This window comes from Jiangella endophytica, assembly GCF_003427025.1.
In the GTDB taxonomy this organism is placed as follows: domain Bacteria; phylum Actinomycetota; class Actinomycetes; order Jiangellales; family Jiangellaceae; genus Jiangella; species Jiangella endophytica.
This window is the reverse complement of record NZ_QVAI01000018.1, coordinates 1-57,671: the sequence shown is the minus strand read 5'-3', so window position 1 is coordinate 57,671 and position 57,671 is coordinate 1. Positions and strand designations below refer to the sequence as shown.

Annotated in this window: 47 protein-coding genes (1 of these 47 running past the window's edge); 33 read left to right on the top strand and 14 right to left on the bottom strand. The window is 72.6% G+C overall.

Annotation, left to right across the window (positions count from 1 at the left end; translation table 11 throughout):
• A protein-coding gene (locus DZA62_RS28040) for a coiled-coil domain-containing protein (protein WP_157987952.1) crosses the window boundary here: on the bottom strand, nucleotides 1-481 show its 5' portion. Its footprint begins 785 nt before the window's first position; the window shows 481 of its 1,266 coding nt (coding positions 1-481); its start codon is at nucleotides 479-481; its stop codon lies off the left edge, out of view.
• 376 nt (nucleotides 482-857) lie between these two features.
• Here DZA62_RS28040 and mce point away from each other — a divergent pair, with 376 nt between their 5' ends.
• From mce to DZA62_RS28015, 6 genes are all read left to right on the top strand, one after another.
• Entirely contained in the window at nucleotides 858-1,283 is a 426-nt protein-coding gene (mce, locus tag DZA62_RS28035; protein WP_116952256.1) for a methylmalonyl-CoA epimerase, read from the top strand.
• A gap of 30 nt (nucleotides 1,284-1,313) precedes the next feature.
• Nucleotides 1,314-2,483, top strand: a complete 1,170-nt coding sequence (locus DZA62_RS28030) for an acetyl-CoA C-acetyltransferase (protein WP_116952255.1) — start codon at nucleotides 1,314-1,316, stop codon at nucleotides 2,481-2,483.
• Nucleotides 2,480-3,436 carry a methylmalonyl Co-A mutase-associated GTPase MeaB gene (gene meaB / locus DZA62_RS28025; protein ID WP_116952254.1) on the top strand — a complete coding sequence of 319 codons (957 nt, stop codon included), beginning with the start codon at nucleotides 2,480-2,482 and terminating at the stop codon, nucleotides 3,434-3,436. The genes DZA62_RS28030 and meaB overlap by 4 nt, the downstream gene beginning before the upstream one ends.
• A gap of 104 nt (nucleotides 3,437-3,540) precedes the next feature.
• Entirely contained in the window at nucleotides 3,541-3,693 is a 153-nt protein-coding gene (locus DZA62_RS35975; protein WP_157574795.1) for a hypothetical protein, read from the top strand.
• Nucleotides 3,694-3,703: 10 nt separating this feature from the next.
• Nucleotides 3,704-4,402 carry a PH domain-containing protein gene (locus DZA62_RS28020; RefSeq protein WP_116952253.1) on the top strand — a complete coding sequence of 233 codons (699 nt, stop codon included), beginning with the start codon at nucleotides 3,704-3,706 and terminating at the stop codon, nucleotides 4,400-4,402.
• Nucleotides 4,403-4,413: 11 nt separating this feature from the next.
• A complete protein-coding gene (locus DZA62_RS28015) occupies nucleotides 4,414-4,920 on the top strand; it encodes a MarR family winged helix-turn-helix transcriptional regulator (RefSeq protein ID WP_116952355.1) in 507 nt (168 codons plus the stop codon).
• Here the strand turns inward: DZA62_RS28015 and DZA62_RS28010 are convergent.
• Nucleotides 4,910-5,500: a TetR/AcrR family transcriptional regulator gene (locus tag DZA62_RS28010; protein WP_116952252.1), complete on the bottom strand. Its 591-nt coding sequence runs from the start codon at nucleotides 5,498-5,500 to the stop codon at nucleotides 4,910-4,912. The genes DZA62_RS28015 and DZA62_RS28010 overlap by 11 nt on opposite strands.
• A gap of 101 nt (nucleotides 5,501-5,601) precedes the next feature.
• On the opposite strand from DZA62_RS28010, the gene DZA62_RS28005 reads away from it, so the two are divergent.
• Nucleotides 5,602-6,660, top strand: a complete 1,059-nt coding sequence (locus DZA62_RS28005) for an ABC transporter permease (RefSeq protein WP_198664282.1) — start codon at nucleotides 5,602-5,604, stop codon at nucleotides 6,658-6,660.
• 709 nt (nucleotides 6,661-7,369) lie between these two features.
• Here the strand turns inward: DZA62_RS28005 and DZA62_RS28000 are convergent.
• The gene (locus DZA62_RS28000; RefSeq protein ID WP_116952354.1) at nucleotides 7,370-7,825 is read right to left on the bottom strand and encodes an RrF2 family transcriptional regulator; all 456 of its coding nucleotides are present in this window, start codon (nucleotides 7,823-7,825) and stop codon (nucleotides 7,370-7,372) included.
• A 71-nt stretch (nucleotides 7,826-7,896) separates the two neighbouring features.
• On the opposite strand from DZA62_RS28000, the gene DZA62_RS27995 reads away from it, so the two are divergent.
• The 3 genes from DZA62_RS27995 to DZA62_RS27985 all read left to right on the top strand — a co-directional run bounded on the left by DZA62_RS27995 (nucleotide 7,897) and on the right by DZA62_RS27985 (nucleotide 10,845).
• Nucleotides 7,897-9,606: an acyl-CoA mutase large subunit family protein gene (locus tag DZA62_RS27995; protein WP_116952251.1), complete on the top strand. Its 1,710-nt coding sequence runs from the start codon at nucleotides 7,897-7,899 to the stop codon at nucleotides 9,604-9,606.
• A 78-nt stretch (nucleotides 9,607-9,684) separates the two neighbouring features.
• The gene (locus DZA62_RS27990; protein ID WP_116952250.1) at nucleotides 9,685-9,864 is read left to right on the top strand and encodes a hypothetical protein; all 180 of its coding nucleotides are present in this window, start codon (nucleotides 9,685-9,687) and stop codon (nucleotides 9,862-9,864) included.
• Between the two features lie 45 nt (nucleotides 9,865-9,909).
• The gene (locus DZA62_RS27985; protein WP_116952249.1) at nucleotides 9,910-10,845 is read left to right on the top strand and encodes a tetratricopeptide repeat protein; all 936 of its coding nucleotides are present in this window, start codon (nucleotides 9,910-9,912) and stop codon (nucleotides 10,843-10,845) included.
• On the opposite strand, the gene DZA62_RS27980 is transcribed toward DZA62_RS27985, so the two are convergent.
• Nucleotides 10,842-13,022, bottom strand: a complete 2,181-nt coding sequence (locus tag DZA62_RS27980) for an alpha/beta hydrolase-fold protein (protein WP_116952248.1) — start codon at nucleotides 13,020-13,022, stop codon at nucleotides 10,842-10,844. The two genes, DZA62_RS27985 and DZA62_RS27980, sit on opposite strands and share 4 nt — an antisense overlap.
• A 531-nt stretch (nucleotides 13,023-13,553) precedes the next feature.
• Here DZA62_RS27980 and DZA62_RS27970 point away from each other — a divergent pair.
• The 14 genes from DZA62_RS27970 (at nucleotide 13,554) to DZA62_RS27905 (ending at nucleotide 28,414) form a co-directional block, all read left to right on the top strand.
• Nucleotides 13,554-14,558, top strand: a complete 1,005-nt coding sequence (locus DZA62_RS27970; protein ID WP_198664281.1) for a LacI family DNA-binding transcriptional regulator — start codon at nucleotides 13,554-13,556, stop codon at nucleotides 14,556-14,558.
• Entirely contained in the window at nucleotides 14,555-15,493 is a 939-nt protein-coding gene (locus DZA62_RS27965) for a carbohydrate ABC transporter permease (RefSeq protein WP_116952247.1), read from the top strand. The genes DZA62_RS27970 and DZA62_RS27965 overlap by 4 nt, the downstream gene beginning before the upstream one ends.
• Nucleotides 15,494-15,495: 2 nt before the next feature.
• Nucleotides 15,496-16,332 (top strand): carbohydrate ABC transporter permease, encoded by an 837-nt coding sequence (locus DZA62_RS27960; RefSeq protein ID WP_116952246.1) that lies wholly within the window; start codon nucleotides 15,496-15,498, stop codon nucleotides 16,330-16,332.
• 37 nt (nucleotides 16,333-16,369) lie between these two features.
• A complete protein-coding gene (locus tag DZA62_RS27955) occupies nucleotides 16,370-17,662 on the top strand; it encodes an ABC transporter substrate-binding protein (protein WP_198664280.1) in 1,293 nt (430 codons plus the stop codon).
• A gap of 38 nt (nucleotides 17,663-17,700) precedes the next feature.
• The gene (locus DZA62_RS27950; RefSeq protein WP_198664279.1) at nucleotides 17,701-18,657 is read left to right on the top strand and encodes an ADP-ribosylglycohydrolase family protein; all 957 of its coding nucleotides are present in this window, start codon (nucleotides 17,701-17,703) and stop codon (nucleotides 18,655-18,657) included.
• Nucleotides 18,654-19,760 (top strand): ADP-ribosylglycohydrolase family protein, encoded by a 1,107-nt coding sequence (locus tag DZA62_RS27945; RefSeq protein ID WP_116952243.1) that lies wholly within the window; start codon nucleotides 18,654-18,656, stop codon nucleotides 19,758-19,760. Before DZA62_RS27950 ends, DZA62_RS27945 begins: the two co-directional genes overlap by 4 nt.
• On the top strand, nucleotides 19,747-20,910 hold the full coding sequence (locus tag DZA62_RS27940; RefSeq protein ID WP_408619775.1) for an ADP-ribosylglycohydrolase family protein: 1,164 nt from the start codon (nucleotides 19,747-19,749) through the stop codon (nucleotides 20,908-20,910). The genes DZA62_RS27945 and DZA62_RS27940 overlap by 14 nt, the downstream gene beginning before the upstream one ends.
• Complete coding sequence (locus DZA62_RS27935; protein ID WP_116952242.1) at nucleotides 20,907-22,253, top strand: ADP-ribosylglycohydrolase family protein; 1,347 nt, start codon at nucleotides 20,907-20,909, stop codon at nucleotides 22,251-22,253. Before DZA62_RS27940 ends, DZA62_RS27935 begins: the two co-directional genes overlap by 4 nt.
• On the top strand, nucleotides 22,250-23,140 hold the full coding sequence (gene rbsK, locus DZA62_RS27930) for a ribokinase (protein ID WP_116952241.1): 891 nt from the start codon (nucleotides 22,250-22,252) through the stop codon (nucleotides 23,138-23,140). Before DZA62_RS27935 ends, rbsK begins: the two co-directional genes overlap by 4 nt.
• The gene (locus tag DZA62_RS27925; RefSeq protein ID WP_116952240.1) at nucleotides 23,137-25,110 is read left to right on the top strand and encodes an SUMF1/EgtB/PvdO family nonheme iron enzyme; all 1,974 of its coding nucleotides are present in this window, start codon (nucleotides 23,137-23,139) and stop codon (nucleotides 25,108-25,110) included. Before rbsK ends, DZA62_RS27925 begins: the two co-directional genes overlap by 4 nt.
• Nucleotides 25,107-26,294: a CaiB/BaiF CoA transferase family protein gene (locus DZA62_RS27920; RefSeq protein WP_116952239.1), complete on the top strand. Its 1,188-nt coding sequence runs from the start codon at nucleotides 25,107-25,109 to the stop codon at nucleotides 26,292-26,294. The genes DZA62_RS27925 and DZA62_RS27920 overlap by 4 nt, the downstream gene beginning before the upstream one ends.
• Complete coding sequence (locus DZA62_RS27915; RefSeq protein ID WP_116952238.1) at nucleotides 26,291-27,169, top strand: HpcH/HpaI aldolase/citrate lyase family protein; 879 nt, start codon at nucleotides 26,291-26,293, stop codon at nucleotides 27,167-27,169. Before DZA62_RS27920 ends, DZA62_RS27915 begins: the two co-directional genes overlap by 4 nt.
• A gap of 24 nt (nucleotides 27,170-27,193) precedes the next feature.
• On the top strand, nucleotides 27,194-27,493 hold the full coding sequence (locus DZA62_RS27910) for a macro domain-containing protein (RefSeq protein WP_116952237.1): 300 nt from the start codon (nucleotides 27,194-27,196) through the stop codon (nucleotides 27,491-27,493).
• A gap of 162 nt (nucleotides 27,494-27,655) precedes the next feature.
• Complete coding sequence (locus DZA62_RS27905) at nucleotides 27,656-28,414, top strand: putative protein N(5)-glutamine methyltransferase (protein WP_116952352.1); 759 nt, start codon at nucleotides 27,656-27,658, stop codon at nucleotides 28,412-28,414.
• A gap of 332 nt (nucleotides 28,415-28,746) precedes the next feature.
• Here the strand turns inward: DZA62_RS27905 and DZA62_RS27900 are convergent, their stop codons facing one another.
• A complete protein-coding gene (locus DZA62_RS27900; RefSeq protein WP_116952236.1) occupies nucleotides 28,747-31,275 on the bottom strand; it encodes a M14 family zinc carboxypeptidase in 2,529 nt (842 codons plus the stop codon).
• A gap of 262 nt (nucleotides 31,276-31,537) precedes the next feature.
• Here DZA62_RS27900 and DZA62_RS27895 point away from each other — a divergent pair, with 262 nt between their 5' ends.
• Nucleotides 31,538-34,294: a S8 family serine peptidase gene (locus DZA62_RS27895; protein WP_116952235.1), complete on the top strand. Its 2,757-nt coding sequence runs from the start codon at nucleotides 31,538-31,540 to the stop codon at nucleotides 34,292-34,294.
• A 441-nt stretch (nucleotides 34,295-34,735) separates the two neighbouring features.
• Here DZA62_RS27895 and glgB read toward each other — a convergent pair whose 3' ends face one another.
• Nucleotides 34,736-36,613, bottom strand: a complete 1,878-nt coding sequence (gene glgB, locus DZA62_RS27890; RefSeq protein WP_116952234.1) for a 1,4-alpha-glucan branching protein GlgB — start codon at nucleotides 36,611-36,613, stop codon at nucleotides 34,736-34,738.
• A 42-nt stretch (nucleotides 36,614-36,655) separates the two neighbouring features.
• Between glgB and DZA62_RS27885 the strand changes: the two genes are divergently transcribed.
• The gene (locus DZA62_RS27885; protein ID WP_157987951.1) at nucleotides 36,656-37,702 is read left to right on the top strand and encodes a hypothetical protein; all 1,047 of its coding nucleotides are present in this window, start codon (nucleotides 36,656-36,658) and stop codon (nucleotides 37,700-37,702) included.
• A gap of 18 nt (nucleotides 37,703-37,720) precedes the next feature.
• Here DZA62_RS27885 and DZA62_RS27880 read toward each other — a convergent pair whose 3' ends face one another.
• From DZA62_RS27880 to DZA62_RS27860, 5 genes are all read right to left on the bottom strand, one after another.
• Nucleotides 37,721-37,993, bottom strand: coding sequence for a hypothetical protein (locus DZA62_RS27880; RefSeq protein WP_116952232.1), 273 nt, complete (start codon nucleotides 37,991-37,993; stop codon nucleotides 37,721-37,723).
• A 10-nt stretch (nucleotides 37,994-38,003) separates the two neighbouring features.
• Nucleotides 38,004-40,019 carry a DUF6571 family protein gene (locus tag DZA62_RS27875; RefSeq protein ID WP_116952231.1) on the bottom strand — a complete coding sequence of 672 codons (2,016 nt, stop codon included), beginning with the start codon at nucleotides 40,017-40,019 and terminating at the stop codon, nucleotides 38,004-38,006.
• A gap of 47 nt (nucleotides 40,020-40,066) precedes the next feature.
• Nucleotides 40,067-41,464, bottom strand: coding sequence for a maltokinase N-terminal cap-like domain-containing protein (locus DZA62_RS27870; protein WP_198664277.1), 1,398 nt, complete (start codon nucleotides 41,462-41,464; stop codon nucleotides 40,067-40,069).
• Nucleotides 41,461-43,185, bottom strand: coding sequence for a maltose alpha-D-glucosyltransferase (treS, locus tag DZA62_RS27865; protein WP_116952350.1), 1,725 nt, complete (start codon nucleotides 43,183-43,185; stop codon nucleotides 41,461-41,463). Before treS ends, DZA62_RS27870 begins: the two co-directional genes overlap by 4 nt.
• 419 nt (nucleotides 43,186-43,604) lie before the next feature.
• Nucleotides 43,605-44,276 (bottom strand): DUF305 domain-containing protein, encoded by a 672-nt coding sequence (locus DZA62_RS27860; RefSeq protein ID WP_157987950.1) that lies wholly within the window; start codon nucleotides 44,274-44,276, stop codon nucleotides 43,605-43,607.
• Between the two features lie 194 nt (nucleotides 44,277-44,470).
• Here DZA62_RS27860 and DZA62_RS27855 point away from each other — a divergent pair, with 194 nt between their 5' ends.
• The 3 genes from DZA62_RS27855 (at nucleotide 44,471) to DZA62_RS27845 (ending at nucleotide 49,749) form a co-directional block, all read left to right on the top strand.
• Nucleotides 44,471-45,985, top strand: a complete 1,515-nt coding sequence (locus DZA62_RS27855; RefSeq protein WP_116952349.1) for an LVIVD repeat-containing protein — start codon at nucleotides 44,471-44,473, stop codon at nucleotides 45,983-45,985.
• A 103-nt stretch (nucleotides 45,986-46,088) separates the two neighbouring features.
• Nucleotides 46,089-48,638, top strand: coding sequence for an alpha-glucan family phosphorylase (gene glgP / locus DZA62_RS27850; protein ID WP_116952229.1), 2,550 nt, complete (start codon nucleotides 46,089-46,091; stop codon nucleotides 48,636-48,638).
• A 127-nt stretch (nucleotides 48,639-48,765) separates the two neighbouring features.
• Nucleotides 48,766-49,749: a hypothetical protein gene (locus DZA62_RS27845; RefSeq protein WP_116952228.1), complete on the top strand. Its 984-nt coding sequence runs from the start codon at nucleotides 48,766-48,768 to the stop codon at nucleotides 49,747-49,749.
• A 48-nt stretch (nucleotides 49,750-49,797) separates the two neighbouring features.
• Here DZA62_RS27845 and DZA62_RS27840 read toward each other — a convergent pair whose 3' ends face one another.
• Both DZA62_RS27840 and glgX read right to left on the bottom strand, forming a co-directional pair.
• Nucleotides 49,798-50,352: a COG4315 family predicted lipoprotein gene (locus tag DZA62_RS27840; RefSeq protein WP_116952227.1), complete on the bottom strand. Its 555-nt coding sequence runs from the start codon at nucleotides 50,350-50,352 to the stop codon at nucleotides 49,798-49,800.
• A 32-nt stretch (nucleotides 50,353-50,384) separates the two neighbouring features.
• Nucleotides 50,385-52,535: a glycogen debranching protein GlgX gene (gene glgX, locus DZA62_RS27835; protein WP_408619766.1), complete on the bottom strand. Its 2,151-nt coding sequence runs from the start codon at nucleotides 52,533-52,535 to the stop codon at nucleotides 50,385-50,387.
• Between the two features lie 67 nt (nucleotides 52,536-52,602).
• On the opposite strand from glgX, the gene DZA62_RS27830 reads away from it, so the two are divergent.
• Both DZA62_RS27830 and DZA62_RS27825 read left to right on the top strand, forming a co-directional pair.
• Entirely contained in the window at nucleotides 52,603-53,397 is a 795-nt protein-coding gene (locus DZA62_RS27830) for an enoyl-CoA hydratase/isomerase family protein (RefSeq protein ID WP_116952225.1), read from the top strand.
• Nucleotides 53,397-54,344: a class I SAM-dependent methyltransferase gene (locus tag DZA62_RS27825; protein ID WP_116952224.1), complete on the top strand. Its 948-nt coding sequence runs from the start codon at nucleotides 53,397-53,399 to the stop codon at nucleotides 54,342-54,344. Before DZA62_RS27830 ends, DZA62_RS27825 begins: the two co-directional genes overlap by 1 nt.
• 99 nt (nucleotides 54,345-54,443) lie before the next feature.
• Here DZA62_RS27825 and DZA62_RS27820 read toward each other — a convergent pair whose 3' ends face one another.
• Nucleotides 54,444-55,013: a GNAT family N-acetyltransferase gene (locus tag DZA62_RS27820; protein WP_116952223.1), complete on the bottom strand. Its 570-nt coding sequence runs from the start codon at nucleotides 55,011-55,013 to the stop codon at nucleotides 54,444-54,446.
• 143 nt (nucleotides 55,014-55,156) lie between these two features.
• Here DZA62_RS27820 and DZA62_RS27815 point away from each other — a divergent pair, with 143 nt between their 5' ends.
• Both DZA62_RS27815 and DZA62_RS27810 read left to right on the top strand, forming a co-directional pair.
• Complete coding sequence (locus DZA62_RS27815) at nucleotides 55,157-55,828, top strand: acyltransferase (protein ID WP_198664274.1); 672 nt, start codon at nucleotides 55,157-55,159, stop codon at nucleotides 55,826-55,828.
• Nucleotides 55,829-56,090: 262 nt separating this feature from the next.
• Nucleotides 56,091-57,671: choice-of-anchor G family protein (locus tag DZA62_RS27810; RefSeq protein WP_116952221.1), on the top strand; the 1,581-nt coding region annotated here is incomplete at its 3' end.

Sequence of the window (57,671 nt, the reverse complement as noted above, 5' to 3'; positions counted from 1 at the left end):
CGGCCTCGATGCGGGCCTCGTCGATGAGCTCGTCGGCGGACCGCTTGGCGTTGGCCTGCAGCTCGCTGGCCTCGTTCTCGGCGGCCGTGCGCAGCTCGGTGGCGATGACCTGCGCCTCGGCGCGGGTCTCGCTGGCCTCGGCGTCGGCCTGCGCGATCAGCTCGCTGGCCTGCTCTTCGGCGAGCCGGAGCAGCTGCTCGATGCGCGCGCCGAGCCCGGAGTAGGTGGGCCGCTCGACCTCGCGGAGCTCGGTGCTCGCCTCGGCCAGTTCCTGGCGGAGCCGGACGACCTGCTTGTCGAGGTCGTTGGCGCGGCCGCGCGTCTGCGCGAGCGTCGCCTCCAGTTGCCGTACGTGCTGCTCGACCTGGACACGGTCGTAGCCACGCATCGCGATGGTGAACCCGCCCGTCGGCGAGCCGTCGAAGATCGACAGGCCGTCCGCGCCCGTCTCCCTGACCGCTACTTCCCTTACCTCGCTCATGTTCTCCCTCATCGGGGGTGCCACCCCGCGGGGCAGGCACACATCATCCTGGTAGTCGAAATCCGTCGAGGTGCTTGCCCGGGTCTTCCCCGTCACGGACGCCGAGCCCCTCGGATAGCAACGCAGAGTACTCCGAAACTGCGCCGGTGCCGATGGCGGTGGACGTCCGCACACCGCGGGCTGACGGCTCTGAGGGGTTCGGTGGGGTGAGTCGGGCTGGGGCATCCCTCCGGAGGTCGACCTATGGCCTCCAAGCAGCACACGTTAGTTGTCCAGATGCGAACTCACCACCGGTTGGGACAGATCCGCCGAATTCTCGTCCGGACGCCCGCCGCCGCAGTGTCATCGGGGCGCTCCGCGCCATAGTGTTCTGGCCATGGGCCTGTTCACGACGATCGACCACATCGGGGTGGCGGTCGCCGACCTCGACGCCGCCGTCGAGTGGTATCGCGAGCACTTCGGCATGGAGCTCGAGCACGAGGAACGCAACGAGGAACAAGGCGTGCGCGAGGCGATGCTGCGGGTCTCCGGCGACGACGACGGCCCGCGGCTGCAGCTCCTCGCCCCGCTGCGCCCCGACTCCGCCATCGCCAAGTTCCTCGACACCCGCGGCCCGGGCATCCAGCAGCTGGCCTATCGCGTCGACGACGTCGAGGCGGCGGCCGCCACGCTGCGCGCACGGGGGCTGCGGCTGCTCTACGACACCGCCCGCCGCGGCACCGCCGGGTCCCTGGTGAACTTCGTGCACCCCAAGGACGCCGGCGGGGTGCTCGTCGAACTGGTGCAGCCGGCTCGGGGATAATTCGGAGCAGGACGACGTCGAGGAGGACGCATGGCCGTCATCGCGGGTGGCGCACGCACGCCCATCGGGAAGCTGCTGGGATCGCTGTCGGGATTCTCGGGCACCGACCTCGGGGGGTTCGCCATCGAGGCGGCGCTGGCGCGCTCGGGCGTCGCCGCCGACCAGGTCGACTACGTCATCATGGGCCAGGTGCTGCAGGCCGGCGCCGGCCAGATCCCGGCGCGTCAGGCGGCGGTCAAGGGCGGCATCCCCATGTCCGTGCCGGCGCTCACCATCAACAAAGTGTGCCTGTCCGGGCTCGACGCCATCGCTCTGGCGGCTCAGCTGATCCGCGCCGGTGAGTTCGACGTCGTCGTCGCCGGCGGCATGGAGTCGATGACCAACGCGCCGCACCTGCTGCCCAAGTCGCGGCAGGGCTTCAAGTTCGGCGACGCCACGCTGGTCGACCACATGTCCTACGACGGCCTCTACGACGTCTTCACCGACCAGGCCATGGGCGCGCTGACGGAGTCCGCGAACGGCCCGCTCACGCGCGAGGAGCAGGACGAGTTCGCCGCCGCGTCGCACCAGCGGGCGGCCGCAGCCTGGAAGAACGGCCTGTTCGCCGACGAGGTCGTCGCCGTCGAGGTGCCGCAGCGCAAGGGTGACCCCGTCGTGGTGGCTCGCGACGAGGGCATCCGCGCCGACACCACCGCCGAGTCGCTGGCCCGGCTCAGGCCCAGCTTCCGGCCCGACGGCACCATCACGGCCGGCTCGTCGTCGCAGCTGTCCGACGGCGCCGCCGCTGTCGTCGTCATGAGCGAGGCGAAGGCCGCCGAGCTCAGCGTCACCCCCATCGCGCAGGTCGGCGCACACGGCGTCGTCGCCGGCCCCGATTCCACGCTGCAGAGCCAGCCGGCCAACGCCATCCGGGCCGCCTGCGCCAAGGACGGCATCGACCCCCGCGATCTCGACGTCGTCGAGATCAACGAGGCGTTCGCGGCCGTCGGCGTCGCCAGCACCCGCGAGCTGGGCATCGATCCCGCGAAGGTCAACGTCAACGGCGGCGCCATCGCGCTGGGCCACCCCATCGGCATGTCCGGCGCGCGGCTGGTCCTGCACCTGGCGCTCGAGCTCGGCCGCCGTGGCGGCGGGGTCGGCGCCGCGGGCCTGTGCGGAGGCGGCGGCCAGGGCGACGCGCTGGTGCTGCGGGTGCCGTGACGACGTCCACGGCCGGCGCGAGGCTGGTCGAGCGGGCGGCGCAGGGCGATCCGCGCGCCGTCGCCCGGCTGGTCACGCTGGTCGAGAACGGCGCGCCGGGCCTGCGCGAGCTGACCACCGAGCTGGTGGCGCACGCCGGGTCCGCGCGCGTCGTCGGCATCACCGGGCCGCCCGGCGTCGGCAAGTCCACCATCACGTCGGCGCTGGTCGGCGCCTACCGTGCGCAGGACCTCCGGGTCGGCGTCCTGGCCGTCGACCCGTCGTCGCCGTTCACCGGTGGCGCGCTGCTCGGCGACCGCGTCCGCATGCAGGAGCACGCCACCGACCGCGGCGTGTTCATCCGGTCGATGGCCACGCGCGGGCACCTCGGCGGGCTGGCCTGGTCGACGCCGCAGGCCGTGCGGGTGCTCGACGCCGCCGGCTGCGACGTCGTGCTGGTCGAGACCGTCGGCGTCGGGCAGTCCGAGGTCGACGTCGCCGCGCTGGCCGACACCACGCTGGTCCTGCTCGCGCCCGGCATGGGCGACGGCGTCCAGGCGGCGAAGGCGGGCATCCTCGAGATCGGCGACGTCTTCGTCGTCAACAAGGCCGACCGCGACGGCGCCGACCAGGTGGTCCGCGACCTGCGCGGCATGGTCCGGCTGGCCGAGCGGGCGCCGGGCGACTGGCGCCAGCCGATCGTCAGCACCGTCGCCGCCCGCGGTGAGGGCATCGACGACGTCGTCGAGGCGATCGCAGCACACCGCGCCTGGGCCGCCGGCAGTGGCGAGGCCGAGCGCCGCCGGGTCCGCCGCGCCCGCGACGAGATCGAGGCGATCGCGGTCACCGACCTGCGGCGCCGGTTCGCCGGCGTGCACGGCGACGAACGGCTGGACGATCTCGCCCGCGCCGTCCTGGCCGGCGAGCTCGACCCGTACGCCGCCGCGGAGAAGATCGTTGCCGCCGTGTCATGATCCGGCGTGGCGCTGGGGTCTTTGGCCCAACGTGAGGTACAAAGTCATGAAGCAGCGCGCGTGGCGGGCCTCGTCCGCGTGCCCCGGTACGAAAGGATGATGCAGTGAGGAAAGCGCTCATCATCCTGGGTATCGCGTTCCTGGTGTACTTCGTGCTCACCGAGCCCGAAGGCCTCGCCGACCTGCTCGGCGAGATCGGCAACGGCATCGCCGACTTCTTCGACGCCGTGATGACGTTCTTCACCGAGCTGTTCTGAGTCCCGGGCCATGTGGACGCCCAGGAGGACGGTCGACGGGCTGAGCGACGGGTTCATCCGCTGGCTCGACCGCGTGGCCGAGGACGGCCTGCTGCGGCTGTTCTGGCGCAACTTCACCTCCTGGTTCGGGCACCGTCTGGTGAGGCGGAAGCTGGTGGCCGGCGAGGAGATCGTCGCCGAGTGCAAGCACAGCGCCATCCTGTACGCCCTGCCGGCGCTGGCCGGGCTGGGCGGCATCCTCATGCTCGTCGTCGCGCCGTTCATGCAGGCCCGGACCGCGTGGCTGCCGCTGGCCGCCGCCGCGGGGCTGCTCGGCTGGGCGCTGATCAAGTCGCTGTACGTCGCGCGTGACCGCTTCGTCGTCACCGACTCCCGGGTGTTCCGGGTGTGGGGGCTGTTCTCCCTCAACGAGGCCGAGATGGAGATCGTCCGGCTGCTCGACATCACCGTCGTGCGGCCGTGGTGGCTGCGGCCGTTCCGCTCCGGCCACCTGGTGCTGGAGAACGCCGCGCAGGAACAGGGTGTGCGCGACATCCACTTCATCCCGCGGCCCAACGACGTCGCCCGCGTCATCCACGCGCTGCGCCGCGAAGCCACCGGCGCGTCGGCTCCCGCGGCCGAGGAACCCAAGAAGAAGAACCCGCGGCGTCCGGACCATCCGCGCAACCCAGGACCGGCCACCGCACGCCGCCGGCAGGACGTCTACTAGGTTGGGTGCTCATGGCGGAGCCACTGGACCTGGACTTCGACCCGATCGAACGCGCCGCGTCGATCTGGCGGGAGCGGTTCGGCCCGTCCGAGGCCATGGCCGCGGCCACCTCGATCATGCGGGTGCAGCAGCTGTTGATCGGTGAGTTCGACCGCATCTGCCGGCCCTACGGCCTCACCTTCGCCCGCTACGAGGCGCTCGTGCTGCTCAGCTTCAGCCGCACCGGCGCGCTGCCGATGGCGAAGATCGGCGAGCGGCTCATGGTGCACCCGACCAGCGTCACCAACACCATCCAGCGGCTCGAGGGCGCCGGTTTCGTCACCCGCGAACCCAACCCGCGCGACGGCCGCGGCACGCTGGCGCGCATCACGCAGTCCGGCCGCGACGCCGTCGGCCGCGTCACCACCGAGTTGATGGAGGCCGAGTTCGGCCTGCGCGCCCTCGGCGGCGACGACCGCAAGCAGGTCTTCGACGTCCTGCGCGGGCTGCGGGTGGCCGCCGGCGACTTCAGCGACTGAGTGCGCTGAAGCCGTCGAGGTAGTCGTCGGTGTCGAACCCCAGCAGGTGCCGCTGCACGACGAACCCGATCAGGACGCCGTACATCGTGCGCGCGATCTGGCGCGGCTCGGCGTCGTCGGGGAGGTAGCCGGCGTCGCGCCAGCGTTCGGCCAGCCGCTCCCAGCTGTCGAGCAGGCGGTCGGCGACGCTGGTGACGATGTCGCGGATCTCGTCGTCGCGCACGGCCTCGGACCACACGTGCAGCGCGATCTTGGTGCGGTCGATGCCGTCGGACGAGGTGCGTTTGGTGACGTTGACGACGACGCGGCGTAGCGCGGCGTCGGGCCGGGGGACGGGGTCCTCGCTCAGCAGCTCCTGGAAGACGTCCTCGGCGATGCCCGCGATGCCCTCGGCCGTGGTGCGGACGAGGTCGGCCTTGCTCGGGAAGTACCGGTAGACCGCGCCGGCCGACAGCCCCGACTCCGCGAACACGTCCTGCATGGACGTGGCGTGGAAGCCCTGGCGGCTGAAGCAGCGCCAGGCGGCTTCGAGGATCTGCTGCCGCCGGGCGGCGAGGTGGGCTTCGGAGACACGGGGCATGGATTCATCATAAAACGAACGGTCGTTCTTGACACCTCGTCGGCAGGGGTGGAGAGTGGGTGATTGGAGAACGATCGTTCGTTTTACGTGTGGAGGAAGCCATGCGCAGGGTCATCGGCATCGCGCTGGGCCTGTCCGTCGTCATCGGAGTGCTGGTCACCGCGTTCGTGTGGCCGAGCTCGGAGATCGCGCCGCGCGACGTGCCGATCGCCGTCGCCGGACCGCCCGAGGCCGTCGCCGCGGTGTCGGAGCAGCTCGACCAGGCGATGCCGGGCGCCTTCTCGGTCTCCGGCGTGTCGTCGGAGGACGAGGCGCGGTCGGCGATCGCCGACCGTGACGTCTACGGTGCCGTGATCGTGTCGCCGTCGGGTCCGCCGGCCGTGCTGACCGCGTCGGCCGCCGGGCCGGCCGTCGCGCAGTTGCTGGACGGGGTGGCGCGGTCGATGGCCGCCCCGCCCGGCGACGCGGCCGCCGGGCCGGCCGCGCCGGTCGTCGAGGACGTCGCGCCGCTGCCGTCCGGCGATCCGCGGGGGAGCGGCTTCAGCGCCGGTGCGCTGCCGATGGTCATGGGCGGGCTCGCGGTCGGCGTGGGCATGGCGTTCGGCGTGGCCGGGGTGTGGCGGCGGGTGCTGGGGGCGCTGCTGGCCGCCGTGGGAGGGGCGTCCGTGGCGGTGCTGGTGCTGCAGACCTGGCTCGGCGTGCTGGAGGGCTCGTGGGCGGCCAATGCCGGGGCGTTCGCGCTCACCATCGCCGCGGTGTCGGTCACGATCGTGGGGCTGCACTCGGTGATCGGGCGGGCCGCCGTGGGCGTGGCGGCGCTGCTGTTCCTGATCATCGGGAATCCGCTGTCGGGGGTGACGTCCGCGCCGGAGCTGCTGCCGTCCGGGTGGGGGACGTTCGGTCAGTTCCTGCCGCCGGGGGCAGGCGGGACGCTGCTGCGGTCGACGGCGTTCTTCGATGCGGCGGCGGCCGGTCGGCCGGTGCTCGTGCTGTGCGGGTGGGTGCTCGTCGGCCTGGTGCTGGCGGCCGTCGGGTCGCGGCGTGCGCCTGTCGCGTCGGGATCGGAGCCGGAGCCGGGGTCGGAGCCGGAGTCGGGGGCAGCGGCGGTCGAGGGGTCGGCTGCCGACGTGGAGCGGGTGTCGTTCGGGCGCGGTCGCTAGGGTCCGGTTGGTGACCGACGCCGCTCAGCCCACCGTCCGCCGGCCTCTTCTGCTCGCTCCTCCATGATCATCAACGATCCAACCCTCCATAGGTGGTTGGATCGTTGATGATCATGTGCACAGCTTGGCGCTGGTCAGTGCGTCGGGTGCCGGCGTGACCTGCGCGAATCGTCAGCCTGCGTCGGCCTGCGACAGGGTGCGGATGGTGGTTCTTGGCGCACGTTTGGCGCACGAATTGACCTGCCGGCACCCGGCGTGCGCCAAGATCACTCACTTCTCCCGCCGCCTCAGAGCCGTCTGTCGTGCCGTGCGCTGCTCTGGGCCTCGCGTTCGGCGAGGCTGCGGTACCGGGCAGCCGCCTCCCACTCCATCCGGACCGCCATCAACAACAGGTGCGCCGTCATCTCGTGCTTCTCAGGCGAGCTGTCGGGCCACCGCCGCATCTCCTCGTAGATCTCGGCGAACTCTGGGTCGTTGCTCTATGACGTCCAGATGCTGCTCGGTCACGAGCACTCGACCAACGACCGAGCGCTACGCCCACCTGCGGCCGGGCGAGCACACCCGAGTTCAGGAGTCGTGGCGCACCAGGGGCGCACGGACTTTCTGACGGACCCACCAAACCACTGCTGACCAGCGTCAACTGTGCCAGGATCGGAAATTATCCGTTCTGATCATGGGGGTGGGCCGGCTCGGGCGGGTGGGGTGACCGTCAGCGGCGGGTCCAGGAGTCGGGGCGCTTCTGGAGCTCGGTGACGTGGTCGGGGAGATGGTCGGCGATGACGTCGGCCACCGTGGTCTGTTCCAGGACCTCGCGCAGACTGGCCCGGACCGCCACCCAGACACGGGTGAGCGGCTGGGCCGGGCCCGGATAGATGGTGTCCTCGGGCGGCATGCCGCGTACGGCCGCCAGTGGACCCTCGGTGGCCCGGACGATGTCGGCGAGGGTGATCTCGTCGGCCGGTCTGGTGAGGCGGTAGCCACCCGTCGCGCCGCGCTGGGCGTCGAGGAGGCCGGCCCGGCGCAGGTCGCCGAGGATGGTCTCGAGGAACTTGCCGGGGATGTCCTGTGCCTCGGCGAGCTGCTGCCGGGTGGCCGATGCCGGCTGCAGGGAGGCGAGCTGGACCACCGCCCGGACGGCGTAGTCGGCGCGCGCTGTGATGTGCACGAGCCCGATCATCCCACTGCTAGTACGATGGGGCTAGTTACTAGGACGTCCAACTAAATGGAGCCCCCATCATGGATGCCCGTGAGATCGACGAAGGCCGCCGTCGGTGGCAGGCCAGGCTCGACGCCGCCGTCGCGGCAGGCAAGGTCCGCGACACCGACTTCACCACGCTGTCCGGCACCGAGGTCGACCCCGTGTACGGGCCGCCCGAGGGGGCCGGCGATCCCCGGTTCGAGCGCATCGGCTGGCCAGGCGAGTACCCGTTCACCCGCGGCCTCTACCCGACGGGGTACCGCGGCCGGGCGTGGACGATCCGCCAGTTCGCCGGGTTCGGCAACGCGCAGCAGACCAACGAGCGCTACAAGATGATCCTGCGTTCCGGCGGCGGCGGGCTGTCCGTCGCGTTCGACATGCCGACGCTGATGGGCCGCGACTCCGACGACGCCCGCAGTCTCGGCGAGGTCGGGCACTGCGGCGTCGCCATCGACTCCGCGGCCGACATGGACGAGCTGTTCGCCGGCATCCCGCTGGGCGACGTCACCACGTCGATGACGATCAGCGGGCCGGCCGTGCCGATCTTCTGCATGTACGTCGTCGCGGCGGAGCGGCAGGGGGTGGCCGTCGGCGACCTCAACGGGACGCTGCAGACGGACATCTTCAAGGAGTACATCGCGCAGAAGGAATGGCTCTTCGAGCCCGAGCCGCACCTGCGCCTCATCGGCGACCTGATGGCCTACTGCGCGGCCGAGATCCCGGACTACAAGCCGCTGTCGGTGTCGGGCTACCACATCCGCGAGGCCGGCTCGACGGCCGCGCAGGAGCTCGCGTTCACCCTGGCCGACGGCTTCGGCTACGTCGAGCTGGGGCTGTCGCGCGGCCTCGACGTCGACGTGTTCGCACCCGGGCTGTCGTTCTTCTTCGACGCGCACGTCGACTTCTTCGAGGAGATCGCCAAGTTCCGCGCCGCCCGCCGCATCTGGGCCCGCTGGATGCGCGACACCTACGGCGCGACGACCGAGAAGGCGCAGTGGCTGCGCTTCCACACCCAGACCGCCGGGGTGTCGCTGACGGGGCAGCAGCCGTACAACAACGTCGTCCGCACCGCGGTCGAGGCGCTCGCCGCGGTGCTCGGTGGCACGAACTCGCTGCACACCAACGCGCTCGACGAGGTGCTGGCGTTGCCGACGGAGTCCGCGGCCGAGATCGCGCTGCGCACCCAGCAGGTGCTCATGGAGGAGACCGGCGTCGCCAACGTCGCCGATCCGCTCGGCGGGTCCTGGTACGTCGAGGCGCTCACCGACCGGCTCGAGGCCGAGGCCGAGGCGATCTTCGAGCGCATCCGCACCATGGGCGAGCGCGACCGCCGCTGGCACGACGCCTACGGCCCGATGACGGCGGGCATTCTGCGCGGCATCGAGGACGGCTGGTTCACCGGCGAGATCGCCGAGTCGGCGTTCCAGCACCAGCAGCGCGTCGAGAAGGGCGAGAAGCGCGTCGTCGGCCTCAACGCCCACACCGACACCGTCACCGGTGAGCTCGACATCCTGCGGGTGTCGCACGAGGTCGAGGACGCCCAGCGCGAGGTGCTGGCGAAGCGGCGCGCCGGTCGCGACGACGCCGCCGTCCGGGCCGCGCTGGCCACGATGATCGACGTCGCGCGCACCGACGAGAACATCGTCCCGGCCATGCTCGACGCGGTGCGGGTCGAGGCCACGCTCGGGGAGATCTGCGACGCCCTGCGCGCGGAGTGGGGGGTCTACTCCGAGCCGGCCCGGTTCTGACGCGGGTGGGCGGTCGGTGGACGTGTCGAGCGGGATCTGTCACCATGCGGGCAACAGCGCTCCGACCAGGGAGGCCGCATGTTGGTGCCGATCCTGCTGATCGCCATGGTCGCCGTCCTGATCGCGCACGCGTACCTCTTGCGCCGACGCGCCCGCCGCGACGAACCCGCCCGGCCGGTCTCGTCCGCGCCGCTCGTCCCGCTGCCCCGCGTGCACGCCGTCGACGCCCGTCACTGGAACAGCGCCTACTGGGACTGAGGACCCCTGTGGCAACCGGGCGGATGATCGGGGGAGGATAGGGCCATGAGCTCGCAGAGTTTCAGCCGCCCCGGCGCCATCGACCTGTCCGCGCTGAACGGCGGCGGGCAGCCGCAGCAGTCCACGCCGGGCGTCGCCGGCGGTGGCTTCGTCATCGACGTCACCGAGGCGACGTTCCAGGCCGAGGTGCTCACCCGGTCCATGTCGGTGCCCGTGGTCATCGACTTCTGGGCCACCTGGTGTGAGCCTTGCAAGACGCTCTCGCCCATCCTCGAGCGCCTGGCCGCGCAGTACGAGGGCCGGTTCGTCCTCGCCAAGATCGACGTTGACGCCAACCAGGCCATCGCGCAGGCCGCGCAGGTGCAGAGCATCCCCACCGTCGTCGCCGTGCTGCGCGGGCAGCTCGTCCCGCTGTTCCAGGGCGCCATCCCCGAGGCGCAGGCCCAGCAGGTCATCGACCAGCTGCTGCAGATGGCGGTCGCCAACGGCGTGGCCGGCCGGTCCGACCCCATTCCGGGCGCCGGCGGTGAGCCGGTGGCCGACGACGACGAGGTCGCCGAGGAGCCGATCGACCCCCGGTTCGAGGCCGCCTACGACGCCATCAACGCCGGCGACTTCGACCGGGCCGCCGAGGCCTACCGGCAGGTGCTGGCCGAGGCGCCGGCCGACGCCGAGGCGAAGGCCGGGCTGGCCCAGGTCGAGCTGCTGCGCCGCACGGCGGGCGTCGACGCCGGGGCCACCCTGGCCGCCGCCGAGGCGAACCCCGCCGACGTCGACACCCAGTTGCTGGCCGCCGACATCGAGGTGGCCTCCGGCCTGGTCGACCAGGCGTTCGACCGCCTCATCGGCACCATCCGCCGGGTCTTCGGCGACGACCGCGAGCGGCTGCGCGTCCGCGTCGTCGAGCTGTTCGACATCGTCGGCGGCGCCGACCCGCGCGTCGTCAAGGCGCGGTCGGCGCTGGCCAGCGCACTGTTCTAGCCTGACGACGGCGCGGCGAGCGGGCCGGTGAACACGTCACCGAGCCCGCGGCCGCCGCCGAAGGTCAGGCCGGTGAGCAGGGCGCCGTCGGCGCTCAGGTAGAGGTTCGATTCGTCCCACTCGTCGGCGCCGTCGCGTGCCGGCGTGCCGAACTGCGTCCGCTCGCGCACCTGGCCGCGGCTGCCGAGCGTGCTGACCACGACGTCGACGCCGCCCGCGCTGACGCCGACCCGCCCGTCGGTGTGCCCGGCGACGGTGATCGTGCCGTCCGCGGCGACCTGGACGGCGGCCGCGCGGTCGTCGCCGCCGGTGCCGTCCTGGGTGATCCAGCGGGCCCGCCCCGCCGACGTCACCGCGACGGCCAGCTGGTCGTTGCCGCCCGCACTCGCCGCGCCCAGCACGCCGCCGGTGTGGCCGACCGCGACGACCCCCTGCGTCGGCAGCGGCGCGAGCGCGGTGAACTGGTCGGACTCGGTGGTCCCGAACTGGCTGAGCCAGTCCTGCTTGCCGTCGGCGGTGAAGCGCGCGACCCACGCGTCGAGCCCGCCGTGCGCCGTCCCGCCCGGCATCGCCTGCGACGTGACGCCGGCGACGTAGACCCGGCGGTCGGCGCCGATCGTGACCGCCAGCGCCTTGTCCTCGCCGGCGCCGCCGAGCTGGCGGGTCCACAGCAGTTCGCCGTCCGCGCCGAGCCGGGCGAGCAGCGCGTCCTTGTCGCCGGCATTGGCGGTGCCGCCGACGCTGCCGCTGGTGTAGCCGGCGACGTAGAGGCCGCCGTCGGGCGCGGGGACGCTGGCGTACGCACGGTCGGCCGCCGCCGGGTCGCCGAACTGCGTCACCCAGGCCAGGTCGCCGCCCGTCGTGACGCGGGCGCCGAACGCGTCGTCGCGGGCGTTGCCGGGATGCTGTCCGTCGAGGTCGCCGCGCGTGTGGCCGGCCGTGTAGAGGTCGCCGCCGGGGCCGGTGTGCAGGCCGTGGACCCGGTCGGCGGCGGGGGTGCCGAGGCGCAGCGTCCAGCCGTCGTCGGAGCCGATGACGGGGTCGGCGCCGCCCTCGTTGACGGCGGTGACGGTGGCGCCGTCCGGCGTGACCGCGACGCCGCCGGCGCGGTCGTCGCCGTCGGTGCCGGTGATGTCGCCGGGGAGGGGGAGCGGGTCGGTGGTGCGCAGGTGGCCGGCGAGGTCGGTGAGGCCGTCGCGGAAGGCCGGGCGCCAGACGTCCCAGTCGTGCCCGCCGTCGAGGATCCGCAGCTCCGCCGTGACGCCGCCGACCCGTCTGACGGTGTTGTAGAGGCGGGCGGACTCGAAGTCGATGTCGTGCTGCGCGTCCTCGGGGGCCGGGTTGGCCCACTCGTCGTCGCCGACCGCGATGTACAGGTGCGTCGGCAGCTCCCGGTCGAGGCCGTCCAGCAGTGCCGGATAGTTGAGCTCGGTGTAGACGTCGTCGTCGAAGCCGGCGTCGCCGAGACCGAAGCCGCCGAACTCCCGCGCCGACGAGTCGGCCGGCGGCAGCGGCACGTAGACGGCCGGGCTGAGCACCAGGCCGGCGGCGAAGACGTCCTGGTGGGCGAGGGCGTAGCGCAGCGCGCCGTAGCCGCCCATCGAGTACCCGCCGACGGCGCGCGCGTCGCGGTCGGCGACCGTCCGGAAGGTGGCATCGACGTGCGCGACGAGGTCGCCGGTCAGCGCGGTCTCGACGGCCGTGCCGCCGGTGTGCCGTGAGTCGACGTACCAGTTGCCGCGGTCGCTCCACGGCGCGTCCGGCATGACGGCGATCAGGGGCGGCACGTCGCCGTCGGCGATCAGCTGGTCGAGGTCGGCGGTGACCTGCTGCCAGGCGGCCATCGTGTCGCCGCGGCCGTGCAGCAGGTAGACCGTCGCGTACTCGTCGCCGCTGTCGTCGTAACCGGCGGGCAGGTACGCGGCGTAGTCGACGGGGACTCCGGCGGCCGCGGCGGGGGCGGTCCCGGTGACGACGGTGCCCCGGGCCGCGTCGCCCGCGACGGCTGCGCCGGTCGCTCCGGCTGCGGCCTGGTCCGCCTGGGCCTCGGGCTCGGCTGCGGCCTGGTCCGCGGCGTTGGTTCGGGGCTCCGGCGACGAGTCCGACGTGGCCACGTGCACGGCTGCGACCAGCAACGATGCCGCGGCCAACGTCGTCGCTCGATTCCATGCCACCATGCGTCGCTCCTTTGCGCCCGTGGACTCGGAAACGTTTCCGTGGCGGACCGAGATCGGCCGGCGGTGGCGAATCCGGGAAGTCGGCGCTACTCCAGCACGCCCTCCGGCACACCGTCAAGCCCTCGCCTCCGCCACCCCGGCAGAAGTTGATCTTGGAGTAGTTCGCCGCCGCCGCCCGATATGCCCGATAGATGGCCGAAGAAGTCCAAGATCAACTCGGGCTGGCGTCCGGGGCGGGGTCGGCGTCCGGGGCGGGGTCGGCGTCCGGCGCCGGGTCGGCGACGGGGGCGGGGTCGGCGACGGGGGTGGGTGCACGTGCGGCGAGGGGTGGGTGCACGGGTCGGCGGCGGGGGTGGGTGCACGTGCGGCGAGCGACGGCGGCGGCCGGGTCACGGGTTCGCATCGGCGACTTGACGGGACCGGGGCGGGCACGGTCCAATGTGAGCCACATCCCGGAAACGTTTCCCTCGCCTCATCGCACCACTGCTCGGAAACGGTTCCGGCCACGATGCCACAAGGAGGTGGACGCACGTGACGCAGCGCCGCCGGCCGACGATCCACGAGGTCGCCAGGGTCGCCGGGGTCTCGATCTCCTCGGTGTCGCGCGCGCTCAACGGCAACACCTCCAACGCCGACATGGTCGCCCGGGTCAACGCCGCCGTCCGTGAGGTCGGCTACGTCCCGAGCGTCGTCGCGCAGTCGCTGAAGACGCGGCACACCGGGCAGATCGCGTTCGCCATGGAGGACATCGGCAACGCCGCCTACCTGGAGATGGTCCGCCGCATCCAGCCGACGCTGCGCGACGAGGGCTACCGGCTGCTGCTGCACAGCACCGGCGCCGACGTCGAGGACGAGCTCGGCGTGCTGGCCAGCCTCAGCCAGAACTACGTCGACGGGCTGATCCTGTGCCCGCTGCGGGTCACCGACCGGCACGTCGAGGCGCTGCGGCAGACCGCCGTCCCGGTCGTGGTCATCGGCCTGCTGCCCGACGACGTCCCGGTCGACAACGTGCGGGCCGACTCCCGCGTCGGTGCGCGGCTCGCGGTCGAGCACCTCGCCGAGGCCGGCGCCCGCCGCATCGCGTTCATCGACGGCCCGCTGGACACCGTCCCCGGCCGGGCCCGCTACGACGGCTTCCGCAGCGGGCTCGCCGCGGCAGGTCTTCCCGAGGACGACGATCTCGTGCGGTTCACCGACTTCCAGTTCGACGCCGGCCGCCGGGCGGCGCGCGAACTGCTGACCGGACATCCGGACGTCGACGCGGTGCTGGGCGCCAACGACCTCATCGCCATGGGTGTCCTGCACGCGCTGCGCGACCTGGGCCGCGACGTCCCCGGCGACGTGCGGGTGGTCGGCATGGACGACACCCCGCTCGCGGCCACCAGCTTCCCGCCGCTGTCCAGCGTCTCGCTCGGCTCGGCCGACCGCGGCCGCATCGCCGCGGAGCTGCTGCTGCGCCGGCTCGACGGCGACGACGCGCCGCCGGAGCGCGTGACCGTCCCGCCGTCGCTGAACGTCAGGGAGAGCAGCCGATGACCACGACCGTGGCCACCCGCCGGCGACCGACCCCACCGGGCCCGCAGGGTCAGCGACGGTCGTTCCTCGGCCTGGACCGCGACGGCCTGATGCTGGCCGTCCCCGCGCTGATCCCGGTGGTGCTGTTCAGCCTGTATCCGCTGCTGCGCGGCATCTACCTCGGGTTCACCGACGCGCAGGCCGGGCGCAACTCGGAGACGACGTTCACCGGCTTCGAGAACTACAGCCAGCTGCTCGGCGACTCGTACTTCTGGGACTCGTTCCGCATCGGGCTGATCTGGGCGTTCGGGGTCACGATCCTGCAGTTCTTCGCCAGCCTCGGCCTCGCGCTGCTGCTGAACCAGAAGCTGCGGCTGCGCTGGCTGGCGCGCACACTGGCCCTGGTGCCGTGGGCGATGCCGCCGGTCGTCATCGGCATCATGTGGCGGCTGGTCTACCACCCCAACGCCGGCATCCTGAACAGCGTCCTCAAGGACCTCGGCATCATCGACTCCAACATCGAGTGGCTCAGCTCGCTGTCGCTGGCGCTGCCCGCCGTGATCATCGTCGGCGTGTGGTCGGGCATGCCGCAGACGACGGTGGTGCTGCTGGCCGGCCTGCAGAGCGTGTCCGAGGAGCTCAAGGAGGCGGCCGCCGTCGACGGCGCGGGGCCGTGGCAGCGCTTCCGCAACGTGACCTGGCCGGCGCTGCGACCCATCGTGACGGCGATGACCACGCTGGACTTCATCTGGAACTTCAACTCCTTCAGCCTCGTGTACGTGCTCACCGAGGGCGGGCCGGGCGGATCGACGCGGCTGCCGATGCTCTTCGCGTACGAGGAGGCGTTCCGCTACGGCAACTACGGCTACGCGGCCGCCCTGGGCAACGCCATGGTGCTGGTGATCGCCGTGTTCGTCGTGTTCTACCTGCGACGCCGCTACCGGGAGGAGGACTGACCATGCGCGGATTCCGCACGCTGGCGACGCCGGCGAAGTACCTGGCCCTGGTCGCCTACCTGGTGTTCCTGGCCTTCCCGCTGCTCTGGCTGATCTCGACGGCGTTCAAGCCGCCGCAGGAGATGGCGCTGATCGACCCGACGATCATCCCGGCCGACCCGACGCTGGACAACTTCCGGCTCGCGTTCGAGCAGCAGCCGCTGGCGCGGGCGCTGCTCAACACGCTGGTCATCGCCGGCACCTCGGCCCTGGTGACGGTGCTGCTGTCGATCCCGGCGGCCTACGTGATGGCGCGCTACCGCTCGGTGGTGAGCCGGATGACGGCGCTCTGGGTGCTGCTGAGCCAGATGTTTCCGTTCATCCTCGTGATCATCCCGCTGTTCCTGCTGCTGCGCGACGCCGGCCTCTACGACACACAGCTCGGGCTGATCATCGTCTACGTCGTCTGGAGCATGCCGTTCGCGCTGTGGATGCTGCGCAGCTACGTCGTCGGCATCCCGGTCGAGCTGGAGGAGGCCGCGGCGATGGACGGCGCCGGCAAGCTCCGCACGCTCAAGGACATCGTGGCGCCGCTGCTCGTCCCGGGCGTGGTCGCGGCGGCCCTGTTCGCGTTCGTCTCGGCGTGGAACGAGTTCCTCTTCGCCCTGGTCCTGCTCCGCACGCCGGAGCTGCAGACCATCTCGCTGACGCTGGTGAAGTTCATCGGGGCCGAGGGCGTGGCCCGGCTGGGCCCGCTGGCGGCCGCGGCACTCGTCGCCACCATCCCGAGCCTCGTCTTCTTCGCCATCATCCAACGCCGTCTCGTCGGGGGCATGCTCGGCGGCGCGGTGAAGTCCTGACATGACCAGAACCACCGACATCACCCCAGGAGGGATCGTGCGCAGAGCAGCAACGATCGTGTCCGCCGCCGTCGTCAGCGCCGGCCTCGTGCTGGCCGGTTGCGGCTCCGGTGACGGCGCCGGAACGGGCGGCGACGACGGCCCGGTGACGCTGACGTTCCAGAGTCTGGCGTTCCAGCCCGAGTCGATCGCCGCGAACCAGCAGATCATCGAGCAGTGGAACGCCGACAACCCCGACATCCAGGTCGAGTACCTGCAGGGCGACTGGGCGTCGGTGCAGGATCAGCTGGTGACGGCGTTCGAGGGCGGCACGGCGCCGGATCTCGTGCACTACGAGTCGTCGTACCTGCAGGACTTCGCCGACCGCGGCTGGATCCTCGACATCACCGACCTCGTGCCGGAGGCGATGACCGACGACATCCTCGACGGCGCCTGGGAGGCGGTCACCTTCGACGACGCCGTCTACGCGGTGCCGTTCCTGCTGGACGCGCAGGTGATCTTCGCCAACAAGGCGCTGCTCGACGCGGCGGGCGTCGAGGTGCCCGCGCCGGACGACCCCTGGAGCTGGGACGAGTTCGCCGAGGTCTCCAAGCAGCTCACCGACGCCGACACCTTCGGGGTGGCGTGGACGCTGAAGGACCCGGCCAACCGGATGCTCAACCTCGCCCTGAACTTCGGCGGCGGGTTCTTCGAGGAGTCCGACGGCGCCAGCTCGGCGATCTTCGGCGACCCCGAGAAGGAGGCGTTCCAGCGCATCTACGACCAGCTCTACGTCGACAAGAGCGCCGCCACCGACGCCATCGGCATGGGTGGGTCCGACCCGCTGCCGGGCTTCTTCGCCGGCCAGTACGCGATGCTCCCCAAGGGCATCTGGTTCCGCCAGCAGATCATCGACCAGGCCCCCGAGGGCTTCGAGTGGGTGACCATCCCGGCGCTGGCGGGCGACTCGCAGGCGCAGGCGGCAGCTCCGCAGACGGTCTCGGTCGCGGCCGAGTCCGAGCACCCCGAGGAGGCGATGGCCTTCCTCGAGTACATGCTGAACCCCGAGAACCAGGCGCTGCTGGCCAAGGGCGACTGGATGATTCCGGCGAGCTCCGCCGCGGCCGAGGACCCGGTGCTCACCGAGACGCCGGACTGGCCCGTCGCGGCCGCCTCCGGGACCTTCCTCGAGCAGGCGCCGTTCCAGCGGGTCCGCGGCTACGAGGAGTGGAAGAACAAGGTCGCGAACCCGTCGATCGAGGAGTTCTTCGCGAACGCGATCTCGCTGGACGAGCTCGGCACCCGGCTGACCGAGGACGGCAACGAGATCCTCGAACGCTACAACCGCTGACGGCCCGCATGATCCGAACGGGGGCGGAGGAGGAGTCGATGAGGGACCGCGCGCGGGGGTGCCTGCTCGGGCTCGCCATCGGTGACGCCATGGGCGCCCCCGCGGAGAACCTGACGGCCGAGGAGATCGCCGCCCGCTGGGGCACGGTCACCGGTTTCCTGAACGACCGGCCGTCGGGGACCGACGACACCGAGTACGCGGCGTTCAGCGCGTTGCTGCTGCTCGAGCACGGTGCCGAGCTGACCAGCGACGACGTCGCCGACGCATGGATCCGGCACCTGACCGGCCGCGAGGGCGGGTTCCCCGGCGCAGGGTTCAGTGAGCTCGGCACCATCGAGAACCTGCGGGCCGGGCTGCGGCCGCCGGCCAGTGGGCGGCACCTGCACTCGTGGAGCGACGGCCTCGCCATGCGGGCCGCGGTGCACGGCGTGTACGCGGCGGGCGACCCGGCGACGGCGGCCCGGCTGGCGGCCGTCGACGGCGCGGTCAGCCACGACGGCGAGGGCGTGCACGCCGGTGTCGCCGTCGCCGCCGCGGTCGCCGTCGCGATGACGGGGACGGCGATGCCGCAGGAGATCGCGGCCGCCGCCCTCGCCGCCGTCCCGGCCGACTCGTGGACGGCGCGCTCGCTGCGGGCCGGCGTCGTCCACGCGGGCGACGTGCCCGCAGTGCTGGACGCCGTCGTCGTCCGGTCCTATCCGTGGACGGACCTGGCGCCGGAGGCGGTCGCGCTGGCGTTCGGCGCGTTCCTGGCGGCGGACGGCGAGTTCACCGGCGCGGTGACCGGCGCCGTCGCCATGGGCCGCGACGCCGACACCACCGCCGCCATCGCCGGCGCGCTGGCCGGGGCGCACGGGGGCCTCGGATGCGTGCCGGCGGACTGGCGGCGACAGATCGGGCCGGTCACCGGCCGCTGCCTGGGCGAGGTGGTCGCGGGGCTGCACCCGCTGGACCTCGCCGACCGGCTGGCCGACCACCTGGAGGCGGACTCGTGAGCGAACGGCAGGACCGCACCGCCGGGGCGCTGCTCGGGCTGGCCATCGGCGACGCCGCGGGCTGGCCCGCCGTCCGGCACCGTGCTCGGCTGCTGCCGCCGTGGACCCGGCGCCTGCACCGCGAGCTCGACGCGTTCGCCGAGAACGAGCAGGTGACGACGTTGCCGGTGCCGTTCGCGCTGAACCAGCCGACGGCGCCGCTGCGGCTGGGCCCGGGCGACGACGCGGAGTGGGCGGCGTGGACGCTGAGCTGGCTGGGCGCGGCCGCGCCCGCCTTGAGCCGCGACGACGTGCACGCGCACTGGCGGGCCGTGGCCGTCGGCGGCGCGCTGCCGCGCGGCCGGATCAGTGTCGCCGCCGCGGCCGACGCGCTGCGCCGTGATCTCGACCCGCCCGTCACCGGGCACGACAACCCGCACCACTTCGACGACGCCGCCGCGGTCCGCGCGGTCGCGATCGGCCTCGTCGCCGACGGCCCGGAGACGGCCGCCACGCTGGCCGGCTGGGACGCCGAGGTCACCAACGCCGGCGACGGCCTGGCCGCGGCCCGGGCGGTAGCCGAGACGATCGCGCGGCTGGTCCGCGGTGAGCCGCTGGCCGCCGCATGGGCCGCGGCCGCCGCCGGGCTGCCGGCGGACGGGCTGCTGGCGGCGTCCGCCGAGCGGGCGCTGGCGGTGACGGCCGACGTGGGCAGCGCGGCCGAGGCGGTCCCCCTGCTGGACGAACCGGCCGGCCACGTCTACAGCTACGGCGTCGCCGCCGCGCAGACGCTGCCGGTGGCCGTCGCGTTGGCGCACGCGGCCGAGCGGGCCGGGGAGCGGCCGATCGCCGCCGTCACGGCCGCGGCCTGCCTGCCCGCGCTGGCCGACAGCGCACCCGCGTTGACGGGCGCGCTCACCGGTGCCGCTCACGGGTCGAGCGCGCTGCCCACGACGTGGGCCGAGCGGTGCCGGCGACTCGCCGGCTGCTGCGCGGCCGAACTGGCCGGCCTCGACCTGGTCGAGCTGGCAGGTTCCATCGAGGAAAGGGCGCTCGCCGCGGCCGACCGCGAGGTCACCGGCGGCGGCTCCCACAAGGGAAAGGAAACCAGTGTTGACCAGTGACGCACTCATCGACACCGCGGTCGGATGCCTGACGGGAGCCGCCGTCGGCGACGCGCTCGGTGGTGCGACGGAGGGCTGGTCGCCACAGCAGATCCGGGACCGGTGGGGCGGCTGGGTCGAGGGCATCGTGCCGCCGTACTACGAGGACTGGCGCACCGCGCGGCCCATCGCGCCGTACCACAAGGGCGACGGCAACGTCACCGACGACACCCTGATGACGCACCTCGTGGTCGACGTGTACGAGCAGGCCGGCGCCCACCTGACGGCGTACGACGTCGCCGAGCGGCTGGTGCCGCTGATGATCGGCCGCAAGGTCTGGATCCCCGAGCTGGAGGCCGAGGCACTGCCGTTGCAGCGGGTCTTCCTCGCGGAGAAGTACATGGCGCTGCGGCTGCACTGGGGGCACGCCGACCCGCGCGAGGCCGGCGTCGGCAACGCGGTGAACTGTGGCGCGGCGATGTACATCGCGCCGGTCGGCATCGTCAACGCCACGGACCCGGAGACCGCCTACGCCGAGGCGGTCGACGTCGCCGGCGCGCACCAGTCGTCCTACGGACGCGAGGCCGCCGGCGTCATGGCCGCCTGTGTGGCCGCGGCCGCGGCGCCCGGCGCGACGGTCGACGATGTGCTGGCCGTGGCGGTGCGGCTGGCCAAGGACGGGACGAGGGCGGGCATCGAGGCGGTGCTCGACACCGCGGCCTCGATCGGGCACTGGACCGAGGCGGTCGAGTCCGGCAAGCTGCGCGCCGCCGTCGCGCCGTACGACACCGTCGGCGAGGACTACCGCAACCAGGGCCTCGGCGCCCGGCGGCCGAGCCGTGTGCACACCATCGAGGAGCTGCCGGTCGCGCTGGGCTTCCTGGCCATCGCCGGCGGCGACTGGCGCGACGCCGTGATCGGCGGCGTCAACTACGGCCGCGACTCCGACTCGATCGCCTCGATGGCCGGGGCCGTCGCCGGGGCGCTCGGCGGCCGCGCGGCGGTGCCGGCCGACCTGGTGACGGCGGTCGCGGCGGCCAGCAAGGTGGACCTCGCAGGGCCGGGGGAGCGGCTGGCGGCGGTGACGGCGCGGGTGCGGGCGGCCGACCAGGCCCGCCGGCAGGCGGTGGACCAGGCTTTCGGCGGACTCATGGGAGAGGCGGGGGCATGAGGCTGACCTGGATCCAGTCGGAGGACCTGGTCGGGCACGCGTTCGCCCAGGCCGCCGAGGACGGTGTCGACGTCGCCGACCTGCGCTCGCGATGGACCGCGGCCGGCGGCGACGACGCGCCGGTGCGGTCGGGCGCGTCCGACGTCGCGGCGCCGCCGGAGCTGCGGGCGCTGGCCGCCGAACTGCTGGACGAGATCGACGCGCGGCCGTCGCCGTTCGACGCGGCCGAGCCGACCGCACTGGACGAGCTGCGGGCGGCCTGGCCGGCGGGCGAGCCCGGCGGCGTGGCGCCGTCGCCGGACCGCGTGCACGGCGCCTGGCTGGGCCGCGCCGCCGGCTGCCTGCTCGGCAAGCCGGTGGAGAAGATCTCGCGCGCCGGGATCCGGGAGATCCTGGAGGCGACCGGCCGCTGGCCGCTGGCCGGCTGGTTCACCGCCGCCGGCCTGCCCGACGACGTCGCGGCCCGCTGGCCGTGGAACCGGCGCAGCGCGACGACCAGCCTGGCCGAGAACATCGACGGCATGCCCGAGGACGACGACCTCAACTTCCCGATGCTGAACCTCGCGCTGCTGGAGACCCGTGGCGCAGATTTCACCACGGTCGACGTCGCGGAGAGCTGGCTGGCGTCGCTGCCGGCCGGACGGGTGTTCACCGCCGAGCGGGTCGCCTACCGCAACCTGCTGCTCGGCCACCTGCCGCCGGCCACCGCGACCGTGCGCAACCCGTTCCGCGACTGGATCGGAGCGCAGATCCGCGGCGACGTGTTCGGCTGGACGCGACCCGGGGACCGCGCGGGCGCGGCCGAGCTGGCCTGGCGAGACGCCGTCCTGAGCCACACCCGCAACGGCGTGTACGGCGAGCTGTTCGCGGCCGCCGCGTGCTCGGCGGCGCTGGTCGCGTCGTCGGTCGACGAGGTCCTGGACGCCGGGCTGTCGGTCGTGCCGGCGTCGTCGCGCTACGCCGAGGCGGTCCGCTTCGCCCGCGAAGCGGCCGCGAAGGAACCGGGCTGGGAGGCCGTCGTCGACGCGATCGAGGCCCGCTACGGGCACCTGCACTGGGTGCACGTCCTGAACAACGCCGCGCTGGTCGTGGCCGCGCTGGTGCACGGCGACGGTGACTACGAGCGCTCGATCACCGCCGTCGTGAGCGGCGGCTGGGACACCGACTCCAACGGCGCCACGGTCGGCTCGATCGTCGGCGCATTGACCGGCGCCGCCGCGCTGCCGCAGCGGTGGATCGCGCCGCTGCGCAACCGCATGAGCACCACGCTGGCCGGGTTCGACGGCATCGGCTTCGACGCGCTGGCCGCCCGGACGATCGCCGCGGGGGAGGCACTGCGATGATCGCCGTCCTCGGCAGCGCCAATATGGACCTCGTCGCCACCGTCGACCGCGCGCCCGGCCGCGGCGAGACCGTCACCGGCCGCACCTTCACCACCGTCCCCGGTGGCAAGGGCGCCAACCAGGCGCTCGCGGCGGCCCGGGCCGGTGGCGACGTCGCGTTCCTCGGCGCCGTGGGCGACGACGACTTCGGCCGGCGCGTCACGGCGCTGCTCGCCGGCGCCGGCATCGACGTGTCCGGGCTGGCCGTGAGCGACCAGCCCACCGGGACCGCGCACATCACCGTCGACGCCACCGGCGACAACTCGATCGTCGTGGTGCCGGGCGCGAACGCGACGGTGACGGCACTGACCGACGCGCACAGGGCCGCCCTGGACGCGGCGCAGCTCGTATTGCTGCAGCTGGAGCTGCCGTTGCCGCTGGTCACGGAGGCGGCGCTCTACGCGAGGTCGCGCGGCGTGCGGGTCGTGCTGACCCCGGCGCCGGCCGTGCCGCTGCCGCCGGAGCTGCTGGCAGCGGTGGACGTCCTGGTGCCGAACGAGCACGAGGCGGCGCTGCTGGCCGGCGTCGCGGACCCGGTCGAGGCCGCGCGGTCGCTGGCCGCGGGCGGCGGCGACGTCGTCGTCACGCTCGGCGGGCGCGGCGCGCTGCGGTTGCGGGCGGGCGACGAGACCGCGGTGCCGGCGTTCCCGGTCGAGGCGGTCGACACGACGGCGGCCGGCGACACCTTCGCCGGAGTGCTGGCCGTCGGTCTCGCCGAAGGGCTGCACTGGGACGACGCGCTGCGACGTGCGTCGGCGGCGGCCGCGCTGTCGGTGCGGCGGCCGGGTGCGTCGTCGTCGATGCCTGACCGCGCCGAGATCGACGCGTTCCTGGCGGAGGCGTCGTGAGCGGCGAGCCGAACCCGTACGTCCCGCGCCCGATCGACCGGCCCGCGACGGTGCCGCTGGCCCCGTCCGCCGACCTGTCGGTGCTGGACGAGGCGAAGATCTTCGCCGCGCCGGACGACCCCGCGGACTGGGCGGCGTGGCGGTCGGCGCTCACCCGCTGGCGGACCGGCGCCCGGGTGGGCTACGACGGGTCGCGCTACGACGTCGAGCGCACCGACGGGTTCGTCGTCGCGCTGACCTGGCTCTGGGACGAGCTGCTCTACGACCACGCGACCGGCCGGTTCGACGTCGGCGGCTACCTCACCGCGGCCACGCGGGAGTTCGGCGGGTTCGACGGCGTCGTCCTCTGGCACGCGTACCCGAACGAGGGCATCGACGAGCGCGACCAGTTCGCCTTCTTCGACGTGCCCGAGCTGCCGTCCGTCGTCGCCGCCTTCCAGGCCGCGGGGGTGCGGGTGTTCGTCTCGTACTACCCGTGGGAGGAACGGCCGAGACACGCTTCTCAGTCGAGGCCGCACATGTCCGGTGCCGGAGTCCTTGTTGATCTGGTCGACCGCCTCGGCGCCGACGGCGTCTTCCTGGACAGCTCGAAGGAGGGCTCGGCCGAGGTCCGCGCCGGGCTGGACGCGCTGCGGCCGGGGCTGTCGATGGAGGGCGAGTCGCGGCTCCCGCTGGCCCGCGTGCACGACCACACGACGTCGTGGGCGCAGTGGTTCGCCGACTCACCCGTGCCGGGCGTGCTGCGAGCGACCTGGTTCGAGCGTCGCCACGTGCTGCACCACACGCGCCGCTGGAACCACAGCCACCTGGAGGAGCTGCAGTCGGCCTGGCTGAACGGCTCCGGGATCCTGGTGTGGGAGACGGTGTTCGGCGTCTGGGTGGGCTGGAGCGCCCGGGACCGGTCGCTGCTGCGCTCGATGCGCCGTGTGCAGCGCGAGTACCGCGACTGGCTGCAGGGCGAGGACTGGACGCCGCTGGCCGATCACCCGGGCGACGGCGCGCCGGTGTACGCGTCGCGGTGGGTGCACGACGGCGTCGCGTTGTGGACCGTGGTGAACCGGAGCGACGCCGAGTGGTCCGGTCCCTGGCTGGTGACAGACGTCGCGCCGGGAGCGTTCACCGAGCTGACCACCGGCGCGGCGCTGACGGTGACGAAGCGCGACGACGGGCGGACGGTGATCGGCGGCCGGCTGCCCGCCGGCGGGGTCGCGGCCGTGCTGGCCGCCGACGTCGCGCCCGGGTCCGTCGCCGTCGATCCGGACGCGACCTTCCCGCGGCGGCCGGCGGTGCGGGTGCCGGCGCCCGCGCGGGTGGTCGCGGCGGTGCCGCCCGGTCTGGTCCGGGTGGACGGCGGCCGGCACGACCTCGTCGTCCGGTACCGCGTCCGCGAGACCGGCCTCTACGACGAGGCGCCGTACGTCGACGAGTGGAAGCCGCTGCCGCCGCGCCTGCATGCCGCCGGCACCGCGCACCGCCGCGTCGCCGTCGAGCCGTTCGCGATCGGCCGCACGGAGGTCAGCAACGACGAGTTCGCCGCGTTCCGCGCCGCGACCGGGTACCGGCCGCTTCGGCCGGAGCGGTTCCTCGCGCACTGGCGCGACGGCGTGCCACCGGCGGGCCGCGGCGCCGAACCGGTCACGTACGTCGACCTCGCCGACGCCCGCGCGTACGCCGCGTGGGCCGGGTGGCGGCTGCCGGCCGAGGACGAGTGGCAGATCGCCGGCGAGGCCGGGCTGCTGGAGCGCGGCGCGCCCGCCGTCTGGAACCTGACCGAAAGCGAGCACGCCGACGGCCGCACCCGGTTCGTCGTCCTCAAGGGCGGGTCGGACTGGGTGCCCAGCGGGTCGGACTGGTACTTCGACGGCGGCCGCCGCGCGCCCGGCTTCTCGGCGAAGTACCTGCTGATGGGCGCGGGGCTGGACCGGTCGCCGTCCGTCGGCTTCCGCTGCGCCGTGGGGGTGACGACGTGAACGGGCCGCTGACCGGGCTGCGGGTCGTCGATGCCGCGACGCTGTTCGCCGGGCCGATCGCCGCGATGCACCTCGGCGACATGGGCGCCGACGTCGTCAAGGTCGAGCACCCGCGCCGGCCGGACCCGTCCCGCGGGCACGGGCCGGCGAAGGACGGGCAGAACCTGTGGTGGAAGACGCTCGGCCGCAACAAGCGGACGATGACGCTGGACCTGTCGCACGAGCGTGGCCAGGAGGTGTTCCGGCGGCTGGCGCGCGAGTCCGACGTCGTCATCGAGAACTTCCGTCCGGACACGCTGGAGCGGTGGAACCTCGGCTACCCCGAGCTGTCGAAGGAGAACCCGGGGCTGATCCTCGCGCGCGTCACCGGCTTCGGGCAGATCGGCCCGTACCGGCGGCGGCCCGGGTTCGGCACGCTGGCCGAGGCGATGAGCGGGTTCGCCGCGATGACCGGTGAGCCGGACGGCCCGCCGACCCTCCCGCCGTTCGGGCTGGCCGACGGCATCACGGCGCTGGCGACGGCGTTCGCGGTCACGGCCGCGCTGTCGTCCCGGGCCGCCAGCGGGCGAGGGCAGGTCGTCGACCTCGCGATCATCGAGCCGATGCTGTCCGTGCTCGGGCCGCAGCTGACCCGGTGGGACCAGCTCGCGACGGTGCAGCAGCGGACCGGCAACCGGTCGGCGAACAACGCGCCGCGCAACACGTACCGCACCTCCGACGGCCGCTGGGTCGCGGTGTCGACCAGCTCGCAGAGCATCGCCGAACGGGTCATGCGGCTGGTCGGCCGGCCCGAGGTCGTCGACGAGCCGTGGTTCGCGACCGGCTCCGGCCGGGCCGCGCACGTCGACGAGCTCGACGCCGCCGTCGGGGCCTGGGTCGCGGCGCGGACCCGCGACGAGGTGGTGGCGCAGTTCGAGCGGGCCGAGGCCGCGGTGGCGCCCGTCTACGACGCGTCGGACCTGGTCGTGGACCCGCAGCTGGCCGCGCTGGAGACCGTGCTGCGGGTGCCGGACGCCGACCTCGGCGAGGTCGCGATGCAGAACGTGCTGTTCCGGCTCTCCGAGACGCCGGGAGCGGTGCGGTGGGCCGGGCGGGCGCACGGCGCCGACACGTCCGACGTCCTGGTCGAACTCGGCTATGCGGTGGATGACATCGCGGCGCTTCGCTCCGAGGGAGTCGTATGAGCCTGGTCCTGACCCTGCTGTACGTGCCCGCCGACCGGCCCGACCGCGCCGAAAAGGCGCTGGCCTCGTCGGCCGACGTCGTGATCCTCGACCTCGAGGACGCGGTGGCACCGTCGGCGAAGTCGTCGGCGCGGGCCGGCGTGCTGTCCGTGGTGCCGGCCGCCGACCCGGCGCGGGACGTGCAGGTGCGGGTCAACGCTCCCGGCACGCCGTGGTGCGCGGACGACCTCGCGCTGGTCGCCGGGCTGCCTCCGTCGGTGTCCGTGCGGGTGCCGAAGGTGTCGTCGCCTGCCGACGTCGCCGCGGTGCGCTCGGTGGTGGGGGACCGTCCGGTGCACGCGCTGCTCGAGACGGCGGCCGGGGTCGAGGCGGCGTACGCGATCGCGTCGGCCCTGGGCGTGGCGTCGATCGGGCTGGGCGAGGCGGACCTCGCGTCCGACCTCGGGTTGCCGACCGACGGGGCCGGCGACGGGGCCGGCGCCGGGCTGGCGTGGTGCCGGCAGCGGCTGGTGGTGGCGGCACGGGCGGCCGGGCTGCCGGCCCCGGCGATGGCCGTCTGGACCGACCTCTCCGACGCCGACGGCCTCGCCGCCTCGTGCGCGCGCGGCCGCGAACTGGGCTTCGTCGGCCGGGCCGCGATCCACCCGAAGCAGCTGCCGGTCATCGAGGCCGCCTTCCGCCCGTCGCCGGACGAGGTCGCCCGCGCGGCCGAGGTGGTCGCCGCGGTCGAAGCCGCGGCGGCCTCCGGCTCCGGCGTCGCCGTCCTCCCCGGCGGCCGCTTCATCGACGTCGCGATGGTCGAGCAGGCCCAGAAGGTGCTCGCCCTCGCCGACCGCACCGCCGCCGCGGCCGCCGAGGTGGTCGGACCGCGCTGACGCACCTGGACCCTGGGGATCCAGGTGCTGCGCGGCGACCTGCTGGCCGCCGACGCCGACGCGCTGGTCGACGCGGTGAACATCCGCGGCGTCATGGGCGAGGGCAGGGCCGCTCAGTTCAAGGCGGCCCACCCGGCGATGGTCGAGGCCTACGCGGAGGCGGCTCGGGCGGGTGAGTTGCGCCCCGGCCGCAGACACGTGTGGCCCACCGGCGCGAGCGATGGTCCGCGCTACATCGTGAACGAGCCCGATGGTCGGTCGTGGGGCGGCAAGGTCCGGACTCGGCCACCTTGGCAAGGCTCGTCGCCCCGCACATCGGGATGAGCCGGACGCTCGGGCGACCGTGGACCTTGCCAAGGAGGTGACAGGCCTTGCCAAGGCAGGCCACGCCGCTTCCACACCCGGCAGACCAGCGCGGTGAACGCTCCTTCGTCGCTCACGACCACGAGAGATCCTTCGGACTCACTCATCTAGGGTGGCGGTGTGCTGGACCAGCGAGTCGTCGCGCGGTTGCGGGCGGCGGGGTGTGTGTTCGCCGAGGACGAGGCGCGGCTGATCGACGAGACCGCCGCCACCCCGGCCGAGGCCGAGGCGATGGTCGTGCGGCGAGTCGCCGGGGAGCCGCTCGAGCACGTCCTGGGCTGGGCCGAGTTCGCCGGGCTGCGCGTCGCCGTCGATCCGGGCGTGTTCGTGCCCAGGCACCGCAGCGAGCTGCTCGTCGACCTCGCGCGGCGGCGGGTGCGCCCGGGCGCGGTGGTCGTCGACCTGTGCTGCGGGACAGGGGCGCTCGGGCTCGCCGTCGTCCGCGGGGCCGGCGATGTCGAACTGCACGCCGCCGACGTCGACCCTGCGGCCGTCGCGTGCGCGCGCCGCAACGTCGAACCGGCCGGCCGCGTCCACCAGGGCGACCTCTACGGCGCGCTGCCGAGCGGGCTGCGCGGCCGCGTCGACGTGCTGCTGGCGAGCCCGCCCTACGTGCCCACGGCGGCCATCGCGCTGATGCCGCCCGAGGCCCGCGAGCACGAACCACTCACCGCCCTCGACGGCGGCGGCGACGGACTGGAGTTGGTGCGGCGCATCGCCGTCGGCGCGCCGGACTGGCTGAGCGACGACGGCGTCCTGCTGCTGGAGATGAGCGCCGCCCAGGCCGCGGCCGCCGTCGACGCCCTCACGGCGGCCGGCCTGACGGCGACCGAGCACCACGACGACGAATCGACCGTCGTGCTGGGGCGAATGCCGGGCTGAGGCCCGGCCGGCCGGCCGGGGGTCGGGCGGGTCACGGGCCGGCGGGGCGGCTGTCGAGCTGAGGGGCCGGCCGGGGTCGGGCGAGCGGGGACGAAGGACCTGTTCGCCCGGCCGTCGCACCCGTACACCGCGGCGCAGCCGGTGCTGTCGGTGCCCGCCCGTAGGGTGGGTGCCCTCCCAGCCGGGCGGGTACCGAACCGTGGGCAAGCAGGCTGGGCTCGGGCAGGTCGCGACCACACGGGCGGGTACCGAACCGTGGGCAAGCAGCGAGGATACCGGCGGGGAGTCGTCACCTCCGCAGGGGATGACGACTCCCCGCCGGTGTCAGGTCGCTACTGCCAGAGCGCGTTCGCGACCTGCGGGAACAGGCCTTCCGGATGCGACCGGTAGAGCGGTTCGGTCGCGAACAGCGTGACGTCGGCGCCGCCGGCCAGACCGCTGACGACGACCGGCTGACCGGCCGCGGCCTCCGACCCGACCCAGTGCCCGGCCAGGAAGAAGCCCTCGGTGCCCAGCCGCTGGTCGACCCGCACGCCGGCGCCCAGGCCGGTGAAGTGCCGCGGCGAGCTGACGAACGACGACGGCAGGGCGCTCGCGGTCACGGGCGAGTCGGCGGAGTTCACGACCGCGACGATGCCGTTGGCGTCACTGCGTGCGACCACCGCCGACACCGGCAGCAGCGCGGCCCGCTCGTTGAACTGCACGCCGCCGTTGCCGCGCCCGACGATCGTGCCGCCGGCCGCCCGCCAGGCCGCGAACGCCGCCTGCCGGGTCGCGTCCAGCTGCCTCGGGTCGAACCCGGTGGTCGAGACATACAGGGCGTCGAAGTCGGCGAACGAGTACGTCCCCGCGTTGAACCCGGCCGCCGTCACGTTCGTCGTCGCGAAGCCCATGCGAGCCAGCGCGTGCAGTTCGTCGGCCGGGGCGCTGGTGCCGACCCGCGCCACGTCGACCGGCACCGCTCCACGGACCGCACCGGCACTCAGCGCGGAGAACGCGATGCCGTACGAGGCCGCCGCATCCGCGACGAGGTCACGCGCCGACCCCGGCACCGTGAACACGCCGTCCGCCGTCCGCCGCACGGGCACCCCGGCCGCGACGAACGCGTTCACCGCCCGGATCCCGGCCAGTGTGCCGGCGCTGAAGCCGTAGTGCGCGGGCCGCCCGGGCGCCACCCACCCCGTCGGCGCCACCGACGACAACGGCGACAGTGCCCGGCTGTCCAGCGAGCTCCCCGCGGGCACCGTCGCGACCGACGCGCCCCACAGGTACGCCTGGCTCCACGCCGAGATGTCGTACATGGTCGGGAAGTCCGTCGTGACGTCGCGTCCGACATCGAGGATCGTGCTGGCCAGGCCGCGCTTGGCCTGGTGCAGGTCGACGACGTACGAGCCGGCCGCGTAGGTCGTGCCGCCGGCGGTGAACGGCCGCCGCGCCTGGTGCACCTCGACGTCGTTGTCGAGGAGGAACTGCGCCAGTCGCGCGGCGGCCGCGTCTCCGCGCCGCTCGGCCGGGACGACGTAGGCCCGCGGGTAGTCCTGCAGGAACGTCTTCCCGTTGTCGCCGAGCGCGAGCGACAGGGCGAGGTCGTCGTCGATCGGACGGGACGACTCGCCGGCCTCGCCGCGCCGGAAGATCTCCAGCTGGTCGGCGAGCAGGCTCATCCGGTTCTCGTGCGCCCAGGCGAAGTTCGCCTCGATGGTGGCCCGGGCGACGGCGGTGTTGATGCGGGTCCGCTCGTGCCGTTCCGCGATCTGGCTGTCCGGGATGCCGCGCGGGTTCAGCGGGATCTCGACGGTGTGCCCGACGGCGCCGTGGTACATCGCGTACATCGGCGTGAAGATCGGCGGCCAGTCGTCCCAGCCGTCGGTCTGGTTGCGGAACGGGATGTTGACGGCGGTGACTCGCGGCTCGCCGAGCGCCAGCACCGCCTGCTCCATCGCCAGGCCGTTGCGGATGGCCTGGCGGATGTAGAGGTCGTACTCGTAGTTCTCGCCGTGCGGGCCGGTGGTCGGCTCGATCAGCGTCGTGCCGGTGTAGCCGTGCTCGTCCAGCATGGTCAGCGGGTCGTACCGGATCAGCTGAGCGCGCACGGCGCGCGACTCCGGCTGCGAGGCGGTGATGTAGTCGCGGTTGATGTCGAACCCGTTGCCGTTGGCGCGGGTGCCGGCGACGCGGCCGTCCGGGTTGTTCGTGACCACCATCGCGACGACGTGCTGGTCGAGCAGTTCGGCCACCTCGGCGTCGGACGAGAACGCCAGCTCGTCCAGCACCTGCAGCGTCGCGTCGGTGCCCTCCCACTCGTTGCCGTGGATGTTGCTGTTGACGAACAGCGGCGACTTCCAGTCGTCGTACTCGCCGGCCTCGAGCGCGTCGATCGCGGCGTCGGGGTCGGCGGTGCGCAGGTCGGACAGCCGCTGCCACTCGGCCCACTCGGCGTCGGTCATCGGCGACGTGACGACGACGAGGTGCAGGTCGCGGCCGAGCGCGGACTGGCCGATGATCTCGACGCTGACGCGGTCGCTGTCCTGCAGCGCCCGCAGCGCCGGTGGGATCGCGTGGTACGGCGTCAGGTTCAGCGGGATCGAGGCGTCGTTCGGGTTCACCGGCACGTCGGCGATGACGTCGTCGCGCGGCCGGCCCGGCAGGCCGGTGGTGGCCGTGACGGAGAACGGCGACAGCAGGGCGCCGGCGTCGGGGGCGCCGACCGACGGCGTCAGCGACGAGGCCGCCGAGCGGTCCTCCGGAGTGCGCACGACGGGAGCGAGCACGTCGTCGGGTGCGGCCGGCGCGGACAGCGCCGCGGACACCGTCAACACGAGTCCGGCGAGGCCGGCGGCGGGCAGCGTGCGAGTCCACATGAGGCGGCCCCTAAGGACGTGGGCTGGCAGAGGTGCTGGTCATCCTGTCGTCTCCGGCCGGGCGGTGACAAGAGGTTGCGCAGAGCAAGATCCGTCCGGTACGCGGCCGCGTTCCCGTGTGATTTCTCCCGATTCATGGTGACTCAACCGGCCGACTTGCCGTCAAGGCTTCCAATCGAGGCGAAATCGGCCATAGGTTACAGGTCGACCCCGTCCGACCGGCGGGGCCTTGTCATGCCGTACGACTGAACGAGGAGCGCCGATGACACGACCATCGAGAGCGCCGGGGAGGCGCGCCGTCACCCGGCGCGCAGGACTCGCCGCGACCGCCGCGGTGGCCCTGGCCGCCGGGACTCTCGGCACCGTCGCCGCCGGCACCGCAGCGCCCGCGGCCGACGGCTACCTCGGCACGCTCTCCGAGCTGGCCGGGCTGCCGGAGCCGGCGGACGAGCTGATCCACGAGCCCACCGGCGCGTGGTTCGTCGAGCTCACCGCGAAGCCGGTCGCCGACGGCGGCACCCGCGCCGCGGCGCAGCGCCAGCACGACCGCTTCCTCGCCGAGGCCGACGCGCTCGGGGCCGACCTGGACGTCCGCTACACCTACGACCGGCTGTGGAACGGCCTCTCGGTGTCGGGCTCCGAGGCCGACATCAGCCGGCTGGCCGGCTCTGCCGAGGTCGCCGCGGTGTACCCCGTCGTCACCGTCGACGCGCCCGACCCGGCGACCACGGAGCCCGCGATGGACTCCGCGCTTGGCATGACCGGCGCCGACATCGCGCAGAGCGAGCTCGGCTACACCGGCGACGGCCTCAAGGTCGGCATCGTCGACACCGGCATCGACATCGACCACCCCGACCTCGGTGGTGGCGGCACACCCGGCGCGACGACGTTCCCGACGGACCGCGTCGTGGCCGGCTACGACTTCGTCGGCGACGACTACAACGCCGACGACACCTCGGCCGCCTACCAGCCGGTGCCCAGTCCCGACGACAACCCGGACGACTGCAACGGACACGGCAGTCACGTCGCCGGGATCGTCGGCGCGGGCGGCGACAGCGCCGCCGGCGGCGTCCTGGGTGTCGCGCCCGAGGTCGAGTTCGGCGCGTACCGCGTGTTCGGCTGCGGCGGCTCGACGACGTCGGACATCATCCTCGCCGCGCTGGAGCGGGCGCACGCCGACGGCATGGACGTCGTCAACATGAGCCTCGGCGCCGGCTTCGTCACCTGGCCGGAGTACCCGACGGCCACGGCCAGCGACGCGCTCGTCGACGACGGCGTCGTGGTGGTCGCGTCGATCGGCAACAACGGCACGTCCGGCACCTGGTCGGCCGGCGCGCCCGGCGTCGGCGAGAAGGTCATCGGCGTCGCGTCGTTCGACAACACCGAGTACGACGCGCGGATGTTCACCGTCACGCCGGACGGCCGTGAGTTCGGCTACGCGGAGGCCGCCGGCGCGCCGTCGGCGCCCACCGAGGGCGACCTGCCGCTGTCGCGCACCGGCACACCGGCCTCGACGGCGGACGCCTGCACCGCGACCGGCGCGCTGCCCGACCTGAGCGGCACCGTCGCGCTGGTCCAGCGCGGCACCTGCCCGTTCTACGAGAAGGCCCGCAACGCGCAGCAGGCCGGCGCCGCCGCCGTCGTGCTCTACAACAACGTGCCCGGAGCGTTCGCCCCGACGGTGGCGCCGACGACGCCGGCCGACCCGCCGATCACCGTCCCCGTCGTCGCGCTCGACCAGGAGTCCGGCCGCGAGCTGGACAGCCGCATCGCGGCCGGCTCGGCGACGCTGACCTGGACCGACGAGACCACCACGGTCGAGAACTCGACGGGCGGCCTGATCTCGTCGTTCAGCTCCTACGGCATGGCGTCGGACCTGTCGCTGAAGCCGGACCTCGGCGCGCCGGGCGGGCTGATCCGCTCGACCTACCCGCTCGAGGACGACGGGTACGCCGTCATCTCCGGCACCTCCATGGCGTCGCCGCACGTAGCCGGCGCCGTCGCGCTGCTGCTGCAGGCGCACCCGTCGCTGACGCCGGGCGAGGTCCGCGACGTGCTGCAGAACAGCGCCGACCCGGCCGACTGGTCGCTGATCCCGGACGCCGGGTACGTCGAGCCGGCCCACCGTCAGGGCGCGGGCATGCTCGACATCGACGACGCGATCCTGGCGTCCACCGCGGTGAGCCCGGGCAAGCTCTCGCTCGGTGAGAGCGAGGCGGGGCCGTCGGCGCAGACGCTGACGCTGACCAACGACGGCGACGCGCCGGTGACGTACGAGCTGTCGCACACCGACGGCATCAGCACGGCGGGCGCGCCGAACAACCCGTCGTTCTTCGAGGGCGGCGCCACGGTGGCCTTCTCGGCGCCGTCGGTGACGGTGCCCGCGGGCGGCTCGGCGACCGTCGACGTGACGGTGACCGCGCCGGCCGAGCCTGACCTCGGCCAGTACGGCGGCTGGGTCGTCCTGACGCCGGCCGACGGGCAGCCGCTGCGGGTGCCGTTCGCCGGCTTCGTCGGCGACTACCAGCAGCTGCCGGTTCTGACCGATGCCGGGTTCGGGCTGCCGGCCCTGGGCGACGTCACGGCCTGCGACCGGTACGTCGGCGTCAACTGCACCATGGGCGGCGAGTACGACCTGCTGCCCGACGGCGCGACGTTCTCGATGACCGAGGGCGACCACCCGGTCGTCATCGCGCACCTGGAGCACGCGGCGCAGAACGTGTCGCTGCAGCTGTTCCATGCCAAGGCCGACGGGACGGCCGGCCGCCCGTTCGCGGGGGGCCGGTTGAACACCGTCCTCTCCGAGGACTTCGTCGGCCGCAGCAGCGCGGCGACCGCGTTCAACGCCTACACCTGGGACGGCACGCGGCCGCGCGGCAGCGGCACCGACCGGCGGGTCCCCGTGCCCGACGGCCGCTACGTCCTGCGGCTGACAGCCACCAAGCCGCTGGGCGACCCGTCCGACCCGGATCACGTGGAGACCTGGGACTCCCCGGTCATCGTCGTCGACCGGAACTGACGGCTGGCACCGACGGGCGCCGTCACCCCTCGGGGTGGCGGCGCCCTCCGCCGTCCCGCCCCCGGCTGCCCGTCCCCGCGCCCCACCCTCCGCCGTCCCGCCCCCGCGGCCGCACCCGCCGTCCCGCCCCCGCGCCCCACCCTCCGCCGTCCCGCCCCCGCGGCCCCACCCGCACCCGTGGCCCCACCCGCACTCGTGGCCCCACCCGCGCCCCACCCGCCTGCGCCGCCCGCACTCGCCCGCCCGGGTTGATCTTGGAGTTCTTCGGCCATCAATCGGGCAAATCGCCCGCAAGGTCCGAACAACTCCAAGATCAACTTTGGGCGCGGGCAGCCGGGCGCAGGCGCGCCGGGCGACCGGCCGCGGGCGCGCAGGGAGGCGCGGGCGGCGGGCGGCCGGCGCGGGCACGGGCGGTGGACGGCGAGGGCGGAGGCGGCGCGGTCAGCGCGTGGTCGCGGGGCGCAGCCAGAGGGTGCCCAGCGGCGGGACGCGCAGCTGGGCCGACGCCGGACGGCCGTGCCAGGGCTCGGCGACGGCGGCGACCTCGCCGAGGTTGCCGACGCCCGAGCCGCCGTAGATGTCGGCGTCGGTGTTGAGGACCTCCTGCCACGGGCCGGCGTGCGGCAGCCCGACGCGGTAGTCCTCGTGCGGCAGCGCGTTGAAGTTCGCGACGCAGACCAGCAGCTCGCCGTCGGGGCCGTGGCGTAGGAACGAGAACACGTTGCCGGTGGCGTCGTTGGCGTCGATCCACTCGAAGCCGGCCGGGTCGGTGTCGAGCGCCCACAGCTCCGGTGCTGCCCGGTAGGCGCGGTTGAGGTCGGTGACCAGCCTTTGCACGCCGGCGTGGCCGGGGCGCTCGAGCAGCCACCACTCGATCTCGCGCGACTCGGCCCACTCGGACTCCTGGCCGAACTCGCCGCCCATGAACAGCAGCTGCTTGCCGGGGTGCGCCCACATGTAGGCGTAGAACGCACGCAGCGTGGCCAGCTGCTGCCACCGGTCGCCGGGCAGCTTGCCGAGCAGCGAGCCCTTCCCGTGCACGACCTCGTCGTGGGAGAGCGGGAGGACGAAGTTCTCGCTGAACGCGTACATCATCGAGAACGTCATCTGATGGTGGTGGTACTGCCGGTGGATCGGGTCGCGGGACAGATAGGCCAGTGAGTCGTGCATCCAGCCCATGTTCCACTTCAGCCCGAACCCGAGGCCGCCGAGATGGGTGGGACGGGTGACGCCGGGCCAGGCGGTGGACTCTTCGGCGACGCTGATGATGCCCGGCACCGAGCGGTACGCGGTGGCGTTGGTCTCCTGCATGAACGCGATGGCGTCGAGGTTCTCGCGGCCGCCGTGCGGGTTCGGCAGCCAGGCGCCCTCGGGCCGGGAGTAGTCGAGGTAGAGCATGGAGGCGACGGCGTCGACCCGCAGGCCGTCGATGTGGTACTCCGTCAGCCAGTAGAGGGCGTTGGCGACCAGGAAGTTGCGCACCTCGGGCCGGCCGAAGTCGAACACGTACGTGCCCCAGTCGGGGTGCTCGCCGCGGCGCGGGTCGGCGTGCTCGTAGAGCGGCGTGCCGTCGAAGCGGGCCAGCGCCCAGTCGTCGCGGGGGAAGTGCGCCGGCACCCAGTCGAGCAGGACGCCGATGCCGGCCTGGTGCAGGGTGTCGACGAGGAACTTGAAGTCGTCGGGGTGGCCGAACCGCGCCGTCGGCGCGTAGTACGACGTCACCTGGTAGCCCCACGACCCGCCGAACGGGTGCTCGGCGACCGGCAGGAACTCGACGTGCGTGAAGCCCAGCTCGGTCACGTACCGCGCCAGCTCGACGGCCAGCTCGCGGTAGGACTTCCCGCGCCGCCACGATCCCAGGTGCACCTCGTACACCGACATCGGGTGGGTGTGCGCCGACCCGCTGCGCCGCGCCAGCCACACCTCGTCGTTCCACTCGTAGCGGGTCTGGTGGACGATCGACGCCTGTGCGGGCGGCACCTCGGTGCGGAACGCCATGGGGTCGGCCTTGTCGCGCCAGTGGCCGTCGGCGCCCTGCACCTTGAACTTGTACAGGGTGCCGTCGCCGACGCCGGGCGCGAACAGCCCCCAGACGCCGCCGCCGACGCGCGTCATGGTGTGCCGGCCGCCGTCCCAGCCGTTGAAGTCGCCGGCGACCTGGACCAGCCGGGCGTTCGGCGCCCAGACGGTGAACGCGGTGCCCTCGACGCCGTCGATGGTGGTGACGCGCGCGCCCAGCACGTCCCAGAGCCGCTCGTGCCGCCCCTCACCGATGAGATGGAGGTCGACCTCGCCCAGGAGCCGCTGTGCGTCGATCATCCGCCGAGCCTATCGGCCGCCGACCCAGTAGCGTTGCCTCTCGTGCGTGCTGCGAGAGTGACGGCGATCATGGCCGCGATGCTGCTGACGGCGACGGCCTGCGACGGCGGTGACGGCGAACCGGGCGACGGCGGCGGTTCCGGCACCAGCGCGGCGCCGGCGGGCCTGCCCGACGTCGCCGACGGGCGTCTGGTGCGGCTGCTCGGCGACGGCACGCCGGACCCGCTGGACGGCACCGAGCCGGCCGCGCAGTCCGGCGTCGCGGGCCCGATCCTGGTGACGCCGGGCGGCGACGGCGAACTCGTCGGCTTGCAGACCACCTACCCGAGCCTGTTCACCATCGGCCAGGACGGCACCGCCACGGCCGTCGAGGGCCAGCAGGTCTTCGGCGAGATCCCGGCGGCCGGCGTGGTCACCGGCGACGCGTTGTTCCTCGTCGCCGGCTCCGGCACCGAGGCACTCGTCGGCACGCTGAGCCTGGCCGACGCCGCGTTCACCGAGGCCGCCCGGCTGACCGGTGCCGACACATCGGTGCCCACGGCCGCGGTGCTCGATCTGCCCGACGCGACCTGGCTGTTCTGGGCCGGCACCTGGTGGACGCTCGACGGCACGCTCACCGAGCCGGCCGGGGCGCAGCCGGCCGAGCCGCCGGTCGAGGGCGCCGTCGCGGCCGCCCGCACGGAGTCCGGCGTCGCCGTGCTCACCGACTCCGAGCTGGTGCTGCTGGACGAGTCGCTGCGCGAGACCGGCCGGTCGGCGTGGACGCCGCCCGCCGACGCCGAGGGCCAGACGGTCACGGCGGCGACCGGCGACGGCGCCGACGGCCTCATCGTCACCACTGCCGGGCTCGAACAGCGCCGCGACTCCGGCTCCGTCCTGCACGTGACGCCCGACGGCGTGACGATGCTGGCCACCGGCTCCAAACCGGGCGGCGGCACACCGAGCACGAACTGCGACGACGCCGACGTCGCCGCCGACGCCGCGCACCTGTCGCGGCCGGTGTCGGTGACCCTCTGGCAGAACCGCGTCGTCGTCGCCGACCAGGCCTGCCACAGTCTGCTGCAGCTCCCGATCCCCGCCGCCGGCTGACTCGCGCCCGGGCGGCGGTCAGTTCGCGCCGGTGCCCGCGCTCTCGGCCTGCCACTCGGCGGCGTTGTCGCGGCATTCCTGCATCGCCTCGTCCAGCGGCGTGCCGAGGCTGTTCGTCGCGTCGGTGGCGAAGCCGTTGAAGTCGGTCTCCCAGCCGGTGGCCTGGGAGCCGGTCCACGTCTCGGCGCCGAGGAGGTCGCGGACGGCCTGGATGGCCTCCTCGATGTCGGTGGCCGCACTGCTGACGGTCCCCATCGACTCGTTGCACTCCTGAACGTACGGAATGGGCATGGTGACGTCCTTACTTGGGCGTGAAGCGGTCGTCGTTGGGGGCGAACTGGCCGGTGGCGTCGCGGAACCCGTCGGGGGCGCCGTTGGCGATGGCCTTGAGGTCGGCCGGCATCTGGCTCCACCAGCGGTCGAAGGCCGCCTGCTCCGCGTCGTCGCGCGGCGCGATGATGCCGTCGTGGATGAACGACTGATCCTCGGGCAGCGGGTAGACCCCTGAGTCGACGAATCCCTGTGCGACGTGCGTGCGCATGTCGGCGATGTCGGTCATCATCTCGTACTGGACGTCGCTCTCGACGTTCTGCGCGGCGTCGGTCGGGAACAGGTTCTCCTTCTGCGAGCCGGCCAGGGCGGTGGCGACCGAGCGGAGGAAGTCGGCGGACTCGCCGGCGATCGGGATGGCCTCGAGGAAGTCCTTCGTGACGTCGAAGTAGATCTGGTTCTGCTTGTTCGCCGCGTCGCGCGCCTCGGCCTCGGTGAAGTCCTGGTCGGCGAAGGCGATCGACACCATGCCGTTCAGGAAGCCGAACTGACGCAGCAGGTCCGGGTTGCCCGAGGGGTCCTCGGACAGCAGGTGCGCGGCGCCACGCAGCTGGGCCTGGATGGCGCCGCGGAACGCGCCGGCCGCCTCGGGGTCGGTCATGAACGTCTTCATGAACCCGTTCATCACCGTGGTGTTGGTGGCGAGGTAGAAGCTGTCGCCCTCGCGGACCACCTCGTTGATGTCGACGTTGTTCTGCCCGGTGGACGCGGCCATGTCGGGCGCGTAGGCGGTGCCGACGACGGCCATCGCCTCGGCCAGCGCCGACGGCAGCTCCGGCAGCTGCTCCTTGTCGTAGTCGCTGCGCTCGCGCTTGCTGAGGTCGTAGCCGGCCTGGAAGACGTTGGCCGCGGCCTGAGCGGACTCCTGGCCGTTCTCGGCGCCGCGGTCCTGGGTGGCGGCGATCAGCACGCTGGCCGCCGGCCCGCTGTCGTCGTGCGGCACGGCGCCGGGCGTCTGCCAGTCGTAGTCGATCAGCCGCTGGGCGTTCTCGAGGCCGTCCTCGCCGTTGAGCAGCTGGCGGCTGGCCTCGGGGTTCTGCCCGGTGCGGTTGAGGATGGAGTTGACGGGATCGAACTGCTGCATCAGCTCGATACCGCGGCCGGCGTCCTCGGCATTGTTGTCGAGGTAGTCGACGTCGATGCCGATCTTGGTCCACCAGTCGTCGTCGTCCTGCACCCAGCCGCCGGGCACGTAGCCGCCGGCCGTGGTCATCGGCGCGCTGTAGTGCGGGCGCGGCGGGGCGTTGTCCTCGCGCCACTGCAGTGCGTTGTCGGCGACGGTGCGCATGAAGGCCGAGCCGTACTGGTCGCCGCCCGGCCCGTACATCATCATGATGCCGTTCTGGAGCGTGTTGTCGACCGAGCTCAGCGGGTCGAGCGCACCCTGGTTGAGCGTGACCTCGCCGGTCTCGGAGAGCCGGCTCACCGCCGCGACGCCGGTGCTGAACAGCCGCAGCCGGTTCTGGTTCTGCTCCGACGGCGGCACACCCTGCTCGGCGATCTGCCGGTTCATCGTGGTGATGACCTCGGCGCCGCCGGCGTTGAAGAACGCCTGCAGATAGGCGGGATCGTCGGCGTGCGCCTCCATGGCCTCGGCGGCCTGGCGCTGGGCGCGGTCGCGCTGCTCGGGGTCGTCGCTGTTCATCATGCGGCTGAGGTCGAGGGCGTCGCGCGTGCCCTCGTTGGCCTGATCCTGGGCGGTGACCTCGAACGGCACCTGGAACATGGTGACGGTGCTGCCGGTCGCCGAGACCCGCGGCTGGTTGGCCGCGGTGGCGGCGAGGTCGGCACGGTCGAACATCGGGCGCCACTGGTCGTCGAGCCAGTCGGCGAGCGCGTTCAGTTTCGCCCCGCTGAACGACCCGTCCCAGCCGTCGATGCCGTCGACGATGGTGGGGGTCTTCTCACGAACGGTGCTCGCCGCGGTCTGCAGCTTACGAGCAAGATCACGCAACCGGTCCGGGTGGACGGACACGTACTCCGTCATCCACTCTCCTTCGAGGTCAGGTGCCCGGAGAAGAGCGTACCCCGCGATCAGCCCGGCAGCGCCAGTCGTTCCACCGCCGCCAGCGGGATGGGCAGCCAGCTGGGCCGCCGGCGGGCCTCGAAGACCACCTCGTACACCGCGGTGTCGGACTCGTACGCCGCCAGCAGCTCCGGCTCGTGGCGCGGGTCCAGCTGCGAGGCCGACGCGTAACCGTTGCAGAACGCCTCGCTGTTGCGCTGCGTCCACTCGTGCGCGCGGTAGACCAGCTGGTCGTGCGCGGGGTCCTCCGGCGGGTGGTCGGTGATCAGCAGGTGGCGGGCCGCGTAGTCGAACGAGCGGAGCATCTGCGCGACGTCGCGGACGGGGGAGTGCATGGCCCGGCGGTCGGCGACCGGCGCCATCAGCTCGCCCTCGAAGTCGATCAGCTTCCAGCCCAGGACGGTGCGCAGCACCTGCCCCAGGTGGTAGCTGCCGTGGATGCGCTGGACGGTGACCGGATCGCGGGGCCGGCGCAGCACGTCGTAGTGGACCCGCAGCCCGGCCGCGAACGGCTCCAGCTCCGGGACGCCGGCGACGGCGGCGTCGAGCCGGCGGGTCATGGCGTCGGCCAGCGCGCCGAGGTCGGACGGCGCCATGGTGGCGGTGGGCAGCACCTCGGCCAGCGTCTCGTGCACCCGCGCCGTGGCCATGCCCAGGCGGTACGCCTCGGCCGCGAAGTCGCCGCCCACCTCGTCGGCGTGCAGGTCGCCCTCGGCGTAGAGGTCGCGGACGCTCGCCGTGGCCAGCGCCCAGCCGTCGGAGGCCGTCGTCAGGAACCCACGCAGCATCGCCAGGCTGCCCGACGGCGTCGCGTCGCCGGCGCTCCAGTCGCCGTCGACCCAGCCCAGCAGCGGCGCGACCAGGGTGCAGCCGGCGTCGCTGAGCGCCTCGTTCAGCTCGACGTCGGGGTTCAGGCCGGGGTCGACCCGGCGGAACACCTTGAGCAGCGCGGCGTCGCCGTAGGCGAGGCTGGTGTTGTGGTGCTCGCCGGGCAGCACCAGCGACGGGTCGCCGTACGGCACCTTGACGTCGGGCTTCACGTGGAAGCGCAGGCCGTCGATGGCCGGCGCGTCGTCGGCGAAGTGGTCCAGCAGGACCGCCGTGGCCTCCTTGTCGTGCAGCGCGTCGTAGACGTGGCCGTCGGCCGTGTGGCCCAGGTGCACGTGGTCGAGGCGGTCGGAGCGCTGGCTGTGCACCGACAGCGGCACCTGGTAGACGTCGGCGCCGTCGTCGTGCGTCACCTCGGCCAGCAGGTGCCACACCCGTGGCTCGCCGTCGTGCAGCAGTGCGGCCGCCACCGGGCGGACGTCGAGCCGCCCGGTGCGCGCGCCGGTGAACCAGTGCTGATGGGGCAGCCACTCGGGCAGCAGCGCCACCGCCTCGGACAACCGCTGGTCGGCCGTCACGGCATCGACTCCTCCGGCAGCCTGGCCAGCCGGAACCAGTAGAAGCCGTGCGAGCCGAGCGTCAGCAGGTACGGCAGCTCGCCGATGGCGGGGAACCGCACGCTGCCGAGTAGCTCGACCGGCTGCATGCCCTCGTACCGGCGCAGGTCCAGCTCGACCGGCTGCGGGAAGCGGGACAGGTTGTTGACGCACAGCACGATGTCGTCGCCGAAGGTGCGCACGTAGGTGAGCACCGTCGGGTTGGAGCCGCCGAGGTCGACGAAGTCGCCCAGCCCGAACGCCGGGTTCTGCTTGCGCACCTCGATCATCCGCTGGGTCCAGTGCAGCAGCGACGACTTGTTCGCCAGTTGCGCCTCGACGTTGGTGACCTGGTAGCCGTAGACGGCGTCCATGACGACCGGGAGGTCGAGCCGGCCGGGGTCGGAGGTCGAGAAGCCCGCGTTGCGGTCGGGCGTCCACTGCATCGGGGTGCGGACGGCGTCGCGGTCGCCCAGCCAGATGTTGTCGCCCATGCCGATCTCGTCGCCGTAGTACAGGACCGGCGAGCCGGGCAGCGACAGCAGCAGCGCGTTGAACAGCCGCATCTGGTTCATGTCGTTCTCGAGCAGCGGCGCCAGCCGCCGGCGGATGCCCAGGTTGGCCTTCATGCGCGGGTCCTTGGCGTACTCGGACCACATGTAGTCGCGCTCTTCGTCGGTGACCATCTCGAGCGTCAGCTCGTCGTGATTGCGCAGGAACACGCCCCACTGGCAGCCCGACGGGATCTGCGGCGTCTGCGCCATGATCTCGCTGATCGGGTAGCGCGACTCGCGCCGTACCGCCATGAAGATGCGCGGCATGATGGGGAAGTTGAACGCCATGTGGCACTCGTCGCCGCCGACGTCGGGATCGCCGAAGTACTCGACCATCTCGCTGGGCCACTGGTTCGCCTCGCACAGCAGCACGGTGTCGGGGAACTCGTCGTCCATCACCTTGCGCACCTTCTTCAGGAAGGCGTGCGTCTCGGGCAGGCTCTCGCCGTTGGTGCCCTCTTTCTCGTAGAGGTACGTGACGGCGTCGAGCCGGAAGCCGTCGACCCCGAGCCGCAGCCAGAACCGGACGACGTCGAGCATCGCCTCGTGCACGGCCGGGTTCTCGAAGTTGAGGTCGGGCTGGTGGCTGAAGAACCGGTGCCAGAAGTACTGCCGGCGCACCGGGTCGTAGGTCCAGTTGGACGCCTCGGTGTCGCTGAAGATGATGCGGACGTCGGGGTAGCCGGTGTCGTCGTCGGCCCAGACGTAGAAATCACCGTACGGGCCGTCGGGGTGCTCGCGGGACGCCTGGAACCACGGGTGCTGGTCGCTGGTGTGGTTCATGACGAGGTCGGTCATGACCCGCATGCCGCGACTGTGCGCGGCCGCCACGAACTGCGAGAAGTGCTCGAGCGTGCCGAACTCGGGCGCGACGTCCATGTACGCGGCGACGTCGTACCCGCCGTCGCGCAGCGGCGACGGGAAGAACGGCGGCAGCCAGAGGCAGTCGACGCCCAGCCAATGCAGGTAGTCGAGCTTCTGGGTGAGGCCCTCGAGGTCGCCGATGCCGTCGCCCTGGGAGTCGTAGAACGACCGCACCAGGACCTCGTAGAAGACGGCACGCTTGAACCACTCGGGGTCGGTGCCCCGCGCGGGCAGCACCCAGCCCTGCCGCTCGGCCGGGACGACCTGCGGCCGGGTCTCGCTCATGGCCGGCACCATTCGATGGTAAGTGCGGCGGGGACGGTGGCCCCAGCGCTCGGTTCGGTACGCACGATGACCTCTCGTGACGTCGTGGCGGGGAAGTGTGGGTGGTGCGCGATGATCAGCCGCGTGAGCCGATTGATGTAACGCGAAGGTGACGCGGAGGTTTCGGTGCGGGGTTCGCCCGGCGAATGCTATTCGGCCGCCCGCGGTGTGGTCCAACCACTTCGCCCGGCACGCCGGACGAGCTTTCCCGGCGCCGGCGACTATGTCGTTCCCGGCGGTTCTGACCTGCGTAGATGATGTTCATCGTCACGTGGTGGTTCGCTGTCGGCGAAGGCGCCCGGCGGACGCCCGATGGGCTGATTCCGTCCCATTCTTCATACCCGCCGGGATACGGGCAAACCGCCTCGTCCAGGCGCATTTCAGAGGCTGTCGAGGATCTCCCGCATCCGGTCGATCTCGACGCCTTGGGTGACGCTCACGTCGGTGGCCATCTCGATCGCCAGCTGGTCCACGCCGCCGCCCAGCGCCGCGACGGCCATGTCGATCGCGCCGGCATGGTGCTGGCTCATGTAGGTGAGGAACAACTCGTCGAACTCCGCGCCCTCGGTGTTGCCCAGCTGCTCCAGTTGCAGCGGGGTGATCATGCCGGGCAGCCCGTGGTCGTGCTCGGTGCCGGCCGGCGGCAGCGGCAGGTCGCGCTGCGTCAGCCAGGCCTCCAGGGCCGCGATCTCCGGACCTTGCGCGGCGATGACCCGGTCGGCGACCAGCAGGACGCGCTCGTCCTGTGCGCGGTCCGGCGCCAGCTCGGCCATCGCGAGGGCCTGGCGGTGGTGCGGGATCATCTGCTCGACGAACCGCACGTCGGTCTCGCTGTAGCCGCCCTCGACGACCTCGATCTCCTCGCCCGGCTCGATCACGTCGGCCGTCTCGCCCGGGCGGCCCGGCTGGATCACCCGCGTGTCCGCGGTGGCCGTCGACGTGGTCGCCGGCGCACCGCGGTCGGTGCCGCCGTCGTCGCCGCTGCAGCCGGCCAGCGCGAGCAGGGCGGCGAGCGCTGCCGCCGTCGTCGTGCCGAGGGTCAGGCGCGGCATCGTTCCTCCAGGTGGCCGGGGGCGGATCGGGCCAGCGTAAGGCCGAATCCGGCCGAGCCGAAGGGTGTCAGCAACCGGACGGGTCGAAGTTTCGCAGGATTGTGACAGAAGTATGGCCATTCCGGTCGATAGCCGTTATTGTGCGGCCCTGACCTTGATCGGCCCTTTCCTCTCTACCCCGGTGAGGTGTGCGCATGATCGGACATCGTTGGAGAAGAAGGGCGGCGGGTCTCTCCGTCGCCGCCCTGGTGAGCAGCGGTCTGGCCCTCGGGGCCATCGGAACCTCCGCCGCCGACGACGGCGAGTTGCTGCGGGACTCCACGCAGAGTGAGGAGTGCGCCAACGCCGAGGCTCTCGAGGGCCTCGGCGACAACTTCGAGGAGAACTGCCTCACCGAGTCCGAGCTCGCCGAGATCACCGAGGCGCCGGCGGCGGCGAGCATCCTCCCGCCCGGTGAGACCGCGGGCTCGCCGAACCTCCACCTCGTGGCGAACCTGCCCAAGGAAGGTCCGTTCGCGCCGGCCAACGCGCTCAACTCCGACCTTGCCTTCCAGGGTAAGTACGCGTTCGCGGGCAATTACAACGGGTTCACCATCTACGACATCCGCAACCCGCGGAAGCCGAAGGTCGTGAGCCAGGTGCTCTGCCCGGGTTCGCAGAACGACATCACCGTCCACGGCGACCTGCTCTTCCTGTCCACCGACTCGCGCTGGACCGACGACTCCTGCAGTGCGACGAACCTGCCCAACATCAGCGACACGGCAGGACGGGACTACTGGGAGGGCATGAAGATCTTCGACATCAGCGACATCGAGAAGCCGCAATACGTCGCCGCCGTCGAGACCAAGTGCGGCTCGCACACGCACACGCTGGTGCCGGGTGAGGAGAGCGTCTACATCTACGTCTCGTCGTACGGTCCGAACGCCGGGCTGGCCGACTGCCAGCCGCCGCACGACAAGATCTCGATCATCGACGTGCCGCTGGACTCGCCGGAGGACGCCGCGGTGGTCGCCGAGCCGGTGCTGTTCCCGGACGCCGGCAACCAGGGCGGCAACACTGCCGGCTGCCACGACATCACCGCCTACCCGCACCTCGGCCTGGCCGCCGGCGCGTGCATGGGCGACGGCATCATCATGGACATCAGTGACCCGCTGAACCCGGTGATCCTCGACCAGGTCCGCGACCCGAACTTCGCGTTCTGGCACTCGGCGACGTTCAACAACGATGGCACGTCGATCATCTTCACCGACGAGCTGGGCGGCGGCAGCGGGCCGACCTGCAACCCGACGATCGGCCCGAACCGCGGCGCCAACGCCATCTACACGTGGGACGGCGACTCGCTGGAGTTCGCGTCGTACTACAAGATCCCGCGCGAGCAGGCCAACACGGAGAACTGCGTGGCGCACAACGGCTCGCTGATCCCGGTGCCGGGCAAGGACATCTTCGTCCAGGCGTGGTATCAGGGCGGCATCTCGGTGTTCGACTTCACCGACCCCTACAACCCGGCCGAGATCGCCTGGTTCGACCGCGGTGCGTGGACCGGTGAGTCGATCGCCGGCGCGTGGTCGACGTACTACTACAACGGCTACATCTACTCCAACGAGATCCAGCGCGGCTTCGACGTGTTCGACCTGCGCGACCCGCGGGTGGCTCCGGCTAAGGGAACCCGGTACTCCGAGTTCAACGTCCAGACCCAGCCCGTGTACTGACGCACCACCACGCACCGAACGAGACGAGCGGACGGCGACCTGGTCGCCGTCCGCTCGTCCGTCGGTAAGGCTCGTGTAACAGTCAGCGACTACCGTTGGCGCCGTGCGTGCGATCCGACGACTCATGGTCCGTACCGTCCTCCCCGAGCCGCTCGCCGCGCTCGGCGACCTCGTCACGAACCTGAGGTGGTCGTGGCATCAGCCGACACAGGACCTGTTCGCCGCGGTCGACCCGGAGCTGTGGGCGGAGGTCGGCCACGACCCGGTCCGGCTGCTGGGCGAGGTGCGGGCGGAACGGCTGGCCGAGCTGGCCGCCGACCCCGCGTTCCTGGGCCTGGTCCGAGCCGCCCACGACGACCTGCAGCAGTACCTGACCGAGGCGCGCTGGTACCAGGACCACGACGGCAGGGCGCCGCGCGGCGTCGCGTACTTCTCGCCCGAGTTCGGCATCACCCACGTGCTGCCGCAGTACTCCGGCGGTCTGGGCATCCTGGCCGGCGACCACCTCAAGGCGGCCAGCGACCTCGGTGTGCCGATCATCGGCGTCGGGCTGCTCTACCGGCACGGGTACTTCGTGCAGTCGCTGTCGCGCGAGGGCTGGCAGCAGGAGCGCTACCCCGTCGTCGACCCCGACAACATGCCGCTGGTGCGGCTGCGCGAGGCCGACGGCACGCCCGCTCAGGTCACCGTCGGCATGCCGGGCGGGCGGGTGCTCACCGCGGCCGTCTGGGTGGCGCAGGTCGGCCGGGTGCCGCTGCTGCTGCTCGACTCCTACATCGACGACAACGGCCCGGCCGAACGCGACGTCACCGACCGCCTCTACGGCGGCAGCCGCGACCACCGGCTGCTGCAGGAGATGCTGCTCGGAGTCGGCGGCGTGCGGGCGGTGAGGGCGTTCTGCAGAATCACAGGATCACCGGGGCCGGAGGTGTTCCACACCAACGAGGGGCACGCCGGCTTCCTCGGCCTCGAGCGCATCCGCGAGCTGGTCGAGGAGCGCGGCCTGGCCTATGAGGCGGCGCTGGAGTTCACCCGCGCCGGCACCGTGTTCACCACCCACACGCCGGTGCCCGCGGGCATCGACCGCTTCCCGATGGACCTCGTGAAGCAGTACTTCGGCGGCGACAACGCCAGCCCGGGCCTGGCGGTCGAGCAGATCCTGGCGCTGGGCGCCGAAGACTACGAGGGCGGCGATCCCGCGGTGTTCAACATGGCCGTCATGGGGTTGCGGCTGTCGGCTCGCGCCAACGGCGTCAGCACCCTGCACGGCGAGGTCAGCCGAGGCATGTTCGCCGGTCTGTGGCCCTCGTTCGACGAGCGCGAGGTGCCGATCGGGTCGATCACCAACGGCGTGCACGCGCCGACGTGGGTGGCGCCGGAGATCCTGCGACTGGAGGAGAAGGCGATCGCCGGCGGCGGCTGGACGGCTGCCACGGCCACCGTCTCCGACGCCGATCTCTGGTCCACGAAGCGGACGCTGCGGGCCCGTCTGGTCGACTCGGCGCGGTTCCGGCTGCGCGACTCCTGGCACGGCCGCGGCGCCGGCGACGCCGAGCTGGGCTGGATCGACGACGTCCTCGACCCGGGCATCCTCACCATCGGGTTCGCCCGGCGGGTGCCGTCGTACAAGCGGCTCACACTGATGCTGCGCGACCCCGCCCGGCTGAAGGCGCTGCTGCTGCACCCGGAGCGGCCGGTCCAGTTCGTCATCGCCGGCAAGGCGCACCCGGCCGACGACGGCGGCAAGCGGATGATCCAGGAGATGGTGCGCTTCGCCGACGACCCGGAGATCCGGCACCGCATCGTCTTCCTGCCCGACTACGGCATCGGCATGGCGCATGCGCTGTACCCCGGTTGCGACGTGTGGCTGAACAACCCGCTGCGCCCGTACGAGGCGTGCGGCACGTCCGGCATGAAGGCGGCGCTCAACGCGGGCCTGAACCTGTCCATCCGCGACGGCTGGTGGGACGAGTGGTCCGACGGCCTCAACGGCTGGGACATCCCCTCCGCCGAGGGTGTCGGCGACCCGTCCTACCGCGACGAACTCGAGGCCACCGCGCTCTACGAGCTGCTGGAGAACGAGATCGCGCCGCTCTTCTACGACGTCGACGGCGAGGACATCCCGCGCCGCTGGGTCGATCAGCTGCGCCACACGCTCACCACGCTCGGCCCGAAGGTGCAGGCCACGCGCATGGTCCGCGACTACGTCGAGCAGCTCTACACGCCGGCGGCGGAGTCCAGCCGCTCGCTGAACTCCGACTTCGACGGCGCGGTGTCGCTGGCGGACTGGAAGGAGCAGGTCCGCGCCGCCTGGCCGCACGTCCGCGTCGGCCACGTCGAGACCACCACCGTCGACACCTTCGAGCGCGGCCAGACCCTGCGGTTGCACGCGTTCGTCACCCTCGGCCCGCTCACGCCTGACGACGTCGACGTCCAGGTCGTCCACGGCGCGGTCGACGACGCCGACAACCTGCGCGAACCCGCCGTCACCCCCATGACCTTGAGCGAGCGGCAGGAGGACGGCGGCTTCCGCTTCGACGGCGAGGTCGAGCTCGATCGCACCGGCGCGTTCGGCTACACGGTGCGCATCGTGCCCCGCCACCCGCTCCTGGGCGACGGCGCCGAGCTGGGGCTGGCCGCCCTCCCCGAGTGAATGGCTGAGGGATCCGGGCCGCGCTGGCTGCTCGGATCCCTCAACCGCCCGCGTGCGTTGTCCACAGATCGCTCCGGGCAGCTGCCGCGGCCGTACTCACGCGCGCAGGCTCGCTCTCCTGGCTCGTGTGGAGGTGCTCCGGATCGCCGCCGTGCAGGACGGGTTGATCACCCGGTCCCAGGCGCTGGCGGCCGGCATGTCGATCGGTGCGCTGCGCCATGCCGCTCGACCGGGCGGGCCCTGGCGGCGAGTCGTACCCGGCGTGTACGCGACCTTCACCGGTCCGCTGCAGGATCTCCACCGGCTCCGCACCGCGGAACTGATCATCGGCCCCGAGGGGATGATCACCGGTTCCTGGGCGTGCCGATGGTGGGGCCTCAGGTACGGTCCGGACCCCGGCGAACGGGTCGACGTTCTGCTGGACCACCGGCACGATCGCGGGAAGGTGGGCGCCGTCCGGGTCATCCGGACGTCGCGTCTGCCCGCACCGAGGCGATGCGTCGACGTCGGGGCGCTCGAGGAGTTGCGCCGCTCGGGGCCGCCATTGGACCTGGTCCTCGACGGCACCGTGGTCAGCGCGGGCGTGGTGACACTGGCGCCGCCGGCGTGTGCCGTCGTCGATGCCCTCGTCCACGCGCGGCAGCCGGTGTACCTGCGCGACGCACGGGCGCTCATGTGCGAGGTGGTCCAGCGCCGCCGCGCGACGGTCGCGGAGTTGCGTGCCGAGGTGGCGGCCGCACCGCGGCGTGGTGGCGCCATGACCCGGCTGGCCATGAAGGACATCGACGCCGGCTGCCGCTCCGCTCCGGAGTGTGAGCTGCGCGACCTGGTGCTCATGAGCAGCGTGCTGCCCGAACCGCGCTGGAACCGCGTCCTGCCAGGACACCGGGGGATCGTGCCGGACGCCTGCTGGCCGCGAGCCCGGCTGGTGGTCGAGGTTGATTCGCGCAGTTACCACGGCTTCGGCGACGCGCCCCGGCGCACCGAGGAGCGACGGGCCCGCTATGCCGCGCTGGGCTGGCGGATGCTGCCGGTCTCACCGGCCCGGCTGCGCAGCGAGCCGCAGGCCGTGCTGCGAGAGATCGAGGTCGCCTACCTCGCCGGTGGGTGAGGGATCGGTGTCGCTATGGCTACTCGGATCCCTCACCCATCCGTGCCGTCAGTAGGTGTAACCGCCGCCGCTGCTCTGGCTGCTGGACGGGGTGGAGCCGTCGGTGGTGACGGCGTGCCAGATGAAGTGGGTGCCCTGGAAGTCGTCCTCGAAGCCGTCGCCGGTGAACGAGCCCGGACCGGAGTCCTCGGCGAAGGTGTAGAGCGGCTTGCCGTCGAGGGTGAGCTGCTCGGAGCCGTCGGGACGGTCGACCACGGCGAAGGTGCCGGTGACGCCGGCCACGCCGGACGGGACGTCGGACTGGGTGGCGGCGACCGGCGGCCAGAAGTCGGTGCAGCCGTCGGTGCAGTGGACGGTGCCGTCGGCCTCGGCGTCCGTCGTGTAGAGGGTGTTGCCGTGGGCGTCGGTGAGGACGGTGGCGAAGTCCGGGATCACCCGGGTGCCGACGATGCCGTCCACCGTCTGGGTCTCGGTGGCGCCGGACCCGGAGCCCGACGTGGTGTCCGAGGACGACGACCCGCACGCGCTCAGTGCGAGCAGGGCCGCGGCGGCGATGCCGATGAGGCGCAGGCGCCGGGACCCGCTGTGAAGCGAACTGTTCATACCGGTGGTACGAACGAGCCCGCCCCGGGGATTCAGTCGATCACGCGCAACAGCAGGCAGCTGCGTCCGGGCAGCCGGACGCGGGCCGCCGCGCGGTGCCGGCGCCCGTCCGCCGTGGCGTCGGCGGTGTCCAGCACGACCTCGTACGACGCGGCCCAGAACCGGCCCGGCAGCCGCACGTCGACGGCGTCGGCGCCGGAGTGGACGTAGAGCAGGAACGACTCGTCGAGGATCGGCTCGCCGCGCACGCCGCGCGACCGGATGCCCTCGCCGTTGAGGTACATGCCGAGGGTGCGCAGCGACCCGTCGTGCCACTCGGCCTCGGTCATCTCCGCGCCGGACGGGGCGAACCACGCGATGTCCTTGCGCCCGCCGTCGACCACCGGCACGCCCTCGAAGAACCGCCGCTGCCGGACGACGGGGTGCGCGCGGCGGAACCGCAGCAGCCGGCGGACGTGCTCGAGCAGCTCCGGGTGCTCGGCGGCCAGCGACCAGTCGATCCAGCTGATCTCGTTGTCCTGGCAGTACGCGTTGTTGTTGCCGCGCTGGGTGCGGCCGAGCTCGTCGCCGGAGAGCAGCATCGGCACGCCGGTCGAGAGCAGCATCGTGGTCAGCATGTTCTTGACCTGACGCAGCCGCAGCTCGCGCAGCGCGCCATCGGACTCACCCGCGTCTCCTTCCGTGCCGTGGTTCCAGGACCGGTTGTTGTCCGTCCCGTCGCGGTTCTCCTCGCCGTTGGCCTCGTTGTGCTTGCGGTCGTAGGAGACGAGGTCGCGCATGGTGAAGCCGTCGTGCGCGGTGACGTAGTTGATGGACGCGTACGGGCGGCGGCGGTCGTCGGCGTACAGGTCGGACGAGCCGGACAGCCGGAACGCGAGGTCGCGGACGCCGGCCGCGCCGCCGCGCCAGTGGTCGCGGACGGAGTCGCGGTAGCGGTCGTTCCACTCGGTCCACAGGTGCGGGAACTCGCCCACCTGGTAGCCGCCGGGCCCGACGTCCCACGGCTCGGCGATGAGCTTCACCTCGCGCAGCACCGGGTCCTGACCGATGACCGTCATGAACGAGCCGAGCATGTCGACGTCGTGCATCGAGCGGGCCAGCGCCGACGCGAGGTCGAACCGGAAGCCGTCGACGTGCATCTCGCCGACCCAGTACCGCAGCGAGTCCATGACCAGCCCGAGCACCGCCGGGTGCGCGACCCGGAAGGTGTTGCCGGTGCCGGTGTAGTCGAGGTAGCGGGACCGGTCGGCGGGATCGACGTGGTAGTACGCCTCGTTGGCGATGCCGCGGTACGAGAGCGTCGGGCCGCCGTCGCCCTGTTCGGCCGTGTGGTTGTAGACGACGTCGAGGATGACCTCGAGCCCGGCGTCGTGCAGCGCGCGGACCATCGCCTTGAACTCGTCGACCTGCTGACCGCGGGAGCCCGCCGACGAGTACGCGTTGTGCGGCGCGAAGAACGCCAGCGTGTTGTAGCCCCAGTAGTTCAGCGAGCCGCGGTGCAGGAAGTCGGGCTCGCTGACGTACTGGTGCACGGGCAGCAGCTCGACCGTGGTGATGCCGAGGCTGGTGAGGTACTCGATGGCCGCGGGGTGGGCCAGCCCGGCGTAGGTGCCGCGCAACTCTTCGGGGACGCCGGGGTGCCGCATGGTGAAGCCGCGCACGTGCGTCTCGTACAGGACGGTCTCGGCCCACGGCACCCGCGGCGGGGCGTCGCCGCGCCAGTCGAACGGGTGGTGGTCGACGACGACCGACTTGGGCACGTACGGGGCGGAGTCGCGGACGTCGCGGACGTGGTGGTCGCCGCCCTCGTCCATGGACGGGCGGACGTGGCCGTAGACCGCCGGGTGCGCGGTCAGGGTTCCGTCGACGGCGCGGGCGTACGGGTCGGTGAGCAGCTTCGCGGGGTTGAAGCGACGACCCGTGGCAGGGTCCCACGGGCCGTGCACCCGGAACCCGTACCGCTGTCCGGGCCGCACGCCGGGGACGGCGCCGTGCCAGATGTCGAACGTGCGGTTGGGCAGCACCAGCCGCGTCTCGGCGTCGCCGTCGTCGAACAGGCAGACCTCGACCAGCTCCGCGTCGGGGGCCCACAGGGCGAAGTTCGTGGCCGCCTCGCTGTAGGTGGCTCCCAGCGGGGTCCAGTGGCCGGGCCATGGCTCCATCGCGACATCCACGCGGGGCATTGTTTCCCATGTCGCCGACAAGAACCTCTTCGTCCAGGTAGGGGCAGTGTCACGGTACGGTGCCGGGATGAGCGAACGTGAGCGCGAGCCCGTCCGGCTGGAGGTCGCGAACGGCGTCGGGACCATCCGGCTGGATCGCCCGCCGATGAACGCCCTGGCCGCCGCCATGCAGGACGGCCTGCTGGCGGCCGCCGCCGAGGTGACCGAGCGGCGCGACGTCCGCGCCGTCGTCGTGTACGGCGGTGAGAAGGTCTTCGCGGCCGGTGCGGACATCAAGGAGATGGCCGGCTGGTCCTACACCGACATGGTCGACCGGTCGGTGGCGCTGCAGGCCGCGTTCACCGCCGTCGCACGCATCCCGAAGCCGACCGTCGCGGCCGTCACCGGTTACGCGCTGGGCGGCGGTTGCGAGCTGGCCCTCGCCTGCGACCTGCGGTTCGCCGCGGCCGACGCGAAGCTGGGGCAGCCGGAGATCCTGCTGGGCCTGATCCCCGGCGCCGGCGGCACCCAGCGGCTGTCGCGGCTGGTGGGCCCCTCGAGGGCGAAGGACCTGATCTTCACCGGCCGCATGGTCGGCGCTGAGGAGGCGCTGGCGATCGGCCTGGTCGACCGCGTCATCCCCGCGGGCGAGGACGTCTACGCGGCCGCGGCCGAGTGGGCGGGACGGTTCGCCACGGGCCCGGCCTACGCGCTGCGGGCGGCCAAGGAGGCCATCGACCGCGGCCTGTCCACTGACCTCGACACCGGCCTCGAGCTGGAGCGCCAGCAGTTCGCCGGGCTGTTCGCCACCGAGGACCGCGCCACCGGGATGCGCTCGTTCATCGAGAACGGCCCCGGCAAGGCTGACTTCGAGGGCCGCTGATGGCCGGCGAGGACCGGCCGCCGGCGTCGGCCGAGGACGTCGAGCGGGCCTGGAACGACACCAAGCTGGCCCAGGTGCTGTACCACGACTGGGAGGCGCAGACCTACGACGACAAGTGGTCGATCTCGTTCGACGAGCGCTGCATCTCCTACGCGCGGGACCGGTTCACCGCCGCCGCCGGGAGCGACGGCTGGCCGTACGGGCGGGCGCTGGAGATCGGCGCCGGGACGGGGTTCTTCTCGCTGAACCTGCGCCAGGCGGGCGTCCTGGACGACGTCACGGTCACCGACATCTCGCCCGGCATGGTCGAGGCGGCCCGCCGCAACGCCCGGCAGCTCGGCTTCGAGATCGCCGGCGAGGTGGCCGACGCCGAGCAGCTGCCGTTCCCGGACGAGACGTTCGACGTCGTGGTCGGGCACGCCGTCATCCACCACCTGCCGGACGTCGAGCAGGCGTTCCGCGAGATGCTGCGGGTGCTGCGACCCGGCGGCCGCGTCGTCATCTGTGGCGAGCCGACGAAGTACGGCGACAAGGTCGCCCGGGCACTGTCGCGGGCCACCTGGTGGACGGCCACGCGGGCCACCCGCCTGCCGGGGCTGTCCGGCTGGGCGCGGTCGCAGGAGGAGCTGGACGAGTCGTCCCGCGCGGCCGCGCTGGAGTCCGTCGTCGACCTGCACACGTTCGACCCCGGCGCGCTGACGGCGCTGGTGACCCGGGCCGGGTTCACCCACGCCGACGCCGTCACCGAGGAGCTGACGGCGGCCTGGTTCGGCTGGCCGGTGCGCACGTTCGAGCACGCCGTCAGCCCGGACCGGCTGGGCTGGGGCTGGGCGATGTTCGCCTACAAGAGCTGGCTGCGCCTCTCGGCGGCCGACCGCGTGCTGGCCCGTGTGGTGCCGCGCGAGCTGTTCTACAACGTGTCGGTGACGGCGGTCCGGCCGGAGTAGCCCCGGCCGGGCGCGCCGCATCGCTGGCTCAGGGCGCGTCGTGCCTCCGTGCCGCTGGAGGTCTGCCGTCGAATCCGACGGCAGAGCTCCAGCAGCGCATCATGCCGCCGCCGTCGCGCCCAACTCCTCGGGGAACCGGGCCAGCGGCGGGCGCAGGGACAGCCGCATCGCGTCGTAGCTGTCCGACCGCTCCAGCCGGGTCCGGCCGTGCCGCGCCAGCGTCTCGCAGAACCAGCGGTTGCCGGGCAGCCCGACGGTGTAGACCTCGCGGTAGCCGACCAGCCGGGCCATGCTGACCAGATGGTCCAGCATCATCGAGCCGAGGCCGGCCCGCTGCCAGCGGTCCTCGACGACGACCGCGAGCTCACCCGCGTCGCCGTCGTCGCGGCCCAGGTTGGCCAACGCGACGATCGCCCGGTTGGGCGCCTCGGCGATCAGCGCGATGTCGGTGCCGAGAAGCTGGGACAGGAACCGCCCGGTCATCGACGGGACGGAGTGATAGCGGTGCCGGACGGTCTCGGTGGAGCACCGCACGTGCATCGCGCTGACGTCACCGGCGTCGCGCGGCGAGGCGGCTCGGATGGTGACCGAACGCCCGTCGCGGAGTCGTGTCGTGACGCCCGAGCCGGAGAACAGGTGTGCCGATTCGGCCAGTCGCGTCGTCTTCATACCGGCCAGGCTCCGCCGCCGGTGTTTCGCGGTGGTCTCCGCTCCGTAACGGCCTGATCAGGCGGCATGACGGATCTCCGTTTCTGGCGGGACTCGCCGACGTCCTGGGACCTCGGGACCGGCTCGGGGGCTACCGTGTGGCGGTGGTGTTCCGCCGTCGCGACCCCCGGCAGGCGCGTTACCTGACGCCGTCGTCACTGCGCTGGGTGGTGCGGCACCGGGCGTGGACGTGGTGGTTCCTGGTGCGGTACGCCCGGCTGCTGCGGTTGCGCCTGCTGCACCCCGAGGTGGTCACCGAGGGCATGGTGTTCCTGGGCCGGCGGGCGCGGGTCTCCGGGCGGCCCGGATTCGGGCGGGTCGTGCTCGGGCGGTGGGTGCACATCGGCGACGGCACCCGGCTGAGCGCCCATGAGGGGACGCTGCGGGTCGGCGAGAAGACGGTGTTCGGGTCGTCGTCGACGGTCACCTGCTACCTCGACGTCGAGATCGGCGCTCGGACGCTGGTGGCCGACTGGGTGTACGTCACCGACTTCGACCACCGCTTCGACGACCTCACGACGCCGATCAAGGACCAGGGGATCGTCAAGTCGCCGGTCCGCATCGGGCCGGACTGCTGGCTCGGGGTCAAGGTGACGGTGCTCCGCGGCGCCGTCGTGGGGCGTGGCTGCGTGCTCGCCGCGCACGCCGTCGTCCGGGGGACGATCCCCGATCTGGCCGTCGCCGGGGGAGTGCCCGCGCGAATTCTCAAGCACCGCGGGAATTCGGCGGTTTCTGCAGAAAAGGACCGGGACGATTGTCCGGATCGGCGAAATTGACACCGAACTGTCGGTGCTGATCCGTCCTTTTTCTCCGCTACGAAGCGTTCGCTCGCATTTCGCGTCTACTGACGAGTAATTAGTCAATTCTCAAGGTCAAGAGTCTTGTCGAGCCAGTAACATCGCACCCGTCAAGCAGCCGGTCCTCGACCTAGGTCGCGCCTTTCCTCCGCGCATTCGACGCGGACGGCGCGGAGGCAACGTCCCCGAGCAGTACAAGGAGATCAGGATGACTTCCTGGGAAAGACATCGTCGGCGCCGGGTGGCGGCTTCGCTCCTGGCGGCCGGAGTGGCCCCGGTAGTCGCCGTCGGCGCGTGGCTGGTGCCCGCATCGGCGGCCGAAGGTGACGAGTCCCGTGCGGCCGCACGATTCCTGAGCGGAGAGATCCTCGGCACCGACCTGGACGCCGTCGCCGAGCTGGCCGGCGTCGAGGTCGAGAACCTCGGTACGCCCGACCCGGTCACCGACGCGAACCCGCTCGATCTCACCGTCCTCGACACCCTCAACCTGACGGTTCCCGGCGGGGTGCAGTTGCCGCTGAGCGACATCCTCCAGCTCGGCGCCGTCAACCAGTGGGCGTCGGCGGAGGACGGCGGCGCGTCGCACGCCGCCACCGGTGCGGTCGCCGACAACGGCGGTATCGGCACCGGCACCGAGGCCGGATTCCCCGGCAACGCGACGTTCGACCTCACCGACGTGGTCGGCGAGGCGCTCACCGACCTGCTCGCCGACCTCGAGCTGGAGCTCGGCGCGGTCTCGTCGGAGGCGCACCTGGCGCCGGCGGACGGCGGGTTCGAGTTCACCAACGACTACGAGATCGCCGGTGGTCAGCTGCGGCTGACCGTTCCCCTGCTCGCCGATCTCCTGCCGCAGGTCCAGGACGCCGTCGCCACCGTCGACGAGGTCGTCAACGGACTGGCCGGGCCCGAGGGCACCATCGCCCAGACCCTCTCGACCGTCGAAGGGCTGCTGAGCCTGCTGGCCGTCGCCGGGGTCGAGAACCCCGACATCACGGTCTCGCTCGAGACCGACCTCGCCGGCGCCGTCGAGGAGCTCCTCGCGACGCCGCTCGGTGAGGGAACCGGCGTCGAGCTGAACCTGGCCGAGGGCACGCTGGTCATCGACCTCGACACCCTGGCCGGCGGGCTCAACGATCAGGCGCCGAACACGGAGCTGCTCAGCAACGCCGTCATCGACCAGCTGGCCGAGACCATCGGCAACCTGCTCGACACGCTGGTCACCGACATCGTCGACACGGTCGAGAACGCGCTGAACGCGGCGACGCTGGACATCAAGATCTACGCCGAGGTGGGCGGGCTGCTGCCCGGCACGCTGGACCTGCAGCTCACCGGCACGCTCGGCGATGTCATCACCGGTGAGGCCTCGTTCGTCAACAACAGCACCGGCGTCGTCGTCGGTCTGATCTCGGCGTTGATCTCGCCGGTGCTCGACACGCTGATCACCACGGTCGGCGGGCTGGTCGAGGACCTGGTGTTCGCCGAGGGCGGCCCGCTCACCACGCTGGGCGAGACCGTCGCCGGCCTGGTCGGGTCGCTCACCGACGCCCTCACCCCGGTCGGCGAGCTCCTCGCGTCGATCCTGTCGATCAAGCTCAACGTCCAGGACGACCAGCCGGCCGCGCCGGTGAGCGCCCAGGCGCGTGCCTCGGACGGCCCGTACAGCGTGGCCGCGCTCGAGGTCACGGCGCTGCCGGACGCGCCCGCCGCGGTGCTGACCCTGGCCGAGTCGACGGTCGGTCCCAACACCACCGCTGATGACGGTGGCGAGACCGAGGTGGACGGCACGGAGACCGAGGTCGACGGCACTGAGGTGGACGGGACC

Excerpts from the sequence above, each read along its gene's own strand:
- DZA62_RS28005 (WP_198664282.1), top strand. The coding sequence starts at position 5,602 with ATGCGCAGGGTCATCGGCATCGCGCTGGGCCTGTCCGTCGTCATCGGA.
- DZA62_RS27860 (WP_157987950.1), bottom strand. The coding sequence starts at position 44,276 with ATGCCGCGCCTGACCCTCGGCACGACGACGGCGGCAGCGCTCGCCGCC.
- DZA62_RS28010 (WP_116952252.1), bottom strand. The coding sequence starts at position 5,500 with ATGCCCCGTGTCTCCGAAGCCCACCTCGCCGCCCGGCGGCAGCAGATC.
- DZA62_RS27935 (WP_116952242.1), top strand. The coding sequence starts at position 20,907 with ATGAGGCTGACCTGGATCCAGTCGGAGGACCTGGTCGGGCACGCGTTC.
- DZA62_RS27995 (WP_116952251.1), top strand. The coding sequence starts at position 7,897 with ATGGATGCCCGTGAGATCGACGAAGGCCGCCGTCGGTGGCAGGCCAGG.
- DZA62_RS27880 (WP_116952232.1), bottom strand. The coding sequence starts at position 37,993 with ATGCCCATTCCGTACGTTCAGGAGTGCAACGAGTCGATGGGGACCGTC.
- DZA62_RS27950 (WP_198664279.1), top strand. The coding sequence starts at position 17,701 with ATGAGGGACCGCGCGCGGGGGTGCCTGCTCGGGCTCGCCATCGGTGAC.
- DZA62_RS27820 (WP_116952223.1), bottom strand. The coding sequence starts at position 55,013 with ATGAAGACGACGCGACTGGCCGAATCGGCACACCTGTTCTCCGGCTCG.
- DZA62_RS27840 (WP_116952227.1), bottom strand. The coding sequence starts at position 50,352 with ATGAACAGTTCGCTTCACAGCGGGTCCCGGCGCCTGCGCCTCATCGGC.
- DZA62_RS27960 (WP_116952246.1), top strand. The coding sequence starts at position 15,496 with ATGCGCGGATTCCGCACGCTGGCGACGCCGGCGAAGTACCTGGCCCTG.
- DZA62_RS27825 (WP_116952224.1), top strand. The coding sequence starts at position 53,397 with ATGGCCGGCGAGGACCGGCCGCCGGCGTCGGCCGAGGACGTCGAGCGG.
- DZA62_RS27965 (WP_116952247.1), top strand. The coding sequence starts at position 14,555 with ATGACCACGACCGTGGCCACCCGCCGGCGACCGACCCCACCGGGCCCG.
- glgX (WP_408619766.1), bottom strand. The coding sequence starts at position 52,535 with ATGCCCCGCGTGGATGTCGCGATGGAGCCATGGCCCGGCCACTGGACC.
- treS (WP_116952350.1), bottom strand. The coding sequence starts at position 43,185 with ATGAGCGAGACCCGGCCGCAGGTCGTCCCGGCCGAGCGGCAGGGCTGG.
- DZA62_RS27985 (WP_116952249.1), top strand. The coding sequence starts at position 9,910 with ATGAGCTCGCAGAGTTTCAGCCGCCCCGGCGCCATCGACCTGTCCGCG.
- DZA62_RS28015 (WP_116952355.1), top strand. The coding sequence starts at position 4,414 with ATGGCGGAGCCACTGGACCTGGACTTCGACCCGATCGAACGCGCCGCG.
- DZA62_RS28020 (WP_116952253.1), top strand. The coding sequence starts at position 3,704 with ATGTGGACGCCCAGGAGGACGGTCGACGGGCTGAGCGACGGGTTCATC.
- DZA62_RS27915 (WP_116952238.1), top strand. The coding sequence starts at position 26,291 with ATGAGCCTGGTCCTGACCCTGCTGTACGTGCCCGCCGACCGGCCCGAC.
- DZA62_RS27990 (WP_116952250.1), top strand. The coding sequence starts at position 9,685 with ATGTTGGTGCCGATCCTGCTGATCGCCATGGTCGCCGTCCTGATCGCG.
- DZA62_RS27830 (WP_116952225.1), top strand. The coding sequence starts at position 52,603 with ATGAGCGAACGTGAGCGCGAGCCCGTCCGGCTGGAGGTCGCGAACGGC.
- DZA62_RS27855 (WP_116952349.1), top strand. The coding sequence starts at position 44,471 with ATGATCGGACATCGTTGGAGAAGAAGGGCGGCGGGTCTCTCCGTCGCC.
- DZA62_RS27980 (WP_116952248.1), bottom strand. The coding sequence starts at position 13,022 with ATGGTGGCATGGAATCGAGCGACGACGTTGGCCGCGGCATCGTTGCTG.
- DZA62_RS28030 (WP_116952255.1), top strand. The coding sequence starts at position 1,314 with ATGGCCGTCATCGCGGGTGGCGCACGCACGCCCATCGGGAAGCTGCTG.
- glgB (WP_116952234.1), bottom strand. The coding sequence starts at position 36,613 with ATGATCGACGCACAGCGGCTCCTGGGCGAGGTCGACCTCCATCTCATC.
- DZA62_RS27900 (WP_116952236.1), bottom strand. The coding sequence starts at position 31,275 with ATGTGGACTCGCACGCTGCCCGCCGCCGGCCTCGCCGGACTCGTGTTG.
- rbsK (WP_116952241.1), top strand. The coding sequence starts at position 22,250 with ATGATCGCCGTCCTCGGCAGCGCCAATATGGACCTCGTCGCCACCGTC.
- DZA62_RS27895 (WP_116952235.1), top strand. The coding sequence starts at position 31,538 with ATGACACGACCATCGAGAGCGCCGGGGAGGCGCGCCGTCACCCGGCGC.
- mce (WP_116952256.1), top strand. The coding sequence starts at position 858 with ATGGGCCTGTTCACGACGATCGACCACATCGGGGTGGCGGTCGCCGAC.
- DZA62_RS27875 (WP_116952231.1), bottom strand. The coding sequence starts at position 40,019 with ATGACGGAGTACGTGTCCGTCCACCCGGACCGGTTGCGTGATCTTGCT.